Genomic DNA, 51,408 nt, shown 5'->3' on the forward strand with positions numbered 1-51,408 from the left:
GAAATTCAGATTTGGATGTGGTAGGGGCGGTCCATTCTTGTACCCAGGGAAGGTGCCCGGTAAACTACGGTGCCAAGGTGCTGCGGCTTGACGAGCTAATCCCCCTTTCCAGGGGCGTGTTGTTTTTCGGGAGCACTTGTGGAGGCGGGCATGAGGGAAGCGGTGATCCTCGAGGCGGTGCGCACCCCCATCGGCAAAAGGAACGGGGCCCTTAGGGCGTGGCGGCCCGACGCCCTTTACGCCGAGGTCTTGAACGCCCTCTTGGCGCGAAGCGGCCTGGACCCCACCTGGGTGGGGGACGTGATCACCGGGTGCGTGACCCAGGCGGGGGAGCAGGGGGCCAACGTGGGGCGGCTTGGCGTCCTCCTTTCCCGCCTGCCCCAGGAGGTGCCGGCGGTGACGCTGAACCGCATGTGCGGCTCGAGCCAGCAGGCGGTGCACTTCGCCGCCCAGGCCATCGCCGCCGGGGACCTGGACTTCGCCATCGCCGGGGGGGTGGAGAGCATGACCCGGGTTCCCATGTTCTCGGACATCGGGGGCGGGTTCCACACGCTGAACCCCGAGCGCTTCGCCAAGTACGAGCTGGTGCACCAGGGGGAAAGCGCCGAGCGCATCGCCCGGCTTTACGGGTTTTCCCGGCGGGACCTGGATGAGTGGAGCCTCCTTTCCCACCGCCGGGCGCAAAGGGCCACGGAGGAGGGCCGTTTCCTTAGCCAGATGCTTCCCCTCACCGGCCTGGACGCCGAGGGAAAGTCTTTTCTCCTAAAGCGGGACGAGGGTATCCGCCCAGACACGAGCCTGGAAAAGCTCTTAGCCCTCAAGCCCGCCTTCCGGGAGGACGGCCTCATCACCGCGGGAAACAGCAGCCAGATCTCGGACGGGGCAGCGGCCTTGCTCCTGGGCGAACGGGAAAAGGCCTTGGCCCTGGGCCTTAGGCCCCGGGCCCGCTTCCTGGCCCGGGTGGTGGTGGCGGGGGACCCGACCCTGCAGCTTCTGGAGATCCTCCCCGCCACGCGGAAGGCCTTGGAGCGGGCCGGGCTTGCTCTAAGCGACCTGGACGTGATAGAGGTGAACGAGGCCTTCGCCAGCGTGGTCCTGGCCTTCCTCAAGGAGTTTCAGCCGGACCCCGAAAGGGTGAACCCAAACGGGGGGGCCATCGCCCTGGGCCACCCCTTGGGGGCCACGGGGGCCATCCTCATGACCAAGCTCCTCCACGAGCTGGAAAGGCGGGACGGGGAGTTCGGCCTGCAGGTGATGTGCATCGGCCACGGCCAGGCCACGGCCACGGTGATCCAAAGGCTATAGGAGGGGTATGGAAAGGAGCGCGTTGGTGACGGGTGGGGCCTCGGGACTTGGGCGGGCCACCGCCTTGGCCCTGAAGGCCAGGGGCTACCGGGTGGTGGTCCTGGACCTAAAGCGAGGGGAAGAGGACCTCCTTTACGTGGAGGGGGACGTGCGGGAGGAGGCGGACGTGGCCCGGGCTTTAGCCCTGGCACGGGAGGGTGGGCCCCTCTTCGCCGTGGTGAACGCCGCGGGCATCGGCCTGGCCCAGAGAATTGTGGGCCGGGATGGGCCCCATGACCTGGGAAGCTTCCGCAAGGTATTGGAGGTGAACCTGGTGGGCACCTTCAACGTCCTCCGCCTGGCGGCCTCCGCCATGCGGGAAAACCTGCCCGATGCCGAAGGGCAGCGGGGCGTCATCGTGAATACCGCCAGCGTGGCGGCCTACGAGGGGCAGGTCGGCCAGGCGGCCTACGCCGCAAGCAAGGGGGGCGTGGTGGCCCTCACCCTCCCCGCCGCCAGGGAGCTCGCCGAGTGGGGCATCCGGGTGGTGGCCATCGCCCCAGGCCTCTTTGACACCCCCCTCCTCCAGGGCCTTCCCGAGAAGGCGCGGGCCTCCCTGGCGGAGCAGGTGCCCTTCCCCAAGCGACTGGGCCGCCCGGAGGAGTACGCCCTTCTGGTCCTCCACGTCCTGGAAAACCCCATGCTGAACGGGGAGGTGATCCGCTTGGATGGCGCCTTGCGCATGGCCCCCCGGTAAGGTCTTGGACCTCACCCGCCTCCTGCCCGGGCCCTTGGCGGGGAAGCTCCTTTTGGAGTTGGGCTTTTCCGTCCTCAAGGTGGAGCCCCCCGCCGGGGACCCCTTGCAGGCGTTGGCCCCGGAAGCTTACCGCTTTCTAAACGCCGGGAAGGAGGTGCGGGTCCTGGACCTGAAGGCGGAGGAGGGGCGGGAGGCCCTTTTGGCGCTGGTGGGGGAGGCGGCCATCCTCCTCGAGGCCAACCGCCCCGGGGTGATGGAACGCCTCGGCCTGGGGCCAGAGGTCCTCCTGGCGCATAACCCCCGCCTGGTCTACGCCCGGCTTCGGGGCTACCCCGAGGGGGACGACCCCGGGCACGACCTCACCTACCTGGCGGAGGCGGGGCTTTTGGGCCGCTTTCCCTGGCGGGCCTTCCAGTTCGCTGACCTGGCCGGGGCCTCCGCTTTGGCCCTCGCTGCCCTGAAGGGCCTGCTCCTTGGGGGCGGGGTCTATGAGGTGGCCCTCTCCGAGGCGGTAAAGGCGGTGGCCTACCCGCCCATCCCCTTTTTGGACGGCTCCGTCCTCTGCTACGGGGTCTACCCCACCCAGGAAGGGGAGGTGGCCCTGGCCGCCCTGGAGCCCCACCTTTGGGCCCGGTTCTGCCAGCGGGCGGGGCTTCCTGAACTATTGGGGGCCGCCTTCAGCCCAGCTTCCCCGGAGAACCCCGCCTACGCCAAGCTCCTCGCCTTCTTCGCCGAGCGGCCCGCCCACGCCCTCGAGGCCTGGGCCAAGGAGGAGGGGCTTCCCCTGAGGCGGGTGCGGGGCTAGACCCACCAGGCGAGGGGCCTATGGGGGAAGGCCTTGGGGGCCACCTTCTCCCCCTTGGGGTGGCGCTCCCCGTGGTAGTGGGGGAAGGCGTAGACCTCCAGGACCTCCTCCACCAGGTTCACGAGCCAGACCTCCGGCACCCCCGCCCTCTGGTAGAGGGGAAGCTTCAGGCTGCGGTCCTGGACCAGGGTGGTGTCGGCGATCTCCACCACGAGGAGGGCGTCCTGCGCCGTGGGCGGCCGTTCGTCGTACCGGCTTTCCGGGGGTGCCAGGAGGACGAGATCGGGCTCCGGCTCCGAGGTTTCGGAAAGCCGGAGAGGTATCTGGGAGGCCACCAACGCCTCCCCGCCGAAGGCCTCGCTAAAGACCTTGGTTAGGTGGATGAGGTAGCGGATGTGGTTCTTCCCCATGGGCGACACGGCGTAAACCTCCCCCTCCAAGAGCTCCACCCGCTCGGGGAGCGCCCCCGCCTCGTAGGCCTTGTGGTAGGCCTCCACGGTGAAGCGGTGCTTGACCATCTCCCCTGAGTATACTCGGGGCCGTGCTGGGGCTTTACCACGCCGCCCGGGCCCTGGGCCTAAGGCCCGCCCTTTTGGAGTCCTTGGGGCCCCGCACCCCCTTTTCCCGCCTTTCCCTCCTGGGGGGTGAGGCCAAGGCACCGCCTCGAGGTCCTGGAGGGCCGGCTTTACCTGGACGGGAGGCGGGTGGGGGAGGCCCTGGACCTTTTCCGCTACCTGAATAAGGGCTTGGGGAAGGGCTTTTTCCCCGCCTGGATCGGCTTTTTCGCCTACGAGTTCGCCCGCCACCTGGGCCTTCCCACCCACGCTCCCCTCCCCGGCCTCCCCGAGGCGGCCTTCCTCTACTACCCCGAGGGCTACGCCCTCCTGGAGGGAAGGCTCGTGGCGCGCTCCTCTTTTGCCCTGCGGCCCCTCCCCTACACCCCGCCCCCCTTGCCCCCGTACCCCTTGGTCTCCGACTTTCCCCGGGAGGCCTTCCTGCGGGGGGTGGCGGAGGTCCAGGAAAGGATCCGGGCCGGGGTGGTTTACCAGGTGAACCTCTCCCACCGCTTCCGCCTCCTGGGCGCCGTGGACCCCCTTCTCCTCTACGCCCGCCTCCGGGCGCTAAACCCTTCCCCCTTCATGGGCCTCTTGGAGGGGGAAGGGTGGGCCGTGGTCTCGGGAAGCCCAGAGCGGCTCTTCCAGAAGGTGGGCGGCCACCTCCTCGCCCGGCCCATCGCCGGCACCCGGCCCCGGGGGAGGACGGAGGCGGAGGACCTGGCCTTGGAGGCGGAGCTCCTTTCCTCGCCCAAGGAGCGGGCGGAGCACGCCATGCTGGTGGACCTCCTGCGCAACGACCTGGCCCGGGTGGCCCTCCCGGGCACGGTGCGGGTGCGGGAGCTTTTCACCGTGGAGCGCTACGCCCACGTGATGCACCTGGTCTCCGAGGTGGAGGGGTACACCCGTGCCCCCTTGGGGGCGGTCTTCCGCAGCCTCTTCCCCGGGGGCACCATCACCGGGGCTCCCAAGGGCACGGTGATGGAGGCCATCCGGGACTTGGAGCCCGTGCCCCGGGGGGCCTACACGGGAAGCCTGGGCTACGTCTCGGGCCGGGGGGCGGACTTTAATATCCTCATCCGCTCCTTCCAGAAGGTGGGGGAGGAGGTGCTCTTCTCCGCCGGGGCGGGGATCGTCATCGCCTCTTTGCCCGAGCGGGAGTACGAGGAAACCTTGCACAAGGCGCAAAGCCTCCTCCTGGCCCTGGAGCGGGGCAGGCCGGGGGCCAGGCCCCATCCCCCTAAGGCCACCGCCTCCTGGGGCCCCCCGCCTCCCCCGAGGCGGCTTCGCGCCCGGGTGCTCTTCCTGGAGAACCGGGACTCCTTCAGCTACAACCTGGTGGACTACCTCCGGGCCCTGGGGGCGGAGGTCCACGTGGTGGACCAGGAGGAGGCCCCGGACCTTTCCGGTTTTACCCACCTGGTGGTGGGCCCGGGGCCCAAGGACCCCTACACGGCGGGCCAGGTCCTGGCGTGGACGGAAAGGGCGTTGAGGGAGGGCATCCCCCTCTTGGGCGTCTGCCTGGGCCACCAGGCCCTGGGGGTGGCCTTGGGGGGGGAGCTCTACCGCGAGGCCCCAGTTCACGGGGAGGCCCACCTGGTCTTCCACAGGGGCGAGGCCCTCTTTAGGGGCTTTCCCAACCCCTTGCCCTTCGCCCGCTACCACTCCCTGGCCCTAAGGCGCCTTCCCCCTTCCCTCCGCCTCCTGGCCTGGACGGAAGACGGCGTGCCCATGGCCCTTTGGGACGGGAAAAAGGCCTTTGGCGTTCAGTTCCATCCCGAAAGCATCCTCTCCCCTTGGGGCATGGAGCTTTTGGCCCGCTTCTTGGAGGTGGCATGAGGCTTCTAAACGGCGAACCCCTTGCCGGCCCCTGGCCCGAGGCCTTCTGCTACCACGGGGCAAGCGTCTTCACCACCTTGCGGGTGGAAAGGGGTGAGCCCCTCTGGCTCGAGGCCCACCTCTTCCGCCTGCGCCGCCACGCCCAGGCCCTGGGCCTCCCCTACCCGGGGGACGGGGCTTTCCTAAAGGACCTTCAAGCCCTCCTCGCCCACTTCCCAGGCGCTTCCTGCCTGCGGGTGCGGCTTACTGTGGGGGAAGGGGTGCGGCTTGCGGAGGCCAGGCCCTACACCCCGCCTCCCCAAAGCGCCTACCGGGAGGGGGTGAAGGCGGTCCTCACCCCCTACCGCGTCCACCCGGACCTCGCCCCCTACAAGACGGGCAACTACCTGCCCTACCGCCTGGCCCAAAGGTGGGCCGAGGCGCGGGGGGCCTTTGAGGGCCTCCTCCTGGACGCCTGGGGGCACGTGGTGGACGGAAGCCGCACGAGCCCCCTGCTTTTCCGGGAAGGCACCCTATACGTGCTGGAGGGGGGCCTCGAGGGCATCACCCGGGAGGAGGTGGCCAAGAAGGCCAAGGAGCTTGGCCTTTCCGTGGCGCGGGCCTTCTTGCGCCCTCAGGAGCTTTCCGGCACCCTCTTCCTTGCGGGAAGCGGGGTGGGGCTTTTGCCCGTGGGGAAGCCGGAGGAGGCCCTTCTTCCCCTTGTGGAGGCTTTCCTTCCCGCCTGCTATACTGAATAGCGGTACCGCCAGCCCAAGGCCTTGGGCTGGTGCCCCTTTTTACCCGGAGGGATGCGCATGAAGAAGCCGGTTTACCTCACTCCCGAAGGTTATAGGCGCCTTCAGGAGGAACTGCACCACCTGAAGACCACCAAGCGGCAGGAGATCTCCGCCGACTTTGAGCAGGCCCTGGAGGAGGGCGACCTCAGGGAAAACGCCGGATACGACGAGGCGCGGCGGGCCATGTGGCAGAACGAGGCCCGCATCGCCCAGCTGGAAGACCTCCTCTCCCGGGCGGTGGTGGTGGAGGGGAACGGCACCTACGAGGAGGTGGCCCTGGGCTGCCAGGTGGAGCTGGAAACGGAGGCGGGTGAAAGACTTTCCTTGGCCATCGTGGGGAGCCACGAGGCGGACATCTTTAGCGGCAAAATCTCCGACGAGTCCCCCCTAGGCCAGGCCCTTTTGGGCAAGAAGGTGGGGGACGTGGTGGAGATCCGGGGCAAGAAGGGCGCCCAGGTCTACACCATCTTGGAGATCAAGCCCCTATAGGAGGCTTGCGCTCCGCAAGGGGCCTAGGGCCTCCTCCACGTGGCGCTTGAGGGCAAGGAATAACCGGTCCAAGGGGGCTTCTTCCAGGTAGGGCAGAGCCTCCCCCCCTGGGAGGTGGAGGACGGCGCGAAGGGCCTCCACCCCCTTTTCCCCCAGGTACACCCCCTCCTCGGCGAGCCGCCCCTCCTTGAGGTGAAGCCCCGGGCCCAGGAGATTGGGGGCGAGCCCCCCCGCCTTCACCACCCGCCACCCGGCCCAAACCAGGGGGAGGAGGGGGTTTGCGTGCTTGGCGATGCCCCGGAGGCCCGAAACGAAGAGGGGGTAAACCTTGGGCGCCGCCTCGGGGGAGGCCAGGCGGTAGGCGAGCTCCGCCAAGAAGGAGGCGTAAAGGTAGCGGCGGGGTTCTTCCAGGCCAAAAAGCCTACCCAAAAGCTCCGCCTGGGTCAGGGTGGGGAGGCCTTCCTTTCTGGCATAGACCTGGAAGCGCACGTGGTGGAAGAGGGAAAGCCGCCCCGAGCGGCCCGTGGGCCGCAGGCCCTTCTTGGCCACGGCCTCGAGGCTCCCCTGGGGCGTGACGAAGCGGAGGAGAAGATCCCCCTGGGGCAGGGCCTTCCGCCCCACCACCACGCCCTCTTCCAACCGGTAGCGCTCCACGTTCCCAGTGTATGCTGAAGGCATGGAACGGAGCCTAAGGGACATCCTGGAGTGGGTGGTTTTGGGCCTTTTGGTGGTGGTGGGGGTCCTCCTCGCCCTCTGGGTGGGGGGATGGGTGTTCAGCTTTTTGGGCAAGGTCCTCCTCGCCCTTTCCGGTCTTATCTGGACCCTGTTGGTGTACGCCATCCCCCTCCTCATCCTGGCGGGCATCGGGTACGGCGTGGTTTACTTCCTGCAGAAGCGAAGCGCCTGAGCTCTTGACAGCACTCCACCCATGGTTTAGCCTCCCCCTGAACGCCAGGGGGAGGTGATGTTTCGTGGATAGAAGGATTTTGCTTCGCCTGGGGGCTTGGTTGGGGGCGGGAGCCTTGTTGCGGGCTCAGGCCAACGAGCGGGTTGAGTATAAAGACTTCAAGAAGGAAGCGCCCATCTCCGTGATCTACCACGCGGACTTTGGCGATCCCAACCGCTTCGGCCAGATGCTTACCAACATCAGCAACCACCTGTCCGTGTACGACAACGACCCCTTCAAGGTGAAAATCGTGGTGGTCGCCCACGGGGCGGGGGTGCAGTTCTTTCTCAAGGACTTGGAGGGCACGCCCTGGGCCAACGCCCAGTATGACCGCGAGGCCATCTTTAGCCGCGTGAAGCAGCTGGCCCAACTGGGGGTGGAGTACTACCTTTGCGAAATCACCTTCGCCCGCAACAACATTCCTAAAGACAAGCTTCGGCCCGACGAGTTCTTAAAGTGGGTGCCCTCCGGGGTTGGGGCCTTGGGAGAGCTGCAAGCGAAGGGGTACGCCTACATCAAGGTGGGTTAGACCTCGAGGGCCTCGTGGGGGCCATATAATGCCCCCATGCGGCTTTTATTCATCGGGGACGTGATGGCCGAGCCCGGTCTTCGGGCGGTGAGCCTGCACCTGCCGGACATCCGGGACCGGTACGACCTGGTCATCGCCAACGGGGAAAACGCCGCCAAGGGCAAAGGCCTAGACAAGCGCTCCTACCGCCTTTTGCGGGAGGCGGGGGTGGACCTCGTCACCTTGGGCAACCACGCTTGGGACCACAGGGAGGTGTACGAGCTTTTGGAGAAGGAACCCGTGGTGCGGGCCCTCAACTACCCCCCAGGCACCCCGGGTCGGGGTTGGTGGCGGCTTAGCGCCAACGGGGAAACCCTCCTCTTCGTCCAGGTGATGGGCCGGGTCTTCATGGACCCCCTGGACGACCCCTTCCGCGCCCTGGACGCCCTTTTGGCCCAAGAGAAGGCGGACTATGTATTGGTGGAGGTCCACGCCGAGGCCACCAGCGAGAAGATGGCCCTGGCCCACTACCTGGATGGGCGCGTGGCCGCCGTTTTGGGCACCCACACCCACGTGCCCACCCTGGACGCCATGCGGCTTCCCAAGGGAACGCTTTACCAGACCGACGTGGGCATGACCGGCACCTACCAGTCCATCATCGGCGGCGAGGTAGAGACCTTCCTGGCCCGCTTCCTCACCGGCCGGCCCCAGCCCTTCCGCGCCGCCCAGGGCAAGGCGCGGCTGCACGCCACGGAGCTCGTTTTGGAAGGGGGTAAGCCGGTTTCCATAAGCCCGTACGTGTGGGAGGAGCCGTGAGCGACCCCTTTGAGCTCCTCAAAGCCGAGGTGGACCTCTTAGGCCGCCTGCTGGGGGAGGCCATCAGAAAGGTTTCCGGGGAGCGCTTCTTCGCCTTGGTGGAGGAGGTGCGCCTCTTGGCCAAGGGGCGGCGCCAAGGGGAGGCGGGGGCGGGGGAGGCCCTGTTGCGGCGGGTGGAGGGCCTTTCCGTGGAGGAGGCAGAGGCTTTGGTGCGGGCCTTTACCCACTACTTCCACCTGGTGAACCTGGCGGAGGAGCGGCACCGGGTGCGGGTGAACCGCCTAAGGGCCCAGGCGGAAACCCCGGAAAACCCCAGGCCCGAGGGCTTCTTGGCCCTGGCCCAGGCCCTGAAGGCCCGGGGGCTTTCCCTGGAGGAGGCGGAGGCGCACCTGAACCGCCTGGAGCTTGTCCTCACCTTCACCGCCCACCCCACGGAAACCCGCCGCCGCACCTTGCGGCACCACTTGGAAAGGTTGCAGGAGGAGCTGGAAGGCGAGGACCGGGCGCGCCTTGCGGCCCGGGTCGCCCTCCTCTACGCCACGGAGGAGGTGCGCAAGGCGAGGCCCAGCGTGGAGGACGAGATCAAGGGGGGGCTCTACTACCTGCCCACCACCTTGTGGGAGGCCATCCCCAAGGTGGTGGCGGGCCTCGAGGCCGCCTTGGAGCGGGTTTACGGCCGGCGCCCCCGCCTCCAAAGCCCGGTGCGCTTCCGCAGTTGGATCGGCGGCGACCGGGACGGGAACCCCTACGTCACCCCAGAGGTCACCGCCTTCGCCAGCCGCTACGCCAGGACAGCGGCGCGGGAAAAGTTCCTGGAGGCGCTTGGGGGCCTGGTGCGGGACCTTTCCCTTTCCGAGGCCCGCCTGCCCGTGCCCAAGGAGGTGCGGGCAGGCGGGGAGGGCGTGGAGCGCTTCCCCGGGGAGCCCTACCGCCGCTACTTCGCCGCCCTTTACCGGGCCCTGGAGGGGGAAGCCCTCTCCACCGAGGACCTTGCCCGGGCCCTAAGGGTGGCGGAAAAGGGGCTAGAGGGGGTGGGGCTCGCCCAGGTGGCGGAGGTCTTCCTGAAACCCTTGGAGGCGAGACTTTCCGCCTTCGGCTTGGAACTCGCCCCCTTGGACCTTAGGGAGGAGTCGGGGAAGCTATTGGAGGCGGCGGCGGAGCTTTTGCGCCTGGGGGGTGTCCACGGCGCCTTCCTTTCCCTGGCCCCGGAGGAGCAAGAAGCCCTCCTCACCGAGGAGCTCAAGACCCCCCGCCCCCTTCTGCCCGTGGGGGAGTCGCCCCAAGGGGAGGCCTTGCGGGTGGCCTTGGGGGCGCTTAGGGCCTGGGGGGACAAGGGGGCCCACGTGGTTTCCATGACTCACCACCCCGCCGACCTCCTCGCCGTCTTCCTCCTGGCCCGGGAGGTGGGGCTTTACCGCCCGGGAAAGCCCCTTCCCTTTGACGTGGTCCCCCTCTTTGAAACCCTGGAGGACCTGAACCGGGCCCCTGGGGTCCTAAAGCGCCTCCTGCAAAACCCCGTCTTCCGCGCCCACGCCGAGGGGCGGGGCGGGGTGGAGGTGATGATCGGCTACTCCGACTCCAACAAGGACGCTGGCTTCCTCATGGCCAACCTGGCCCTTTACGAGGCCCAAGAGGCCCTCCACGCCGTGGGGGAGGCGGAGGGTGTTCCCGTTTTCTTTTTCCACGGCCGGGGCACCTCCACCGCCCGGGGTGGGGGGCCGGCGGGCCGGGCCATCGCCAGCCTCCCCGTAAGGAGCGTGGGGCGCCGCCTCCGCCTCACGGAGCAGGGGGAGGCCCTGGCGGACCGCTACGCCCACCCGGACCTGGCGGTGCGCCATCTGGAACAGCTCCTCTTCCACTTCGCCCAGGCGGCCTTGGGGGAGGGGGTGGAGCCCAGGCCCGAGTTCCGTCAGGCCCTTTGGGAGGCGGGGGAAAGGAGCATGGAGCGCTACCGGGCGCTCCTCCAGCAGGAAGGGTTTTTCCCCTTTTTTGAGGCCTTTACCCCCATCCGGGAGATCGGCGAGCTTCCCATCGCCAGCCGCCCCGTCTACCGCCACGGCCGGGTGCGGGACATCCGGGACCTGCGGGCCATCCCTTGGGTCATGGCCTGGACCCAGGTGCGCCTGCTCCTGCCGGGGTGGTACGGGCTTTCCGCCTTGGAAAGCCTTCCCCTTTCCCTCCTCCAGGCCATGTATCGGGAGTGGCCCTTCTTCGCCACCACCTTGGAAAGCGCTGCCATGGCCTTGGCCAAGGCGGACCTGGGGATCGCCGCCTTGTACCTGCGCCTGGTGCCCGAGGGGCTTCGGGGTTTCTTCCAGCACCTGGCGGAGGAGTACCAGAAGACCGTGGACCTTCTGCAGGCCATTTTTGAGGCCCCCTTGCTTCACAACCAAAAGACCCTGGAGCGGCAAATCGGCCTCAGGAACCCTTACGTGGACCCCATCAACTTCGTTCAGGCGGAGCTCCTCCGCCGCTACCGGGCCCCCGGGGGCCGGGAGGACGAGGGCTTGCGGCGGGCCCTTCTCCTTTCCCTCCTGGGGGTGGCGGCGGGGCTCAGGAACGCCGGCTAGACCGGTATGATGGGGGCGATGGAACCCCTTGGCCACCACCAGGACCAGCGGGTGGGCGTTTTCGTGGACACCCAGAACCTGTACCATTCCGCCCGGGACTACTACGAGCGCAACGTCAACTTTGAAAGCCTCCTCCGCTATGCCGTGGGGGGAAGGCGCCTGGTGCGGGCCACCGCCTACGTGGTGGAGAAGGAGGGGGACACCTCCGCCTGGCCGTTTATTTACAAGCTCTCCACCATCGGCTACCGGGTGCGGCGCATGTACCTCACGGTGAAGGAGGTGGGGGAGGGCGGCAAACCCATCTACGAGGGGAACTGGGACATGGGCATCGCCGCGGACATGGTGCGGCTCATGCCCTATTTGGACGTGGTGGTTTTGGGAAGCGGTGACGGGGACTTCGTGGAGATCCTCGAGGTCCTCATGGAGCGGGGCATCCGGGTGGAGGTGATCGCCTTCCGCGAAACCACCGCCCAGAAGCTCATTGACGCCGTGGACCGCTTCGTCCACCTCCCCGACATCCCCAACCCCTTCATGGAGCCGAAGAATGCCGGATGAGCGAGCTTGACCTCTACGATTACCACCTGCCCCCCGAGCAGATCGCCCAGGCGGGGGTGGAGCCCCGGGACGCCGCCCGGATGATGGTGGTCTACCGGGAAGGCCCCTTCAGGGTGGACCACCGGCGGGTGCGGGACCTCCCCGCCTTTTTACGCCCGGGGGACGTGTTGGTCTTCAACGAGAGCAAGGTGATCCCCGCCCGCCTCCTGGCCCAAAAGCCCACGGGGGGCCGGGTGGAGATCCTTTTGGTGCGGGAGAAGGCCCCGGGGCTTTGGGAGGCCCTTTTGGGCCCGGCCCGGAGGGCGCCCGTGGGCACAAGGCTGGCGCTCCTTTCCCCCAAGGACTTAGGGCCCGTGGAGGGCCTTGAGGCGGAGGTGGTGGGGGTGGAGCCCGATGGGGTGCGGCTTCTCCGCTTCCAAGGGGATTTGGCCGCCCACCTGGAAGCGGTGGGGGAGGTGCCCCTCCCCCCTTACATCAAGGCCCAGATCCCTTTGGAGCGCTACCAGACCGTGTACGCCAAGCGCCCGGGGTCCGTGGCCGCCCCCACCGCCGGCCTCCACTTCACCCCCGAGCTTCTGGACCGCTTGGCGGCCATGGGGGTGGAGCTTTGCTTCCTCACCCTCCACGTGGGCCCCGGCACCTTCCGCCCCATCAAGGGGGAGGTGGAGAAGCACGAGATGCACGCTGAGCCCTTTGAGATCCCCGAGGCCACCGCCGTAGCGGTGAACCGCGCCCGGGCCGAGGGGCGCAGGGTGGTGGCGGTGGGGACCACGGTGGTGCGGGCCCTGGAGAGCGCTTGGCACGAAGGGGAAGGGGTGGTGCCAGGGGCGGGGGAGACCAGGCTCTTCATCCGCCCGCCCTACACCTTCCGGGCCATAGACGCCCTCTTCACCAACTTCCACCTGCCCCGCTCCACCCTCCTCATGCTGGTGGCTGCCTTCTTGGGGCGGGAGCGGACCCTCGAGGCCTACCGCCTGGCGGTGGCGGAGGGGTACCGCTTTTACTCCCTGGGGGATGCCATGCTCATCCTTCCCCGCCCTGAAGGTGCATGAGCCAAGCCCAGGCGGCCTCGGCCTCGAGGAGGGTGGGCTTGCGCTCGGGGGCAAACCAGGCGAGGAGGGGGGCTAAGGCTTCCGGGTCCAGGGGGCTTGGCTCGGGCGAGAGGACCAGCTTGTGGTCCCCGTCGGAAAGGGCCACCATGCCTATGAGGAACCCTACCGCCTCGGTGCCTGGAGGGAGGGGAGGCCCCAGGTAGCAGGCGTCCACCTCCTCCCCGTCCGCGGGGTTGAGGAGGCCGGGGACGAAGCCGTAGTTCACCGGGGCCGGGGCGTCCTCGCCCACAAGGACGAGCCTTCCTCCCTTGAAGGCGTAGCGCAAGGGGCTCCCCTTGCTCCACTCCACCAGCGTGCGGAGCCGCTTCATGCCAGGTTCAAAAGGAGCCGGGCCACGGTGAGGTAGATGAGGAGCCCGGAGATATCGGAGAGGGTGGCCACCAAGGGGTTGGAGACCAAGGCGGGGTCCACCCCAAACCGCCTCAGGACCACGGGGAGCATGGCCCCCACCAGGTTGGCGAAGAGGACCAAAAGGAAGAGGGCGAGCCCCACCACCGGGGCCAAGGCGGCGTGCCCGTCCAGCACCACCTTGCCCAGGAGCAACAGGGCGAGGGTCAGGCCGAGCAGGCTTCCCACCACGCTCTCCTTTAGCAACACCCTCCGCCAGTCCTTCAGGTCCAGGTCCCGGGTGGCCAGGGCGCGGATGATGAGGGTGGCGGACTGGTTGCCCGTGTTCCCCCCGGTGCCCAGGAGCACGGGCACGTAAAAGGCCAAGGCGGTCACCGCCTCCAGGAGGCTTTCAAAGCCCTGGAGGATGGAGCTCGTCACCATCCCCGTGAGGATGAGGATGACGAGCCAACGCACCCGGGCGAGCCACAGGATGATGGGGGAGGCTTGGCTGTAGACCAGGTCGGGCACGTCCACGGCGGCGAGCCGGTGGATGTCTTCGGTGGCTTCCTCCTCCAAAACGTCCAGGACGTCGTCCACCGTGACGATGCCCACGAGGCGGCCTTCCTCGTCCACCACCGGCAAGACGGTGAAGTCGTAGTCCGCCATGAGGCGGGCCACCTCCTCCTGGTCGGTGTCCGTGCGCACGTGGACCACCTTGGGGTTCATGATCTCCCGCACCCGGGTTTTGGGGTCGGCCACGATGAGGTCCCGTAGGGAGAGCACCCCCTTTAGCCGGCCCGCCTCGTCCACCACGTAGAGGTAGTAGATGGTTTCCGCGTCCGGGGCCGCCCGGCGCAGGAAGCGGAGGACCTCCTCCACCGTCATCCCTTCCCGCACCGCCACGTACTCGGGGGTCATGAGGCCGCCCGCCTCGTCCTCCTCGTACTGGGTGAGCTCTTCCACCTCGGCCCGGGTCTTGGGGTCCAGGGCCTCCTTGAGCTTGCGGTAAAGCTCGGGGTCCTCCTCCTCCACCGCCTGGAGGGCGTCCGCCAGGTCGTCCAGGGAAAGCTCCTGCAGAAGCTCCTGGGTGCGCCAGGGGGGCAGGGTTTTGAGGTACTCCGCCTGGGCCTCGGGGGGGAGGTTGGAGAAGACCTCCGCCGCCTTGTCCTTGGGGAGCAGGGTCAGGAGGACGTAGCGATGTTCGCCCTTAAGCTCGTCCCAAAGCTCCAGGAGGTCCTGGGGGTGGACCTCTTCCAGGAGGCTTTTGAGCTTGAGGGTGTCGCCGTCTTCCAGGGCTTGGAGAAGGGGGGAAAGGGTGGTTTCCACAGGCGGCCTCCTTTCTGGCTGAAGGCCGCCTGCGGGCGGCCCTCAGCGCTTAGGACTCGAGGGCAAGGGCCCTAACATAACCTTTCCCAGGGTATTCCCTGGCCTGGGCCCCGTCAACCTTGCCCGCTAGAAATGTAGGAAAAATTGAGGTTGACACGCTCAAGGGCCATGGCCTATCCTGGAGCCCGGCCTGGGGGCCGTGCACACCATGTTTGCCCAGCTAGCGGCGCGCCTACAAGAAGCCATAGACCGGCTCCGGGGCCGGGGGCGGATCACCGAGGAGGACCTGAAGGCCACCCTGCGGGAGATCCGCCGGGCCCTCATGGATGCCGACGTCAACCTGGAGGTGGCCCGGAGCTTCGTGGAGGGGGTGCGGGAAAGGGCTTTGGGCCAAAAGGTCTTGGAAAGCCTCACCCCCGCCGAGGTCATCCTGGCCACGGTGTACGAGGCCCTCAAGGAGGCCCTGGGGGGCGAGGCCAAGCTCCCCGTTCTCAAGGACAAGAACCTCTGGTTCCTGGTGGGGCTTCAGGGCTCGGGCAAGACCACCACCGCCGCCAAGCTCGCCCTTTACTACAAGGGCAAGGGGCGCCGTCCCCTCCTGGTGGCCGCCGACACCCAGCGCCCCGCCGCCCGGGAGCAGCTACGGCTTTTGGGGGAGAAGGTGGGGGTGCCGGTCCTGGAGGTGATGGACGGGGAGTCCCCGGAGTCCATCCGCCGGCGGGTGGAGGAGAAGGCCCGCCTGGAGGCCCGGGACCTGATCTTGGTGGACACCGCCGGCCGCCTGCAGATTGACGAGCCCCTCATGGCCGAGCTTTTCCGCCTCAAGGAGGTCATGCGCCCCGACGAGGTCCTCCTGGTCCTGGACGCCATGACCGGGCAGGAGGCCCTGGGCGTGGCCAAGACCTTTGACGCGCGCATCGGGGTCACGGGCCTCGTCCTCACCAAGCTGGATGGGGATGCCCGGGGTGGAGCGGCGCTTTCCGCGCGGCACGTCACGGGCAAGCCCATCTACTTCGCCGGGGTTTCCGAGCGCCCGGAGGGCCTGGAGCCCTTCTACCCCGAGCGGCTCGCCAGCCGCATCCTGGGCATGGGGGACGTGGCCACCCTGGCGGAGAAGGTGCGGCAGGCGGGCCTCGAGGCGGAAGCCCCTAAGGCCGCCAAGGACCTCACCCTGGAGGACTTCCTCAGGCAACTGCAAAATCTCAAGCGCCTGGGCTCCTTCTCCGAGATCCTGGGCATGCTCCCGGGGATGGGGAAGGTCCTTCAGGGGGTCCAGGTGGACGAAAGGGCCATCAAGCGCTTGGAGGCCATCGTCCTTTCCATGACGCCGGAGGAGCGCAAGGACCCCCGCATCCTGAACGGCTCCCGGCGCAAGCGCATCGCCAAGGGGAGCGGCACCACCGTCCAGGAGGTGAACCGCTTCATCAAGTCTTTTGAGGAAACCAAGGCCCTGATGAAGTCCCTGGAAAAGCGCAAGGGCCGGGGACTCATGGGAATGTTCAGGAGGTAGACGAGGCATGGTTAAGATCAGGCTTTCCCGGTTTGGCTCCAAGCACAACCCCCACTACCGCATCGTGGTCACCGATAGCCGCAGGAAGCGGGACGGGGCGTACATTGAAAAGATCGGCTACTACGACCCCCGCAAGACCACCCCCGACTGGCTCAAGGTGGACGTGGAGCGGGCCAAGTACTGGCTTTCCGTGGGGGCGCAGCCCACGGACACCGCCCGCCGGCTCTTGCGCCAGGCGGGGGTTTTCCGGCAGGAGGTCTAGGCCCTTTCCCTGGCGTTGGGCGGGGCGGGGGCCCCGCCTTCTTCCTTTACCATGGAGGCATGAAGGACCTGGTGGAGTACCTGGCCAAAAGCGTGGTGGACCACCCCGAGGCGGTGAGGGTGCAAGAGCGGCGCACCCGGGAGGGCCTGGTCTACCTGGTGGAGGTGGCGCAGGAGGACAAAGGGCGGCTCATTGGCAAGCAGGGCCGGGTGATAGAGGCCATCCGCACCCTGGTGCGGGCCTACGCCAAGCGCAAGGTGGGGGTGGAGGTGCGCTAAACTAAGGGTATGCGCCTGGTGGAGATCGGTCGCTTTGGCGCCCCCTACGCCCTCCAAGGCGGCCTGAAGTTCCGGGGGGAGCCGGTGGTGGCCCACCTGGAACGAGTGTACGTGGAAGGGCACGGCTGGCGGGCGGTGGAGGACCTCTACCAGGTGGCGGGGGACGTGGTGGTCCACCTGGCGGGGGTTACCACACGGGAGCTGGCGGAGGCCTTGGTGGGCCTTCGCGTCTACGCCGAGGTGGAGGACCTTCCCCCCTTGGAGGAAGGGCAGTACTACTACTTCGCCCTCATGGGCCTTCCCGTTTTCGTGGGAGGCGTTCAGGTGGGGGAAGTGGTGGACATCCTGGACGCCGGGGCCCAGGACGTCTTGGTGGTGCGGGGGGTGGGGGAGCGGCTTCGCGATCGGGCGGAGCGGCTCATTCCCCTGCAAGCCCCCTATGTGCGGGTGGAGGCGGAAGGGATCCACGTGGAGCCCATCCCCGGCCTCTTTGATGAGGAAGCTTAGAGGAGGTTTTCCTCCGGGGGTTGATGGCTGAGGTCCAAAAGGTGTTTGAGCTTCAAGGCAGCTTCCACGCCTTGGGTGCCGTAGTTGTTGTTGAAGATCACGAAGACTTTCTCCGCCCGCTCCGCCAAGGTTCGGGTGGCCTGGGCTAGATCCCGGAGCTCTTCCTCGGAGTACCGCCAGTTAAAGCGCTCGTAGGGCTTGGTGTGGGGGCCTTTCCAGGTTTCGGCGTTTCTGCCGTGGCACCGGAGGACGCTCACGGGGTGGGTGGGCTCCAGGACCCTTGGGGGGGCTTCGGGGTGGGGCGGGGCGTCCACGCTCACGTGGATGAGGCCAAGCCGGAGTAGCTCCTTTCTTACGAACCCCCAGGCGGTGTACCACTTGGGGTTGCGGAACTCCACCGCCACCCAGTAGCCCTTCGTCCTTTCCGCCAAGCGTTCCAGGTACTGGAAGCTTCGGGGCTTGGGTTCGGTCCAAGGGGGAAGGCCGAAGTGGAGGTAGCCCAGCTTGCCCGCCTGCCTCAGGGGCTCCAAGGCGGCGAAGAAGCGGTTCCAAGCCTCCTCCATCACCTCTCCCGGCACCTCCCGCTGCGCCAGGTGGCCTTCCTGCCGCGGAAGAAGGGAGCGGAGGTCCTTGGGGAGGGTTTGGGCCTCGAGGCCGTGCCCGGTGAAGGCGGAATAAGCCTTCACGTGAAAGAGGAAGCCCTCCGGGGTCCTTTCCGCCCACTTTTGCACCACCTCGGGCCGGGGGAGGGCGTAGAAGGTGCTGTCCACTTCCACGGTGTCAAAGTGCTGGGCGTAGTACCGGAGGCGCTTTTCCGGGTGCCCCTTTACCTCGGGCGGGTACCAGCCCGAGGCCAAGAGGGTTTCGTCCGTCCAACTGGCGGTGCCCACCCGGATTTCCGCCACACCTTCATGGTAAGCCCTTTAAGCGGCGGGCAGCCCCCTCGTCTTCCAGGCGGCGGGCGGGCCGAAGGCGGTGCCCAGGAGGGCAAACAAAAGGACCCGGACCATGCCCGGGTCCAGGCTTGCCCGCCTTAGAAGGCGAAGTCTTCCAGGTACCAGCGTTCCGTCTTCTTGTGTTCCTCCTTGGGGTCCATCTTTTCCGAGTGGGCCAGGAGCACCAGGAGCTTCCGCCCAGGGACGATCTCCACGTCGGTGGCCTCCCCGGTCTTCAGCCTGCGGCTAAACTCCACCGTCCACTTGGTGCCCTCGTAGGTGGCGGCGGCGGCCAGGATGGAGTTCTTGCCGCCCTCCTTCTCGTCGGGGGAGGGCGAGCCCGTGCGCTTCACTTGGTACATGTCCAAGGCGACCAGCTTGCCACCGTCCATGTAAAAGAGGTACTGGTCCGCTCCCTTCTTCTTGTCGGTTTTTTCCGGCAGGAAGCCGATGCCGATCCAGCCCTTGCTTTCGCCCTCGAGGGCCAGATACAGCGTATCCCCCACCACGCTCCAGTAGAGCGTACGCCGCTCTTCTCGTGCTTGTAGTTTTTGGCGTACTCCCCGCTGGTGATCTTGCCGTCTATCTTGGGAGCCTGGGCCAAGGCCGCGCCGAACGCCAGAACCAAAAGCCAAAGGATGCTTCGCTTCATCCTGCACCTCCGCTAGTCCTTTATGGTTATCCCCACCACGAAGGCCACAGCGCCCACGTGGGTATGGGCCAAGGCCGCCAAAACCGGCCGACTGCCTTCAAAGGCCTCCAAGAAGCCCCGAAGGGTGAAAAGGTTTACCTCCGCATCCTGGGCATTCCAAAGCAGGTGGAAGTAGGCGCCCAGGATGCCCGTGGCCACGCTGACAAGCATCCAGAGGAGGAAGGGGTAGCGCACCCACTTGCCCCGGTGGAAGAACATGAGGAGGGTGAGGGGAAACCCCACGAGGGAAACGAAGAATGGAATCCGGCTCTGCCAGCTTTCCGTCCAGTGGTCCAGGACCCAGTGCTCCATGCCGTAAAAGGCAAACCCCACTAGGGCGATCAGGAGGAAGGTGGAGCGCAAGAACTCCAAAAGCCTTTCCTCCTCGGTCTTGGCGCGGATCAGGGCTTCAATCACGGCGCACCTCCTAACGGGCCCGGTAGATGGCAAGGAGCCCCGTCACCCCCATGTGGGTGAAGGCCAAGGCCGCCAGCACCGGGCGGCTTCCCGCCATGGCCTTCATGGCCGCCTCAAACTCCCACGCCACCTCACCCTCAAAGTTCCAAAGCAGGTGGAAGTAGGCCCCCAAAATCCCGATGAAGATGGAAGCCCACATGGTGAGGATGAAGGCAAGGCGCACCCACGGGGTCTTGCGGTCAAAAAGCACCCAGAGGGTGAAGACAAAGCCCGGCACGGCCACAAAGAAGGGGATCTTGCTCTGCCAACTCTCTGTCCAGTGCCCCAGGAGGAGGAGCTCTAAGGGGTACATCACCCAGCCCACCAGGCAGAGGAGAAGCATCACCAAGCGGATGAACTCTAGCGCCCACTGAGTTGGATTGCTTGCGCTTCTAAAGGCGGGTATCACCCTTCACCTCCTAACCCCTGTCATGACCTTATCACAGGTATGCGGGAGATTTGTCCCCCGGGGTACCCCGGGGGGTGTCCTTCAGGTAGGGGTCCGGGCGCTCAAGGAACTGGCCCGCTACACCCTGGCCGAGTTGCGGCGTCTGGGCCTGGACCTGAGGCCCTCGGTCTTGGACCGCCCGGGTCTGGCGGCCGCCTTGGTGCGGTACGTGCGGAAGTTCGCCCAACGCACGGGGATTGAGGCGGACCTTTCCTTTCATCTGCGCCGGCCTTTGCCCGAGGAGTCGGAAACCGCGGTGTACCGGGTGGTGCAGGAGGCCCTCACCAACGTGGCCCGCCGCTCGGGTAGCCCCCGGCGGTGGGCCACGAACGCGTGGACGCCGTTTTGGCGGTGGCCCGGGGGGAGCGGTACCTGAACCCGAGCCCCGCCGTGGAGATGGTGCACCGGGAAGGGCGGGAGGAAGCCTTACGTCTCCTCGCCCAAGGTCTTTTCCACAAAGAGGTGGCCAAGCGCTTGGCCATCTCGGAAAAGACCGTGGCCACCTACCGGGAACGGGGCATGGAGAAGCTCGGCCTGAAGACCCGGAGCGACCTCTTGCGCTACGCCGTACGCCGGGGTTGGCTTTCGGGCTAAAGGGGCTTGGCCGCCGCCATCCGGGCGTAAAAGGCGTGGGTGAGGGCGATGGCCAAAGCGTCCGCCAGGTGGCTTGGGCTTGGGGGCTCCTTGAGGCCCAAGATCCCCCGGACCATCAGGGCCACTTCCTCCTTGGCGGCGTGGCCGTGCCCGGCCAGGGCCTGCTTCACCTGCATGGGCCCGTAGGCGTAGACCGGCACCCCCGCTTCAAAGGCCGCCACCAACACCGCTCCCAAGGCCCAGCCCACCTTGTAGGCGAGCTCGTTTTGCCGGTAGAAGAACTGCTCCTCCACCGCCAGGGCCTCGGGTCGGAAGCGGAGGAGGGCTTCCTTGATCCGGGCGTGGATGCGGCCCACCCGCGCCTCCGCCTTTTCCTTGTGGGAGGTCTTCACCACCTCCCCGTGGAGGAGCCGGGCTTTTAGGGCCCCTTTTCCTTCCACCGCCACCACCCCGAGGCCCAAGTGGGTGATCCCGGGGTCCACGCCCGCCACCACCACCTCAGTTGCCCCGTTTGGGCGGGTAGTCCCCGTCCCCGTAGCGGATGAAGGCGGGGATATCAAAGTTGTAGGGGTCGGCGTGGGTGGGGAAGTCCACGGGGCGGATGGGCTTGGGCACCACGGTGCTCTCGCCGAAGCCGGCGGCGATGAGGATGACCCGAAGCTCGTCCTGGGCGCGGTCGTCGTAGGTGACGCCGTAGAGGATGTCCACGTCCTCGTTACCCGTGGCCTCCCGCACCCGCTCCACCACCTCCGCCGCCTCCATGAGGGAGAGGTCCTCCGAGCCCACCACGTTGAGGAGAAGCCTCTTCGCCCCCTCAATGGAGCGCTCCAGGAGAGGGCTCATGGTGGCGGTCTTGGCCGCCTCCTCCACCCGGTTTTCCCCGCGGCCCGCCCCGATGCCCATGAGGACCTGGCCCGCCCCTTCCAAGAGGGCCTTCACGTCGGCGAAGTCCACGTTGATGAGGCCGGGGAGGTTGATGACGTCGGTGATGCCCTTCACGCCGTGGTAGAGGACGCGGTCGGCGATGAGGAAGGCGTCTTTAAGGGTCATCTTCTTGTCCACGGCGGAGAGGAGGCGGTCGTTTTGCACCACCACCATGGCGTCCACCCGCTCCTTGAGGCGCTTGATGCCCTCCTCCGCCGCCTTGAGCCTTTTGGGGCCTTCAAAGCTAAAGGGGCGGGTCACCACGGCCACGGTGAGGGCCCCCAGGCGCTTGGCGATCTCCGCCACGATGGGGGCGCTGCCCGTACCGGTACCGCCCCCCATGCCGGCGGTGATGAAGACCAGGTCCGCCCCTTCCAAGGCCTCGGCGATGAGGTCCTCCGCCTCCTGGGCCGCCTTTTCCCCGATTTCCGGATTGGCCCCCGCCCCCAGGCCCCGGGTGAGCTTCTCCCCCAGCTGGATGCGCACGTCCGCCAGGCTCTTGGCCAGGACCTGGGCGTCGGTGTTGGCGGCGATGAACTCCACCCCTTGAAGCCCCGCCTCAATCATGCGGTTAACGGCGTTGTTCCCCGCCCCCCCGAGCCCGATGACCTTGATGACCGCTCCTTCCATCTCTGCCCCCTCTCCTTGAATCATGCCTAAAATAAGTTGTTCAGAATTTCCTTGATGCGGGCCCAAAGCCCCTCGGCCTTGGCGCCTTCCTCTTTCTTTTCCCGTTTTTGCAGGCGCTTGGGCTCCGTCGCCCGGGCGGGCAAGGTGGCCCCGTGGCGCACCAGGCCCACGGCGGTGGCGTGGGCGGGGGTGGCCACCACGTCGGTGAGCCCGGATACCCCCTGGGGCTTGCCCAGGCGCACGGGAAGCCCGTACTGCTGCCTTGCCAAGAGGTCAAAGCCCCTGAGGAGGGCCGTGCCCCCGGTGAGGACTACCCGGTTCACCCGGATTTCCAAGGGCCCCAGGGTTTCGTCCACGGACTGGCGGGCCAAGTGGAGGATTTCCCGAAGCCTGGGCCGGATGATTCGGGCGAGCTCCGGGGCGGGCACCTCGCCCAGGGAGCCCCCTTCTTGGTTGATCTCCAAGACGAGCTCGGGGTCGGCCAACTCGGGAAGCGCCGCCCCGTACTTGCGCTTCACCCTTTCCGCCTCCTCAAAGGGGATCTTGAGGAGCTGGGCGATGTCCTGGCTCACGTGGTCCCCCCCAAGGGGCAAAACGGCGGAGTGGGCGAGCCTGCCCTCCCGGAAGACGGCCACGTCCGTGGTGCCCCCGCCCACGTCCAGGAGGAGGATGGTCATGTGCTCCTCCTCCGGGGAAAGGACGCCGAGGCCGCTGGCCAGGGGTTGGGCCACCAGGGCCTCCACCTCGAGGCCCGCCGCTTCCACCGCCCGGCGCAGGTTAGCCAAGGGACCCCGCCCGGCGGCGACGAGGTGAACGTCCACCTCAAGGCGCACCCCCGCCATGCCCACGGGGTCCCGGATCCCCTCCTGGCCGTCCACCTTGAATTCCAGGGGGAGGGCGTGAAGGAGTTCCTGCTCTGCGTCAAAGGGGTAGGCCTTGGCCTGCTCCACGGCCCGCTCCACGTCGGCCTCGGTGATGCTCTGCCCCCGGCGGATGGCGGCCAGGCCGTGGCTGGTGACGCTCTTCAGGTGCGGCCCGCCCACGGAGAGGATCACCCGCTCCACCTTGACCCCCGCCACCCGTTCCGCCTGGTGGACGCTCTGGCGGATGGCCTCCGTGGTGCGCTCCAGGTTCACCACCACGCCCCGCCGCAGGCCCTGGGAGGGGACGGTACCTTCCCCGATGATGTCCAAGACGCCATCGGGGGCCAGCTCCCCGATGACGGTGGTGACCTTGCTGGTGCCGACGTCCAATCCCGCGATAATCATGGGCGTAAACTCACCCCCCAAGAATACAGGTACACGTGGCCCTTAGGCCAGGTCGCTTGGGCATACTCTAGCAGAAGTTCGGCGCTTGGGGCAAAAAGGACGGTGCCGGGAAGCTCCACGTAGAAACCCGCCGGGGTGTAACGGAGCCGTTTGGCGCCCTTGTAGGCCTTGGCCAGGGCCAAAAGCGCCTCCTTGGGAAGGGGCCCCTTCCCCTCCACCCTAGGCCCCCGGGCGTGGGGGGCCCCGCCGGGAAGGAGGGTGCCGTCTTTTGCCAAAGCGGCGCCGTCCGCCAGGGGTAAGAAGGGCTCCCGCTCCCGCACCAAGAGGCGCACCACCCCGGGCTTGGGCTTTTCCAAGCGCGCCTCCGCCACCCAGGGGTCCTGGAGGAGGGGGGAAAGCCGCCTGGGAAGGATCCAAAGCCAGGGGGCGCCGGGGTAAAGGCCGGCCTTGGCCAGGACCGCCTCCTCCTTCAGGTGGCGCAGACCCACCACCTCCACCTTTTCCACGGGGAAAAGGACCAGGCTTCCCACATAGAGGGTGGCTGCGAGGAGCACGAGGAGGAGCGCGCGCACTAGGTTCATCTTACCCCCTTGGCTTTACCCCGGGCCTAACCTTCAAGGCCACACCTCCCATTCCAGCTCCAAGGGAAGTTCTTCCCGGATACGCTCAAGAAGCGCCAGCACGTCCTTGGCGGTGGCCCGCCCCAGGTTGACGATGAAGTTTCCGTGCTCTAGGGAGACCATGGCGTCCCCCACCCTGAGGCCCTTCAGGCCCCGCTCGTCAATGAGCCGGCCCGCCGACTGGCCCGGGGGGTTTTTGAAGGCGCAGCCGGCGCTTTTCCGCTTGGGTTGCCCCTTGCGGGCGGCGTCCACCTCGGCCATGCGCTTTAGGATCTCCTCCAGGGGGCGCTCCTTGAGCCTGAGGCGCACCCGGGTCACGATCCCGCCCGGCGGCAGGCGGCTTTGCCGGTAGCCGAAGCCCAGCTCCTCGGGCCGGTAGAGGTGGAAGGCCCCGTCGTGGAAGATTTCCACCGCCTCGAGGGCATCCGCCATCTCGCCGAAGCGGGTGCCGGCGTTCATCTTCACCGCCCCCCCACTTGGGCGGGGATGCCGAGGAGCCCTTCCAGGCCGGAAAGCCCGGCCCGGGCCGCCTCTTGCACCAAAAGGGGAAGGAGCGCCCCCGCCCCCACCCAGCCCCTTAGGTCGTAGGTCTGGAACTCCCCCGCCAGGCGGATGACCCGCTCCGGCACCCCCTCGTCCAGCACCAGGAGGTTGGAGCCGTTCCCCAGGACCCGGTAGGGGGCCTCGGTGGCCCGCTTGAGCTCTTCCCGGGTTTCCACCGTCCAAAGCTCCGCCGGGCCGCCCACCCCCAAGGTGGTGTAGTCCTTGAGAAGCACCCGCTCAACCTTCACGGACGAGCCTCCGGGCTAGTTCCGTCACGTCCCCCGCGCCCAAGGCGAGCCAGAGGTCCCCTGGGCCCGCCGTGGCCTTGGCGTAGGCCAGGGCCTCCTCCGGAGGGAGGAAGCGGGCCTCTTGGCCGAGGGCGGCGAGCCTCTCGGCGATCCTTCGCGCGAGGGCCTCCGGGGAAACCTCCCCCTTCTCCCCGGCGGTGTAGACGGGAAGGACCACCACCTCTTCCGCCTCCTGGAGCGCCTCGGCGAAGGCTTCCCAAAGCTCCAGGGTGCGGAGGAGGCGGTGGGGTTGGAAGAGGACCCGGACCCGGCGGCCGAGGAGCCTGGCCGCCTGCAAGGTGGCCCGCACCTCCGTGGGGTGGTGGGCGTAATCGTCCACCACCAGCGCCCCCCGCACCTCCCCCAGGCGCTCAAAGCGCCGCCCCACCCCGGGGAAGCGGGCAAGCCCCCGGAGGATGGCCCCTTCCTCCACCCCAAAGGCCAAGGCGGCCAAGGCGGCGGCGAGGGCGTTCCGTACGTTGTGGGCCCCGGGGACCTGGAGCCTTGCCTCCCCCAGGTCCTTGCCCCCGTAAACCAGGCGGAAGCGGCTTCCCGTGGGGTTTAGGGCGAGCCCTTCCGCCCAAAGCTCCCCTCCCTCCCCGAAGCGCAGGGGCTTGAGCCCCTGGGCCGCCTGGGCCAAGAGGGGGTCGTGAGCGGGGAGGACGGCCACCTCCGCCCCCTTTAGGAAGCCCGCCATGGCGGCCAGGAGGGCCTCGAGGCTTTCGTGGTAGTTGGGGGCCTTCCTGCCCTCGGGGGCCACGTGCTCCCTCTCCAGGTTGGTGGCCACCGCCACCCGTACCCGCACCCCTTGGAAGAGGGGGTCCGACTCGTCCACCTCCGCCAGCCGGGGACCCAGGCCGAAGCGGGCGTTCCCGGGCAGGAGGGAAAGCTCCCCCCCGAGGAGGACCCAGGGATCCAACCCCGCCTCCAGGAGGATGCTCGCCAGCATGCCCGTGGTGGTGGTCTTCCCGTGGGTGCCCGTGACGCCCAGGGAGGGCTTTTGCGCAAGGAGGTGGGCCAAAAGCTCCATGCGCCGCACCACCCGCATGCCCCGCCTCCTGGCTTCCAGGACCTCAGGGTGGTCCAAGGGGATGGGGGTGGGGACGATCAGGGTGTCCTCCCCGCCCAGGTGGGCAGGGTCATGGCCTGGGTAGACGGGAACCCCCAGGGCCTGGGCGCGCTTTCCCGGGGCCAGGTCGCACCCCGTCACCGCCACCCCCTCCCCCAGGAGGAGGCGGGCCAAGGCGCTCATGCCCACCCCTTCTATGCCCATGACGTGCGCCCGTTTCATAGGAACTCCTCCAGCCAGTCCGCTAGGCGAGCAGCCGCCCCTTCCGGGGAGAGGCGGGCCATGCCTTCTTGGTATGCCTCCCGCCGGGTGAGGATGGCCTGGACTTGTTGGGGTAGCCGGGCGTAATCCCCGAGCTCCGCCCCCCCCGCCTTGTGGTAGGCCTTTGCGTTGGCGGCTTGCGCTCCCCCGTCAAGCTTGGGGGAGAGGGGAAAGAGGAGGGCGGGCAGGCGGTGGAAGGCGGCCTCCGCCAAGGTGCCCGCCCCGGCCCGGGAAAGGAGCAAATCGGCGGCGCTCATGGCCAAGGGGGCGTCCACGAAGCCGGCGATGCGGTAGTCCTCGGCCTCGAGGAAGCGGTAGCGCTCCACCCACCTTTCCCCCACCTGGTGGAGCACGGGGAGGCCCAGGGGTTTGAGGAGGGGGGGAAGCTTCTCGTTGAGCTCCAGGCTCCCTTGGCTTCCCCCCCAGGACCAGGAGGAGGGGTTTGGCGGGGTCAAAGCCCAGGCGGGCCTTGGCCTCCGCCTGGGGATAGCGCACCTCCCGCACGGGGTAGCCCAGGACCCGGGCCCTGCGCCCAAGCCAAGGGGGAAGGCTCACGGGCACGCTTAGGGCGAGGCCCTTGGCCCAAGGGGAGAGGGCCTTGATGGCCAGGCCCAGCTTGGCGTTTTGCTCGTGGAGAAGGAGGGGGATGCCCTTAAGCCCTGCCAGAAAAGCCCCGGGGAAGCCCGCATAGCCCCCGGTGGAGAGCACCGCTTGGGGCGGGTGCTCCCTAAGGACCCGCCAGGCGGCCCGAAGCCCCTTGGCGAGCTTTAGGGCTTCCCCCGGCCGGAGGGCGCTCCGGTCCAGTTTGCCGGCGGGGATGAGGGTGTGGGGGATGGAGCTTTGCGGGAGGAGGCGGGCCTCGAGGCCCCCATCGCTCCCCAGGTAGAAAACGGGGTGGCCCCGCCGCCTGAGCTCCTCCGCCACCGCCAAGGCGGGGAAGAGGTGCCCCCCCGTGCCGCCCCCTGTTAGGAGGACCACGCTTTCACCCCCTTCCCCTTGGGCTCCCTGGCCAGGCGCAGGAGCACCCCAAGGGCGAAGCCGGAAACCAAGAGGGAGCTTCCCCCATAGGACACGAAGGGCAAGGGGACTCCCGTCACGGGCAGGAAGCCCACGGTAACCCCGATGTTGAGGGCGGCCTGCAGGGTTAGGTACAGGGTGAGGCCCAAGGCGAGAAGGCTCAGGGGCCCCTGGAGGCGGAGGGCCAAGGCCAGGCCCCGCAGGAAGAGGAGAAGGTAGAGGAAAAGGACCACCAGCCCCCCGAACCAGCCCGTGGCGAAAACCACGCTGGCGAAGACCATATCGTTATGGGCCTCCGGGAGGTGGGGGAGGTTGCCCCCGGGGCCTTGTCCCAAAAGACCCCCCAGGAGAATGGCCTTTTGCGCCTGCAGGACCTGGTAGGCGGTGTGGGCGGGGCTGGCTTCCCCTTGGAGGTAATCCAGGAAGCCTGTGAAGCGCTCGGAAACGTAACGGAAGCGGGCCAGGTAGTAGCCGGAGAAGGGGAAGACCGCCAATAACCCCGCCAGGCCCACCATGAAGAGCCTGCGCCAAGGTACCCCGGCCAGGATGAAGAGGAGGGTGGCCAAGGTCACCAGGAAGAGGGCGGTGGCGAAGTCGGGTTCGATCAGGACTAGACCAGCGGTGACCCCAGAGAGGAAAGCGGCCCCCAGGATGGGGGTATCGTTCCCCTTTCGCCCCACGAAGGAGGCGAGGTAAAAGACCAAGGCCACCTTGGCCAGCTCCGAGGGCTGGAAGGCCACAGGGCCCAGGTAAAACCACCGCCTTACCCCCCCGGGCCCATCCCCCAGGAACAGGACCAAGAGCAGGAGGCCCAGGGTGAGGAAGAGAAGCCAGAGGGCGTGGCGGAGGAGGCGGGCCGGGGGCAGCAGGAAGCCAAGGAGCATGGCGGCGAACGCGAGCCCCACCCGCAAGAGATGGCCCTGGAGGAGGCCTGGTTCCGCCACCCCCACCCCCAAAAGGCCGAAGGCCATGAGGAGGAGGCCCGCTAGGAGGAGGACGGGGTCCACGGCTCACCTCCTAGGGCAAAGACCGCCTCCCGGAAGGCTTGGGCCCGGTCTTTGTAATCCTTGAACTGGTCAAAGCTGGCGGCCAGGGGGGCGAGGAGGACGGAGCCCTCCGCAAGCCGGGCCAGGGCTTCGGCCACCGCCTGCCGCATGGCCTGGTGCCCGTCTTTTTCCCGGATCACCACCACCTCCACGCCCCCGCCCAAGGCCTCCGCCATGCGGGGCCCGTCCTGGCCCACAGCCAGGACCACCCGTACCCGGGAGAGGAGGGGCCTTAAAGGGGCGAGGTCGGCCCCCTTGTCCTCCCCGCCCAGGATCCAGGCGATGGGGGCGGGGGCGGCCCTTAGGGCGGCGGCCACCGCAGGGGTGCGGGTGGCGATGGAGTCGTCAATGAAGACCACTTTCCCCTTCCTGGCGAAGGTTTGGAAGCGGTGCGGGGGACGGGGTAAGGTCCTCAGGCTTTCCTCCAAGGCCCCTTCGTCCAAAGGGCGGCCCAAGAGGTCCAGGTAGGCCCGGGTGGCGGCCAAGGCGGCCCGCAGGTTGCTTTCCCGGGGGTCTTCCGCCGGCTGGAAGGGGTAGAGGCGGGCCGGGCTCCCTTCCGCCGCTTGGCGCACCTTGGCGTCTTGGGCGTTGTAGACCAGGGCGTCTTCGGCGGTGAGGTTCTTGAGAAGGTTGAGCTTGGCGGCGTGGTAGGCCTCGAGGCTTCCGTGCCGGTCCAGGTGGTCCACCCCCAGGTTAAGCAGCACGGCCACCCGGGGCCGGAAGGTGGAAACCCGCTCCAACTGAAAGCTAGAAAGCTCCGCCACCGCCACCTCCGCCTCGTCCACCACGCTCACCAGGGGGGGGTCCACATTGCCCCCTTCCAGGGCCTTTAGCCCTTGGCCCCTTAAGAGGTGGGCGGTGAAGAGGGTGGTGGAGGTCTTCCCCGCGGTGCCGGTGATGCCGAGGATGGGAGTTGGGGAGAGGCGGTAGGCGAGCTCGGCTTCCCCCACCACCTCCGCCCCCCCTTCCCTCAGGCGCTGGAGGTTAGGGTGGTCCAGGGGCACCCCGGGAGCGGCCACCACTTGGGCGTAGCGGCCCTCCAGGGCGAAGTCGGGGGTGAAGCCCAAGGCCAAGGCTTCCCGCACCTCCTCTTCCCGGGGCCTGTCGTCGTGGAAGCGGGCGGCGATCCCCCGGCGCTTCAGGAAGCGCAAGACCCCAAGGCCGCTTCGTCCGAGGCCGTAGACCAGGATCACGCTCCACCTCCCAGGCCAAAGGCGAGGGCGGTGGCCAGGGCGGTGAGGACGGCGAAGCGGAAGACCACCTTGGCCTCCTCCCAACCCAAAAGTTCAAAGTGGTGGTGCAAGGGGCTCATGCGGAAAAGCCTTTTTCCCGTGCGGCGGAAGTAGAGGACCTGGGCCACCACGGAAAGCACCTCCAACACGGGGACGATGGCGGCCAAGGGCAAGAGCCATAGCTTCCCCGTGAGGACGAAAAGCCCCGCCACCATGGCCCCCAGGGCCTGGCTCCCCGTGTCCCCCATGAAGACCTTGGCCTTGGGGGCGTTGTGCCAGAGGAAGCCGAGGAGGCTTCCCAGAAGGGTTTGGGCGAAGGGGTAGGGGTAGAAGGGAAGGAGAAGGATGGCGGCGACGCTCGCCAGGAGTCCGTCCAAGCCATCGGTGAAGTTGAAGGCGTTGGCCGCACCCACCACAGCCAGGAAGACGAGAAGGACGTCCAGGATGGGCCAAGGGGTGTAGGCCACCTGCCGTGCGGCGTAAAGGGCGAAGACCAAGGCCATGAGGCCCTGGAGGGCGAGCTTTTCCCGCGCCTTAAGGGGCCGGGAGAAGCTTCCCCCCAGGTCGTCCAAAAGCCCCAGGAGGGCGAAGCCGAGGCCGAGGAGCCAAAGGGGAAGGAACGGGTCCTTGCCCCCCAGGTAGTAGGCCAAGAAGGCGGCGAGGAGGAAAGCTACCCCGCCCATGCTGGGGGTCCCTTCCTTGGCTAGGTGGGCCCGAGGGCCATCCTGGCGCACGCGTTTGCCCAGACCCATCGCCTTCATGAAGGTGATCCAGACGCCGGTGAAAAGCCAAGAGAGCAGGAGGGCTAGGGCCATACCACCTCCCGGCAGGAAAGAACGCGTTCCCCAGGCACCAGATAGACCCATTCCCCAAAAGCCGCGGCGTCCTCGGCCTCGGCCAAGGGCTTCACCCCTTCCTTGCGCACCAGGTAGACCCTTTCCCCCATAAGGGCCACCACCCCGCAGTCCCCCGCCTGGGCTTTAAGGACGGGGGCGGGGAGGGGAAGGGTGCGGCCCTCGGGGTAAAAGAAGGCCTCCTCCCCCAGGGCCACCGCGCCCTCCCAGGCCACCACCTGGGTGTACCTTCCCCTTTGGAGGAGGGTTGTTTCCCGGTAGACCCCTTCTTGGCCCACCCAGTAAAGCCCCTCGTCGCTCAGGAAGGCGTCCTTGGCGGGGTAGGGAAGAAGCCCCCCCGGGGTCCACACCGCCTCCCCCAGCCCCACGGCGAGCCTGGGGCTTGCCCGCAGGAAGCGGGGAACGCCGGGGAGGGGAAGGCTTTCCAGGCTTCCTTCCCGCAGGACCAAGAGCTGGTAGGGATAGGCGGCGTAAAGGGCCTCCCGGTCGGCGTCCAGGAAGAGGGGGGGGCTAGGGAGGATGGCCTGGAAGCGGCCTTCCACCAAGCCCCCACGGGCGAAGCCCCCGGGATAGGGAAGGGCGGGGGGGGTGGCCCTTAGGGGGGCGCAGGCCACCAGGAGGATAAGGAGAGGGCCTAAGCGTCCCATAGGTCCAGGATCCTTTCCAGACCCACGGCCCTCGAGGCCTTGAGGTAGACCAGGTCCCCCGGCAACACCCGGGCCTTGAGCCAAGCCAGCGCCTCTTCCAGGCCCTCCACCGCTTCGCCCCCCAAAGCGGCCTGGGCCTGAGCAAAGGCGCCCAGGTAAAGGGGCTTCAGGCCAAGCCTGGCCGCCTCCTCCGCCACCTCTAGGTGGAGGCGCTCCGCCAGGCTCCCAAGCTCCCGCATCTCCCCCAGGACCACCCACTTCCGCCCGGGCTGGGCCGCGAGCCAGGCGAGGCCCGCCTTCACGGAAAGGGGGTTGGCGTTGTAGGCGTCGTTGAGGAAGACCACCCCTCCCAGGACCCGCCGCTCCATACGCCCCGGGGGCAGGCGGAGGCCGGCAAGCCTTTCCGCCACCTCCCCCAGGTCCTTCCCCAAAAGCTCCGCCGCCGCCAAGGCGGCCAGGGCGCCCAGGGCGGGCCCAAGCCCGGGGTAGGGCACCTGGACCCTCCTTCCCCGGTATCGGAAACGGCTTTCCGTGGGGAAGAGCTCCAGGTCCTCGCCGGCGAAAGTGGCCTCCCCAAAGCCGTAGGTGGGCTCCCCTCGGTAGCGGCCGAAGGCCTGGAGCACCTCCTTGGCTTGGAGGCTCACCAGGGCCTGGGGGGCCCGAAGGAGCCCCGCCTCCTCCCGCACCACCCCTTCCAGGCCGCCGAAGGCCAGCAGGTGCTCCTCCCCCAAGGCGGTGAGGACGGAAAGGGCGGGCTTGGAAAGCCCCATGAGCTCCGCCATCTCCCCCACCCGGTCTATCCCGAGCTCCACCACCGCCCCTCCCTCCCCTGGGCTTAGGTGGAGGAAAAAACGCGCCAGGGGTGGGGCGGTGTTTTGGTTGCCCGAGGGTGCGGGAAACCCCAGGCCTTGGGCCAGGGCCTCCTTGGTGGTGGTCTTGCCCGAGCTACCCCCCACCGCCACCACCACCCCGGGGAAGAGCTCCCTGAGGGCGCTTCCCAGGCGGAGAAGCGCCCCGTAGGGGTCCTTCACCTCCACCGTGGCCTCGCCAGGGACGTCCGCCAGGACGAGGCTTGCCCCCTGGGCCCGGGCCTCGGGGATGAAGGAACGCCCGTGGGCCCTGGCCCCAGGGAGAGCGACGAAAAGGCTTCCCGGCGCCACCTCCCGGCTGTTCCAGTGGAGGTCCCGCACCGGCCCTCCCCCGGGGTGGAGCCGCCCCCCGGTGGCCTCCGCCACCCACTCAGGCGTTAGTTCCCTAACATGCGCAAGATACACAAGTACCTCACCGCTCCTCAGCATAGGGGGGAAGGCCCCGGTAGGCCAAGAGACGGGCGGCGATCTCCCGGAAGATGGGGGCGGCCACCTGGCTGCCGTGCACCTCCCCCTTGGGGTGGTGGACCGCCACCACCACGGTGTAAAGGGGCTTATCCCCAGGAACGAAGCCGGCGAACCAGGCGGTGAAGACCTCCTGGGAGTAGCGCCCGTTCACCACCACCTGGGCGGTGCCCGTCTTGCCGGCCAGGCGGTAGCCCGGAAGGTGGGCCCGGGGGGCGAGGCCCTCCACCAGGGCTTGCCGCACCGCCTCCGCCGTGGCTTCGGAAAACACCCGCTCCCCCTGGCGAAGGCTTCCCGCAAAGAGGATGGGGGGCCGGTAGACGCCATCCACCAGGGCGTTGAAGGCCGCCGCCAGGTGCAAGGGGGTAATGAGGAAGCCTTGGCCGAAGGTGTGGTTGGCGTAGGCGGCCCGGCTCCAGGCCTCGGGTGGCTTCACCACGGGGGACGCCACCCGGACGCCGGGTAGTAGCTCGGCATCGGTGAGGTGGAGCTTTTTCAGGTATTGGTGGAAGACCTCCTTGGGCAGGGCCTCCGCCAGCCGGCTAATGCCCACGTTGGAGGAGTACTTGAGCACCTCCGCCAGGGTGAGGACGGGGGGTGGGGGACCACGTCGCGGATGGTCCAGCCGTCCACCACCCGGTACATGGGGGCCTCCACCCGGGTGTTGAGGCGGGCTTGGCCCTCTTCCAGCAGGATGGCGGCGGTGAGGGCCTTCATGGTGGAGCCGGGTTCCAGGGCCACCAAGAAGGCGTGGTTGCGCCAGGAAAGGTCCTTTTCCGGGTCCTTTCGCGGGGCTAAGGGGTCAAAGGCGGGCCCGTTGGCCACGGCGAGGATCCGCCCATCCCGGTCCAGGACGAGGGCGGTGGCGAAGCTTCCCTGGCTTTTCGCTAGGCCTTGCCAGAGGGCCTTCTCCGCCATGGCCTGGATCCAGGGGTCCAGGGTGAGGGTGAAGGAGCGCCCCTGGGCCAGGGCGGCGTTCAGGTCGCGTTCCAGACCCTCGAGGCCCCTGCCCGTGCTCCTTTCCCCGAAGCCCAGGAGTTGGCTTGCGCTTTCCCCCAAGGGATAGTGGCGGCCCGCCTGCAGGGTGAGGGTCAAGGGGGTGCCGTCTTGGGCGTAGAGGGCGCCTCGGGGTGGGGATGGAGGGGGCGGGGGCGGGTTGAGGCGGGGCGGGCGGGTGACGAGGGCATAGACGCCCAGGGCGAAGAGGAGGAACCAGAGGACAAGCCCGGCGAAGACCAAGGGTACCCGGCTCACCGCGGTCATGGCGCCCACCTCCCCTTACTCATGGGAATGAAGCCCTCCTTCTCCGCCCACTCCAAAACCCGCAAGGGGCGGCTTGCCCGCCACGTTTCCCGAAGGAGGGCTTCTTCTTCCGCCTTCAGTTCAGCGAGCCGCGCCTCCATCCGGGCGAGGGCCGCCTTTTCCACTTGGTTTCGGTGGCCCAAAGCGAAGAGGAGGAGCAGGCTCAAAAGGTAAAGGAGGCCAAACCGCACCGCCGCCCTCACGCCGCCTCCTTTTCCGCTGCCCGTAGCTTGGCGCTCCTCGCCCGGGGGTTTTGGGCCACCTCCTCGGGGCTTGGGGTGAGGGGTTTTTTGGTGAGCACCTTGAGGCCGCTTTCCTTGAGGAAGCGCTTGACCAGGCGGTCCTCCAGGGAGTGGAAGGTGATGACCACCAGCCTGCCCCCAGGCTTTAGCGCCTCCTCGGCCTGGCGGAGGAAGTCTTCCAGAGCCCCGAGCTCGTCGTTCACGTACATCCGCAGGGCTTGGAAGGTCTTGCGGGCGGGGTGCCCCGCCTTGCGGAAGCCCACCGCCGCTTGCACCACCTGGGCGAGTTGGGTGGTGGTGCGGATCCTGGCCTTCTTCCTGGCCTCCACGATGGCCTTGGCGATGCGGTACGCCTGCCTTTCCTCCCCCAGGTCGCGCAGGATGCGGTAAAGCTCCTCCAGGGGAAGGGTATTCACCACCTCCTCGGCGGTGGGGCCGGTGAGGCCCATGCGCATGTCCAAGGGGCCTTCCTTGTGGTAGCTGAAGCCCCGTCTGGGGTCTTCCAGGTGAAAGCTAGAAACCCCCAGGTCCGCCAGGATCCCCGCCACCTCCTTCACCCCGGCTTCGGCCAGAACCTCTTGGAGGTGGCGGAAGTTCTTCCGGAACACCCTTAATCCAGGTAGGCCCAAGGCTTCCGCCCGGGCGACGGCCTCGGGGTCCTGGTCCAGGCCGAGAACGAGCCCCCCCCGCGCCAAAATGCCCCGGGTGTGACCGGCCCCGCCCAAGGTGGCGTCCACATAGACCTCGCCCGGCTTCACCGCCAGGAGGTCCAAGGCCTCTTGGTACATCACGGGAATGTGCTCGGTAATGCCTTCCATAAATCCCTATCCGATAAGTCCCCGCAGGGCCTCGGGGGCCGGCGGGTTGTGCAAAATCTCCTCAATGGCCTTCCACCAGCGCTCCAGGCTCCAGATCTCCAACCTCCCCGGGGCCCCGGCGATGACCACCTCGCCCCCTTCCGCAAGCCCAGCGAATTGGCGCAAGGGCGGGGGGATGAGGACGCGGGAGGCATTGTCCATGCGGGTTTTGTGGGCCCCCGAGTAGAAGAAGCGCACGAAGGCCCGGGCCTCCTTGTCGGTGAGGGGCAGGTTGACCAGCTGCTCTTCAATCTTGCGCCAGCGGTCGGAGGGGAAGACGTAGAGGCAACCCTCCATGCCCCGGGTGAGCACCAGGCCGTCCTCGAGGAAATCGCGAAAGGGGCCGGGGATCACCACCCGCCCCTTGTCGTCCAGGCTGTACTGGTACTCGCCGAAGGGCATCTTCCCACCTGCTCCCACCTTCCGGTGGCCAGACCCGGTGCGCCTGGATCACGAATGGCCGTGGCCGGGGAAGGTTTTCGCCGGGAAGTATACCACGGCTTCCCCACACTTTTCCACTCTCTCCCACCTACCACCCACCTTTGTCCCACCTCAGGGGTAAAAAAACCCCCGAGCCGAAGCTCGGGGTCCGGGATAGGGCGTAAGCCGGGTTCTGTTTTTTGCGGTCATCTCTCTGGTGTAATGGAGCGCGCTTGTTGTTAGTTGGGCCGGGCCCGACTAAAGGCGAAGCAAGGCGAAAGAAGCCGATAAAGAAGGCGAAAAGAAGCGGCGGGCTCCCGAAAAAAGGCGGCGGTTTGGCGGAGGGCAATCGCTCACGCTTTTAGGACAGTAATGCGGGTCAGTGCGATGCCCATCGGAAAAGGACGCTGTCTCAAGGTGGTTTAGTGCGTTCTGAAGCCGCTGACCGGGGCAATCTTTGACTTAGGTGAGTCATGCTTTTGGGGCAAATCGCTCACGCTTTTAGGACAGTAAAAGAGGGCGATGAGGAAGGCAAAAGCGCCCGTTGATGTAAGCCCACTTTATAGCAAACCGCGCAAAGTTGATGAGAGGAAGAAAGCGGCTACAGAAGGCGGAAAACGCCGTTATGCGGTCGGGTTGCATAGCTGAGACAGCGTGAGACAGCGTCGGAGGGGGGCTTGAGACAGCGTGAGACAGCGTAGCCCGATGCCCAAAAGGGATGGGAATGCCCATCGTTATCGCATTATGCGTTGCATGCATAGTTGAGACAGCGTGACGCTGTCTCAGCCCATAAACTAAAGGTTGTTTTAGCGTATGCTAATGAAAAACTCATGAAAAGCGCTAAAATACCTAGCCCTGAGCCTTAGCCTTCCCAGGGAAGGGGCCTCCACCCTGGACCAAAGCATGACCCCCAGGCCTTCACCTGGGGGTCTGCCGGAGGTAGCGCCTTTCCAGCCAGAGGGCCTGGCGGGCCAGCTCTAGGAAGTCTTCCGGGTCGTCTGGAGGCTCGCGGTGGAGCCAGTGGCGGATGAGGGCGGAAAGCTGGGCGAGGGGTGGAGGGTCACGCTCCAGCTCCGCTAACCGGCCTGGAAACCCAGGGCCTCCAGGATGCCGTTGGCGGCGGTGAGGGCGAGGCCGGGCTTCTCCGCGGTGGCGCGGGCCCAGGCCTCCTGGTCCAGGGCGAGCTCGCGGGTGAAGTCCAGGGCGGCGCTCAAGGGCGCCCGGGCCATGCGGCTGGTGAAGCGGTCCACCTGGGCGATGTCGGGCCTGCGGAAGGCGAAGGTGCTCTCGCCGTGGGTGAAGGTGTAGAAGGGCTTTTCCCGTTCCATCTAGCCTCCTAGCCGTGCTGGATCTCCCCGAGCACCACGAACTCCAGCTCCACGGTGATCCGCTCCGTGTCCTGCTCCACCCCGCCGAAGGAGCGCTTGGTGAAGAGGCAGTCCTTCAGGGTGTCGGTGACGGCGGTGCCGTTGCCCTTGTCGTAGGAGATGACGATGTCAAAGGGGTCAAGCTTGTAGACGTTTCCCTCGGGGGCGGCGGCGCGGAGGCGATCGTACTCCTCCCGCAGGAGGGTGAGCTTCCCCGAGGCCTCCCAGTTGCCCTTGGTGTAGCCCCTGGGGGTGCGGCCCTTGCCGTAGATGGCGTTGACCTTTTCGGAGTCCTCGTAGTCAATGGAGAGGACGTCCGCCAGGGGCACGCCCTTCACCTGGATGCTGATGTGCTCCCAGTCATAGTAGCGGCCGTTGATGGGCATGTTTTACCTCCTCACGCCTTGGCCTGGGCCAGGAAGGGGTTCTCAAAGCCGATGTCCAAGGTTATCTCCCTGAGATAGCCCAGAGGAACGACCCGCACCTGCAGGAGGAGGGTCCTGGAGGCCAGGATGTCCTGGCCCGGGGGCACCACCACCCGGCCACGGGCGATCTCTCCCAGGGACTGCATGACCCGGAGAGGGGTGTTGGCCCGGGCGATGAGGCTGGCCAGGGAGGCGTTCAGGTCCGTGGGGTCCACGTGCCACTGCACGAAGTCCAGGAGGGCCTGGCGGACCTGGGTGACCGCCTTGTCCATCACCCTCCGGTTCTGGACGATGAGGTAGTCGCTGGTGGGGGGCGCCGCCATGCGGCCGTCCACCAGGTAGACCCCGTCCCGCCCGATGAGCCGGTAGACGGTGGTGAAGCCGGCCGTGTCCAGGGCCAGGGCGTGGGCGTTGTTGAAGAGGCTCTTCTTGCCGTAGTCCGTCAGCACGAAGGGGGCCACGGCCACCACGCCGGGGAGGGGTCCCAGCTGGACCCAGGCGGGGGAGACGTGGACCCGGTTCTTGGAGATCCGGGCCCCCACCCGGGCGGCCAGGCTCTGGACCTCCAGCCTCCCGCTGAGGGTGTCCACCACTTCCCCCCAGGCGGCCACGATCATGACCCGCTTGGAGGTGAAGTTGGCCTTCTCCGCGAGCCTGGCGTTCACCCAGGCGTCCACGTCGTTGCCCGGCGCGGCGGTCTCGGTGAGGAACCAGATGTAGCGGAACCGGCCCTCCGCCTCCGTGGCCAGGGCGTCCAGGGCGGCCCACATGGCGGCGTCTGTGGGCTGGGCCACCTGGATGTACTCGTAGAGGATGGGGGCGTTGAGGGCCTCCCGCACGGCGGCCTGGACGCTGGAGACGCTGGCCCTGGGGGCGGTGGCCTGGAAGCGGTAGACCGCCCCCGCGGTGTAGGTGCCGGTGCCGAAGTTCAAGGTGAGCCCGGTGCCGGGGAGGTCGTAGCTCGCGGCGGTGACGATCTCGGCGCTCACGGTGTCCCCGCCGTCCAGGCTGTAGGTGAAGGTGGCGGTGCCCACGGCCCCGCCCCGGACGATCCGCACCACGATCTCGTAGGCGTCCAGGGGGCTTCCGCTCACGCTCACGGCGGGGGAGGCGGGGTTTTGGGTGTCGGCGGTGACGCTGCCCGCGATGTCCCCCGCGGCCCGCACCGCGTAGACCTGGCCGCCTCCGTAGGCCAGCTGGTCGGCCACGGCCCGGGCCAGGGGGCCGGTGCCGAGGAGGGTGGGCACCTGGGAGAGGTCGGAGAGGCCCACCACCTGGTTCACGGGCCCCTTGGAGGAGACCCCCACCACCACCCGCTGGCCGTCCCCGCTGGGGGCCACGATGCCCAGGCCCCCGTCCTGAATCTCGGGGTATACTCCTGGCAGTCTAGCCACGCTTCACCTCCTACTCCTTGACGGTGGGCCCCTGGAGGAACTCCCTCAGGGCCCGCTCAAACTGGGCCCGGGAGACCCGGGTCCCCACGGCCCAGCCCATCCGCACCCGGAGGCCCGCCAGGGCCCAGGGCTCCACCTTGAGGAGTTCGGCGAGCTCCTCCACGGTGGGGTCGGGCTGGGTGATCTCCTTGTCCTCCACTTCCTTGGTCTCCTTGGGCATGTCACACCTCCTCTACGAGCCCTTCCACCTCCACCGCCACGGGCACCCAGTCCACCCCCTCCAGGAGGTAGACCTCCACGGGGATCTCCAGGGCGAGCCCGTTCTCGGGGAGGAGGAAGCCCTCTTCGTCCTGATACGAAAGGGCGATCTCGTCCAGCTTGGCCTGATAGGACCCCCCGGCTTCCAAGGGGGTGTGCCAGAGATAGAGGAGTACCCCCACCAGGAGGCGGTCCAGCTCCTCCTGGCTTCGGGCATAGAGTTCCAGGCGGGCCCGCACGAGCCCGCGATACAGGGTCCGGGTGGTGCGCTCGGGCCCCACCTGTACCCGGCTCCCGTCCCGCCGCAGGCTCCCCGAGGTTAGGGCGAGGAGGGCGGCGGGCACCGTCCGGTAGGCCTCCTCGCGGCTCCGGCGCACGAGGACCCGGGTCCGGGGTAGCCCGGCGTGGACGCAGGCCTCGGTGAGGTAGGCGAGCACAGGGGCGGTCATCTCCGGGAAAGCCACTCCAGGAGGAGGGCCTCGGCCTCTTGGCGGTCCTCCTCGGTGAGGCCCAGGAAGGGGCGGGCGGGGATGTAGACCTTCCGCCCCCTCCCGGCGTAGCCCCCGAACTGGTGGATGCGGGCGTACTCCAGGTTAGTGCCCACGTAGATGCGGCTTCCCGCCACCTTCCAGGAGATGGAGTTCTTCAGGCGGGCCGTGACGACCAGGGGCTTGCGCAGGGCCACGCGCCTCTGGGCGGCGGCGGAGATCCCGCCCCGCTTGAGCCGGTCCCTGGGCCGCACCTCCTTCGCCAGGGTGGCGGGGGAGAGGGGCGGCCAGGGGGAGCCGTCCGGGGCCCGGCTCTCCTCAAAGCGGCGGTGGGTGCGGGCGAGGATCCCCTCGGCGATGGCCTCCTTGACCTTCTGGGGGACGCCCCGCCCGAGCTTTCTCAGGGCCTCGTTTAGCTCCCGCCAGTCCCCTTTGAGGCGCACGCCCATCAGAAGTCCTCCAGGCTCTCCCGGGAGAAGACCCGCTTCCCCCGGACGGCGGCCCCGCCCTTGGGCCTCGCGGGCTCCCCCGTGGGGGGAAGGGGCAGGGAGGCCTTGCCCACGGCCACGTCCCGAAGGAAGGCCACGGCATCCCGGTATCGGGTGAGGGCGGCCTCGTCGGCGGTGCCGGGCCGGATGCCCCGGCGGAGCATGAGGCGGTAGACGGCGATGTCCACCGCCTTGGCCTTCAGCACCTCGGGGAGGGAGGGGAGGGGGAGGGCGTAGCGCTGGGCGAGGTAGCTTTCCACCTCGGCCCAGGCCTCCCTCAGGGCGGCTTCGGCCCGGGCCTGGCCCTCGGGCGTGAGGACCCCCGCCCCCTCCTCGTCCACCAGGTAGAGGAGGACGTCTAGGGGGAGGGCTTGGCGGAGGTCCTCGAGGGTGATCATGCGACGGCGCCGGTGCCGGTGGAGCCGTAGGCCAGCTGCCAGAAGAGGTAGCCCGCCGCTTTACGCTCGTAGACCCCGTAGATGAAGACGTTGCGCTTGAAGACCTCGTCGGAGGTCTCGGGGTCGTCCTTCGCCACCCACTCGGGGCGGCTCCGCCGCTGGAGGACGAAGGGGCGGATGGCCTGGCTCCCATCCACCAGGAACCAGTAGGTCTCGTACTCCTCCACCAGCCAGGGGCTGACCAGGATCTCGGCCTTCCCGTAGTCGGGGTTGGCCCCGCCCGAGGGCAGGGTGGGCACCCCCACGATCTCGTAGGCGGTGCTCTCCAGCCCGGGGCCCACCACCAGGTAGATGGGCTTCTGTAAGAAAAACCCCAGGGGGTAGCCTCGGGCGTCGGTGAGCTGCCTCATCTGGCTCAGGGCCTGACGGAAGGCTTCCCGGGTCAGGGGGGCGTTGCCCGCGTTCTGGAAGGTCTTCTTCCCCACCGTGTGGGAGCCGAAGAAGGGGCGGCCGTCGTAGCCCTTCTGCTGGAACCCTTTGCGCAGGAGGTCGGCGATGAGGAGGTCGTCGTGCTCGGCCCACCTCCGGGCGTACTGGAGGGCGGTGATGCGGATGAGGTCCATCTGGTCGTCCTCCGCGTCCGTGCGGGACACGGCGAAGGTGGCCTCCCAGTCGGCGTTGACGATGGAGAAGGTCTCGGCGGTGAGGTTCTGGACCTGCCGCTCCCCCTCCCAGAGGCGCATGGTGGGCATGTTCTCCATCCAGGCGTAGTAGTTCGCCCGGCCGTTGGACTGGACCTCCAGGGCCAGCTTCGGCCAGAGGGGGGTGTACCCCTCCTTGGCCTCAAAGACCAGGGCCTTGAGGGTCCGGCTGAGGGCGCTCAGGTTCTCGCGGTTCAGGATCATCTACCACACCTCCACCCAGACGTAGTCCGGTTCCACCTTCAGGGCCCGGCCCGCCTTGGAGCGGCCCGTGCCCGTTTTGCCCACGGTGTTGGGCCCGGTGGCATAAACGTCCTTTCCCAGCTCCGTGGGGCCCACGGGGTCGGTGGGGTCGTTCTCAAAGCGGAACACTCCCCGGCGCACCACGACCTTCTTCGCGCCGTCCGTCCCCCCGGTGTTGTCCACCGCCTCCTGGGCCACGCCCAGGGCGATCTTCCCGGTGCCGGGGCCCGCCTCCTCGGCGTAGCCCCCGCTCACCATCACCAGGGCTCCCTGCCGGATGACGGCGTTCGCCTTCACCGGGAGGGGGATGAGGTACTCGTCCGCCCAGCGCTCGGTGTCAAACATCACTCACCTCCAAACCGCTTCAGGGCCTCCTCGGAAACCCTGAAGACCTGGGCGAGCCTGCGCAGAGGCTCGTCCTCCTCCAAGGCCTTCCGCTCCGCCTTGGGCAGCTCCACGGGCACCAGCCGGGGCATCCCCTCCAGGGCCTTGCGGGCGGCCTCGAGGTCGGCCCGGGCCTGGGCGAGCCAGAACTCCCGCTGGTGGGGGAGGATGCGCCCTTCCTCCAGGGCCTTACGCACCAGGGCCTGGGCCTTCTCCTCCCGGGTCTGGACCTTGATGGCTTCCAGCTCCTTCCGGGTGCGCTCCAGCTCCTCCAGGGCGTCCTGCGCGGCCAGGAGGCGCAGGAGCTTGGCCTTGAGCTCCGTGAGGTCCTCGGCTCCGAGGCCCACCTCCAGGACCACCCGGCCCACAGCGGCTTCCCGCCGGAGGCCCTCCAGGGCTTGGAAGACCGCCTCCTCGGTGGCCTCCGGTTCCAGTCCTAGGGCCTGCCTGAGCTTTTCCAGCATGTCCGCCTCCGCTTCTATGCGCTTTTGGAACCGGATGCCGGGGTTGTTGGTGAGGGCGAAGGAGTGGTAGCCCAGCACCCGATGCCTGCCCATCTCGTCCGGGGTGGGGTCGTAGTAGAAGACCGGGGAGACGTAGGCGTACTCCCCCCGGCTCACCCGCTCCCGCCCCGTCTCCGACCACTCCACCAGGCCGTAGACGAAGCCGTCCTCCCCCACCACCAGCCCGGTGATGAACCCCGCCGCGGGGGCCTCCTGGGCCTGGCCCTCCTCCACCCGCACCGTCTGGTGGTGGAAGTCCAGGACCCAGGGCACGCCCCGGGTCCTAAGGTCCTCCAGGGCGGCCTGAAGGCTCTCCTCGTCGTAGAGGAAGACCGTCCCGTTCCCCACGAACTCCCCGAAGGGGTGGAGGGGGATGCGGTCAGGCGCCTCGGCCAAGGCGGCGCGCAGCGTGCCGGAAAAGGTCGGGGTGGAGGTATCGGTATTCTTGGGGAAGCCGGTCAAACTCGTCATAGGGCCGCCTCAGCACCACCCCCCAGTAGGCGCGGTTCTCTGCCCTCGCGGTCTCCGGGGAGAGGGGCCAGCTAGGCCCCGGCCCCTTGAGGCTGAGCGCCCGCGCCCTTGCGAAAGGTGCCGTCCCGGTTGAAGAGCGCCACGATCTGGTCAATGGCCCACCCCAGGACGGCGTCCGGGATCCAGGCGGGCCAGAAGCCGAGGATGGCGTTCACCACCTCCTTGACCCGCTTCATGGCCTCCTCCTTCTTCTGGAGGCCCGGGACCCCGTCCATGAGGTCCTCCACCACCAGGACCGCGAGCCCGAGGGCGAAGTAGGCGATACGGATGACCTTGAGCATCTTTCCCTCCAAAAGGTTTTGCCCCCGGGCTTCCCCGGGGGCACGTTTCCCACCTTAGCCCCAGTTTAACCCAGGGGGTGGGGGGGTGTCAAACCTAGAGCCTGCTCCGCACCTCCACCACCCGGCCCACGATCTCCGCCACCTGGTCCAGGGGAATGACGGGAGGCCCGTTCTCCTCGGGGTTGGTGGAGTAGAGGGCCCCGTTCTTGAGGAGCTTCACCACGTACTCCCCGTTCTCCAGCCGGGCCACCACGATGGCCCCTGGGTGGCCCTTGTCCTCGGTGTTGACGATGATGACGTCCCCGTGGCAGATGGGGCGCTTCCCGGCGCACATGGAGTTGCCCCGCACCTTGAAGGCCGCGAGGTGCCGGGCGTCCCCCTTGACCCGCACGGGGACGGTGCGCTCCTCAATCTCCTCCAGCTGGGAAGGGCCGCCGCCCACGTAGCCGAGGATGGGGATATGCCTTTCGCTCCGCCATTCGCTACCGGGGGCTTCCGGTTCTAGTCGGTAGAGGAGTTCGTGCGCGGGTACGTCTAGGGCTTTGGCTAGGGCCACTAAGGTATCTACGCTTGGTTTTACCCATGTTCCCGCTTTGGTTTGGCGCCCCCTCACGAGGTAGTACAGGGTTCCCCGAGAGATGCCGGTGCGCCGGGAGAACTCTTCCAGGCTGTCCACCCCCATCTCCTGCATCTTCTGCAGGATGAGGTCGGTAAAGGGCCCGTTGAGCTTGGCGCTTGACATATGTCGCACCCTCCTGATAGCATACCCTACAGGATGCGACATATGTTGGCAACTAAAATTGACCCGGCCAAGCTCAAGGCTGCCATGAAACGCAAGGGATTGACTCCGAGAACCCTGGCCGAGCGCATGGGCCTAAACCCCTCCACAATCCGCTACTACCTCTCCGGAAAGCGCGGCAAAAGACCTTCTTACGCTACCCTTTTGGCGCTCGCAAATGCGCTGGGTTTGGAAAGCGTAGAGGAGATTTTGGCCTCTTCTTTGACTTCTGATTTCACAAATGTAGGCAACAAGGAGGAAAGCGATGCCCTGGCTTCCCGTGGATGAGGCAGCCGAACTTATGAGCATCGGAGAACGCACGGTATGGCGGATCGTGGCCCGCCATCGCATCCCCACCCGCAAGGAGAAGCACGGCCGTACCTACCGCACCCTGGTGGACGTGAACTTGCTCGCCTTGGTCTTGGGGAAGGGGCCTATCCCGGGGGCCGATGTAGAGGCTTTGCCTCTTCCCGAGAGGGCTCTTCCCACCGCTAGGCCCGCCCTCGAGGCCCACCTCTCCCGGATCGCCGCGGAGGCCCGGGACCTCCCCCGGGGGCTCAAGTGGGACCTCATCAAGGAGGAGGCGCAGCGGCTCGGCGTCACGCCCAACTACCTGGCCCGGCTCCTCCGCCGCTATGAAGCGGGGCAACTCCTGTATGCACGGCGCCCTCGGCGGGACCGGGGAACTCACCGGGTGCCCGCGGAGCTGAGGAAGCTCGTGGTGGGCCTCAAGCTCGCCCATCCCCGGGCGAGCGCCCGGCGGATCCTGCGCATCCTAGAGGCCAACGACCCGGGCCTCCTCCTCTACCGGCCCTACTCCACCGAAACCCTGTTCCGGCTTTCCGAGGCCACGGTACGGCGCATCCTGCGGAAGGCCGAGGAGAACCCCGCCTTCCGCTACGCCCTCCTCTCCGAGGAGGGGAGGCGGGAGTTCGCCCGCACCTGGGCGGGGCACGTCCTGGCCGAGTACCCCATGCAGATGGTCATGGTGGACATGACCAGGTGCGACGTTTTCGTCTACCTCCCCGAGGAGGACCGGATGGTCCGCCTCCGCATCCACGTGGCCCTGGACGTCTACTCGGGGGCGGTGCCCTCCCTCGTCTTCAGCCGGGAGGAGAGCCAGGTCCCCACGGACCAGCTCCTTATCCTCATGACCCAGGACAAGACGGCCATCGTGCCCGACTGGGACGTGCGGGGCGTGCCCGAGCGCATCTACTGGGACAACGGCAAGGTCTACCGCTCGGAGAAATCGGAGCACTGGGCCCGCACCCTGGGGATTGAGCTCGTCTACTCCCGGCCCCACGTCTCCCACACCCGGGGGAAGGTGGAGCGCTTCTTCGGGGCCTTCCACCAGACTTTTGAGGCCCTGCTCCCCGGCTACGCGGGCTCGGACGCCACGGAGCGGGACTCCTCCGAGCTCCGCCGCCTCCTCCAGAACACCCGGCGCTGGGTAGCGGAGGGGATGCCCCCCGAGCGGGACCCCTACCCCGACCGCCTCCTCCTGGAGGAGGAGTACAAGGGCCGCGCCCTCCAGTGGCTCCTCGGCACCTGGCACCGGGAGCCCCTGGAGGACGGTCTCACCCGTCTGGACCTCTTCCGGGCCTTCGTCCCCCGGCACCGGCTCGCGGACTTCCGCCTGGAGGACCTGTACCTGGCCGCGGCCTACCAGGTGGAGCGGGTGGTGCGGGGGAACGGCACCGTGCAGTACCGGGGGCGCACCTGGTACTTGGACCCCCGCCACGGGAGCCTCCTACCCTGGCAGGGGCAGAAGGTGGTGCTCCTGGACGTGCAGGTCCTCCCGGGCCAGCCCCTCCGGGTGGCCCTCAAGAACCCGGACGGCACCCTGCGGGTCCTCGGGGAGCTCCTCCCCGAGCCCCTGCGGGCGGACAGCCTCGAGGCCCGCGCCAAGCGGGCGGCCGACCGGGCGGCCATCCGCGCCCTGCAGGAGGAGGCGCGCCGCCTGGTGGAGGAGCTTTCCCCCGCCATGCGGCTGGAAGACATGCTGGAGCGCCTCTCCGGCCTCGCCCCCCTGCCCCGGCGGGAGCGCATCACCCTCCGGGCCCAGGAGCTCCCTGCCCCTTCCCCGGAGGAGATCGCCCGCGGGGCGGAGGAGCTCGCCGCCGAGCTGGAGGACGACCTGGTTCTGGACCCCATCGCCCTGGGGGAGCAGTGGCTAAAGGAGCGCGGCCTGCTGCCCCGGGGCGAGGAGGAATAGGAGGTAGCGCATGGGAAGGAAGGCGAACGGCGACCAGACCTTGGCCCTCATTGACGAGGCCCTGGGCATCGTCATGGGGGAGGCGGAGCTCTGGAAGGACCCCCGGGACGGGTTCATCCCCACGGAGGGGGCGAAGGCCCTCTTGGGGCACCTCCACCTGGTGGCCCAGGAGGGCTTCCCCCTGGCCCTGGTGGTGGGCCCGGCGGGGGTGGGGAAGACCCTCACCTGCCGCTACTGGGCCCGGGAGCACGAGGCCCCCTGGGTGCGGGCCCAGCCCAGCTACTCTCCGGCGGCCCTCCTGGAGGATCTGGCGGTGGAGCTCCGCATCACCCGCACCAAGACGTTCCGCGTCCTGCTGAGCATGGTGCGGGACGCCCTCCTCATGAGCCCCAGGGTGATCTTCGTGGACGAGGCCCAGCTCCTGGACCGCCCAACCCTGGAGACGGTGAAGTACCTGGCGGACGAGACCGGGAGCTCCTTCGTCCTCATCACCTCGGAGGAGTTTGAGGGACAGATCCGGCGCCACCGGGACATTGAGAGCCGCATCGGCACCGTGGCCCGCATAGGCCCCATTTCCCTCCAGGAGACCCAGGCCATCTACGAAAACTCCGGCTACTCCCAGGAGACCCTGGCCGAGCTCCACACCCTCACTGGGGGGATCCTGCGGGACATCGTGCGGCTCATGCGGCAGATGGACCGGGTGGTCCAGTGGAGCAGCGAGCGGGGCCTCACTAAGGCCGCCTTCACCCCGGCCCACGTGCGCCGGGTGGCGAGCCGCCTGAACCTCGCGGGGGGTGCGCGGTGAAGCGCTACTTCTTTGACTTCGCAGGCCAGAAAATCCCCATCCGCCGGGATGAGGCCACGGAGTTTTACGAGGTGGACGAGGAGGGGAACATAAACCGCAAGCCCCTGGTGATGCTCCTTGGGGACGGCTCTTGGGTGTTGGAGGGGCGGGAGTTTTACCTCAACCGCCTGGGCAAGCGCGTCCGCTACGAGGTCGTCCACGTGGAGTACGAGGTGGAGCTCCACCAGCCCAGGGGCCTGTACGGCCAGCTTAGGCGGCGTGCCTTGGTGAAGGCCGTCCCCGACTGGCAAGAGATTGATGTGGCCGTGAAGGAGGCCCTTCGTGAACAGGGTTGATTACACCCTCGAGGCCGCCCGCCTGGTCATGCGCATTCTGGAGCTCCCCGGGCTCATCGGGGAGGTGAAGCGGCAGATGACCGCGCTCCGGGCGGAGAGGCGGGAGCTGGAGCGGTGGATGGAGGCCCGGGAGGCCCAGGCCTACCTCGAGGCCCCCGGCAAGACGGAGCGGGAGCGCCAGGCCCGCACCAGGGTGCTCCTCGCCCAGGACCTGGAGTGGCAGAAGGCGGAAAAGAGGCTGCAGCAGATTTTAACCCAGCTGGACAAGCTCCAGGCGGAGCTTGAGGTCCTGGAGCACGAGCGAAAGGCGGTCTACGGGGCGCTGGTGGCCCGGCACGCGGAGGCCCTGGAGGCGGCCCTCGCGGCGGGGCTCTTCGGGGCGAAGCCCCCGGCGCCCCGGGGAGGGAACTGATGACGCGGGAAGAGCTCATTCGGCTCCTCAGGGAGGACCCGGAGGTCCGGGCCGCCCTTGTGGAAGCCCTCCGGGGGGCGCGCCCCCGCCCCCTGGAGGAGGCGGGAAGGGGCATCCAAGCCGTCCTTGCCGAGGCCGAGCGGGAGTGGCTGGCCCGGCACGAGGAGGTGCGCCGTGAAGGGTAAGCGGACCAAGCTGGAGGAGTTGGTGGACGAGCTGGCGGAGGAGGGGCTTCCCCGGCACATGCGGGTGGCCTACGCCCTCTACGACCTGGCCCGGGACATGGTGCGGGCCGCCAACGAGGCCCGGGACACGGAGGCGGTGGACCAGGGGGAGCTGGAGCGCCTGGCCCGCAGGGCCCTGGCGGTGGTGGCCGCCGCCCAGGCGGAGAACGACGCCAAGGCGAGGGAGCTCCTCTCCCACCCGCACCGCATGAAGGGGGTGGCCTGTCCATGAGGCCCCGGCCGTTCCGTAGCGTCCTGGACGCCATCCGGGGCCACGGGCTCACCCCGGGGGAGCTTCGGGAGCGGGCCCGCCTGGCCTACGCCCACGGCCAGGCCTTCTTGGCCCAGCTCTACCTGGACGAGGCCGAGGCCCAGGAGGTGGTCCTGAGGCTCCGCCCCTGCGGCCTCTGCGGGGGCACGGGGCGCGTCGCCGACGACATCCCCTGCTGGCGGTGCGACCCCGGGCTCTCCCGGGCCTGGGTGGAGGTGCGCCGTGACGCCTGAGGCCGTGATCCGCCTGGCCCGGGCGAACCCTGGGACCCCCGTCCGCCTCGCCATCGTGGGGCGGACGGGCCGGGGGGAGGTGAGGGTGAAGTGGGAGGACGGGGGCCTCAAGTTCTGGCTGAGGCCCCTGCGCCTCTGGGACGGGCCCAAGGCGGAGCCCGAGGCCCTTCGCGTCATGGAGCCCTGGCGGATCCTGGAGGCCTGGCTGGAGGGGGAGGATGGGGGAGCGGTCTAAGGGACCGGTGCTCGTGCCCTGCCCGGTGGAAGGGTGCGAGAGGGCCCTCACTGTTCCAGCGCTGGCCCCTGACGGGGCGGTGGGGCTTTGCGTCTGCCTGGCCGTGCGGCTCCGGCTCACGTGGATCTACGGGGGGCCGCCCGAGTACGGGCGCACGCCGCACTTGACCGTCGTGGGGCCTGCAAGGGGGAGGACGTATGATCCGGGAGCGGCTTAGAGAGATGGGCCTGGACCGCCCCCTCCTCACCCCCGCCCAGGCGGCGGCGGTGCTGGAAGTGGGGCGGCCCGCCGTGGAGCGCCTCATTAGGGAGGGGCGGGTCCGCACCGTGCGCGTGGGGCGCAAAGTCTACATCACCGCCGCCAGCCTGGAGCGCCTGGTGGAGGGGGGTGTGCCCGCGGCCCAGGCCGCCTGGCTCGCCCTCCGCCTCATGGAGCGGGCGGGCCTGCGGGTGGAGCTTTTCACGGACCCAAAGGGTGGTGGCTTCCGCGCTTCGGCCGGGGGGAAGGAGGCCCTTGGGGTCTCCCCCGAGGAGGCCCTCCTCGCCCTGGCCGAGGCCTTGGCGAAGGAGGAGAAGGCATGAAGGTCCCCAAGATCACGGACGGGGAGCTTAGGGCCGCGGTGGACCTCCTGCTCATGCGGGGGGCGTGGGGGGTGCCGCGGGAGGAGTTTGGGCGCCACTTCGGCGGGGATCGCCGGGGCCGGGCCATCATCGCCGAGCTCCGCAAGCGCGGGGTGCTCCCCGTGGTGGTGGCCGAGTCCCCCGCCGGGGACGAGGTCTACAAGGTGGCGGACTCGGAGGAGGAGCTTCGCGCTTACCGCCAGAGCCTCCTCTCCCGCATAGAGGAGCTGCACGCGGCGGTGCGGGGTCTGGACCTGGCCTGGCGGCACTGGAAGGCCCACCGCTCCCCCCGCTGGGCCCAGCCCGGCCTGTTTGAGGTGGCCGATGGAGGAGGGCGATGAGGTCCTGGCCGTCCTGGAGGGGCTGGTGGCGCGCTACCCGCGCGAGCGCGGGGGGCTTCTGGTGTGGGCCTTCCTGGACGAGGAGGGGCGCTGGACGCTGGCCCTCTTCCGGGGGGAGGACCTTTTGGAGCTGGACTGGGGCTACGACCTCGAGGCGGTAGAGGAGGCCCTGTGGCGGCGCTACTCAAGCTCACGCTGATCTACGTGGCGGCGGCCCAGGTGGGGCTTCTCCTCCTCCTCGCCTACCTGGCCCTTTCCCGGCGGGGCCCCCTCGGGGAGGGGGCCTCCGTGGGCCTCCTCCTCTTCGCCGCACTCGTTGGCGTCCTGGGGGCCTTCCTGGCCGTGGTGTGGAGGTGGGTATGAGGTACGACGACTACTTCCGCCCCTTTTCCTTCTGGATTGCGGACCTGGAGCAGGAGGTGGCCCGGCACACCCGAGCCCTGCCCCGTTTTTGCGGCGTCACCGCCCAGGGCTGGCCCTACTGCCCCGGGGTGGGGCGGCTTGCCGCCTTCCTCCGGGTGCCCGGGGGGCTGGTGTGGTGGGGGGAGCGGAAGGGGCGGGCCTACTGGATGTGGCAGCCCCTCAAGCCGGGGGAGTGATGGACCCCAAAGAGGCCCTGAACGTATTGGCGCAGGCGGCCCTCGAGGGGGCGGCGGGCGGGGAAATCCTGCGGGTCTACCAGGCCCAGGAGACCCTGGCCGAGGCCCTCAAGCTCCTGGAGGAGCGCCGCCGGGCCCTGGAGGCCCTGGAAGCCCGCCACCGGGCGCTGGAGGCCCGCTTCCGCCAGCTGGACGAGGCCCGGGGCCGGGCCCTCCTCCTGGTCCTGGAGGCCCACAGCCTGCTCAGGAGGCAAGCATGAGGAACCTTTTGCTTTTCCTGCTGATCCTGGCCTATCTCAGCACCCTGGCCATGAGCACCGGCCACCTGGCCCAGTGGTACGCCCTCTCCTTGGGGGGGCTCCCCCCCTGGCTCGCCTGGGGCCTGGCGGCGAGCCTGGAGTTCACCGCCTTCCTCCTCTCCCTCCTCTCCAACTCCCTCCTTCGGGGCTCGGCCTGGGCGGGGGCGGGGCGGTGGCCGCCCTGGCCCTGGTGTGGCTCGGCAACGCCCTCTCCATGCACCGGGCGGCCCCCGGGGTGGCCCTGTGGGAGACCTTGGCCATGAGCCTCTTCGTCCCCGTGGGGACCTACGTGGTGGGGAAGGTGGTGGGGGAGATGGTCCGGGTGTCCCCCAAGGGAGCCACGTTGGACCGGGAGGGGTCCGGGCAGGCGGTACCGGGTGGTACCTCCGCCCGGAAGAGCGGTACCGCGGTGGTACCACGCCCCCCCTTCGCCGGTACCGAGGAGGCCCGCGAGGCGGTACCGGAAGGGGCCGGGGTGGAACCTGAGGTGCCGGTACTGGCGTCCGGTGGTACCGCCCCCGTCCGGGAGCGGACCACCATCCGGTACCAGGAGTCCCGGGCGATGGAGCTTAGCGTGGAAGGGGAGGGCCGGGCCGCCGAGGTCCTGCGGGCCCTCTCCCGGTACCGGGAGCCCGTGACCCTCACCGCCCTGGTCCGGGACCTGGGGTGGCCCAAGACCACGGTCCGCCGCTGGCTGGACCGCTTGGAGGACCAGGGGCTGGTCCACCGGACTGGGGAAGGATGGACCCTGAAGGAGGAGGGCCGCTATGCATGAACCCCTGGACCTCTGGCGGGCGGCCTGGGTGGCCCTGGCCCTCTGGCGGGTGGAACACGGGGAGGCCCGCTGGGTCCCGGTCCACCCCCAGGACCCCAGGCCCGGGGCCTTCGGGGGCCGCGCCGACCTCCACGCCCGCCCCCCCGAGGCCCCGGCCTTCCTGCCCATTTACGTCCCCCCGGTCCCGCCCCTGGGCATAGAGGCCCACAACCTGCGCCTGTGGCGGCACGACGCCCGGGCCTTCGTCCGGGGGCTGGGATACGGGGAACGGCAGCTCATGGAAGCCTACCTGGGCAAGGGGAAGCCCAGTACCCTGGTGAGCTACAACCCCTCGGCCGGTCGGCTTCAGACCCACGCCCCCCTGGACCTCCTGGACCTCTTCGTGCGCCTCGCCCGCCGGGCCGAGGTAGACACCCCCCCACCCCCCGGGGTAGAATAGGCCTAAGGTGGGAAACCTGCCCCCGGAGGAAGCTCCGGGGGCCAAGCTTTGGGGTGCCGTGGATGAGCGCGATCTGGAGCTGGAGCTCTGGCAGGAGGCCCTCGCCCTCCTCGCCCGCCTGGGGGCCTCAGAGGCGGACCTTCGCCCTCTCAGGGAGCGCCTTTGGGCCCTCCGCCTCTACCGCATGATGCCCAAGCCCCAGGCCCCTTCCCTCTGGAGCCGCCCCCTCTTCTGGACGGTCCTGGCCCTCCTCCTCGGCATCGTGGCCAGCCTCCTGGGCCTTCCCGTCCACAAGCTCTTCCCGTGAAAGGAGCGCCATGTTCAGGGATCCAAACCGCCAGCGCTTGATCCGAGGCACGATCCTCCAGGCCCTGTACCTGAACGCCTTCGGGGTGGACGCCCCCGTCAACATCCACGACCCCTACGCCATGCCGAGAGGCGTCCTGGCCCGGGTCATGGAACTCT

70 protein-coding genes and 4 pseudogenes (1 of these 74 only partly in view) are annotated in these 51,408 nt (G+C 68.3%); 38 read left to right on the top strand and 36 right to left on the bottom strand.

What is annotated here, in order from left to right; all coding sequences use genetic code 11:
• Positions 1 to 150: 150 nt before the first annotated feature.
• The 3 genes from QT17_RS04145 to QT17_RS04155 are packed head-to-tail and all read left to right on the top strand — an operon-like array spanning position 151 to position 2,846.
• Positions 151 to 1,305, top strand: a complete 1,155-nt coding sequence (locus QT17_RS04145) for a thiolase family protein (RefSeq protein ID WP_039456744.1) — start codon at positions 151 to 153, stop codon at positions 1,303 to 1,305.
• A 7-nt stretch (positions 1,306 to 1,312) separates the two neighbouring features.
• The gene (locus QT17_RS04150; RefSeq protein ID WP_039456747.1) at positions 1,313 to 2,041 is read left to right on the top strand and encodes a 3-hydroxyacyl-CoA dehydrogenase; all 729 of its coding nucleotides are present in this window, start codon (positions 1,313 to 1,315) and stop codon (positions 2,039 to 2,041) included.
• The gene (locus tag QT17_RS04155; protein WP_039456749.1) at positions 2,013 to 2,846 is read left to right on the top strand and encodes a CoA transferase; all 834 of its coding nucleotides are present in this window, start codon (positions 2,013 to 2,015) and stop codon (positions 2,844 to 2,846) included. The genes QT17_RS04150 and QT17_RS04155 overlap by 29 nt, the downstream gene beginning before the upstream one ends.
• On the opposite strand, the gene QT17_RS04160 is transcribed toward QT17_RS04155, so the two are convergent.
• A complete protein-coding gene (locus QT17_RS04160) occupies positions 2,843 to 3,364 on the bottom strand; it encodes a Uma2 family endonuclease (RefSeq protein ID WP_039456752.1) in 522 nt (173 codons plus the stop codon). The two genes, QT17_RS04155 and QT17_RS04160, sit on opposite strands and share 4 nt — an antisense overlap.
• A gap of 11 nt (positions 3,365 to 3,375) precedes the next feature.
• Between QT17_RS04160 and QT17_RS04165 the strand changes: the two are divergent.
• The 3 genes and pseudogenes from QT17_RS04165 to greA all read left to right on the top strand — a co-directional run bounded on the left by QT17_RS04165 (position 3,376) and on the right by greA (position 6,504).
• Positions 3,376 to 5,239, top strand: a pseudogene (locus tag QT17_RS04165) (chorismate-binding protein).
• Positions 5,236 to 5,976 carry an aminotransferase class IV gene (locus tag QT17_RS04170; protein ID WP_039456755.1) on the top strand — a complete coding sequence of 247 codons (741 nt, stop codon included), beginning with the start codon at positions 5,236 to 5,238 and terminating at the stop codon, positions 5,974 to 5,976. The pseudogene QT17_RS04165 and the gene QT17_RS04170 overlap by 4 nt, the downstream one beginning before the upstream one ends.
• Before the next feature lie 57 nt (positions 5,977 to 6,033).
• Positions 6,034 to 6,504: a transcription elongation factor GreA gene (gene greA, locus QT17_RS04175; RefSeq protein WP_039457049.1), complete on the top strand. Its 471-nt coding sequence runs from the start codon at positions 6,034 to 6,036 to the stop codon at positions 6,502 to 6,504.
• Here the strand turns inward: greA and QT17_RS04180 are convergent.
• Positions 6,499 to 7,158, bottom strand: coding sequence for a DNA repair protein RecO (locus QT17_RS04180; protein WP_039456757.1), 660 nt, complete (start codon positions 7,156 to 7,158; stop codon positions 6,499 to 6,501). The genes greA and QT17_RS04180 overlap by 6 nt on opposite strands.
• A gap of 22 nt (positions 7,159 to 7,180) precedes the next feature.
• Between QT17_RS04180 and QT17_RS04185 the strand changes: the two genes are divergently transcribed.
• From QT17_RS04185 to queA, 6 genes are all read left to right on the top strand, one after another.
• Complete coding sequence (locus QT17_RS04185) at positions 7,181 to 7,411, top strand: hypothetical protein (RefSeq protein WP_039456760.1); 231 nt, start codon at positions 7,181 to 7,183, stop codon at positions 7,409 to 7,411.
• 64 nt (positions 7,412 to 7,475) lie between these two features.
• A complete protein-coding gene (locus QT17_RS04190) occupies positions 7,476 to 7,979 on the top strand; it encodes a DsrE family protein (RefSeq protein WP_039456764.1) in 504 nt (167 codons plus the stop codon).
• 36 nt (positions 7,980 to 8,015) lie between these two features.
• Positions 8,016 to 8,774 (top strand): TIGR00282 family metallophosphoesterase, encoded by a 759-nt coding sequence (locus QT17_RS04195; protein WP_039456767.1) that lies wholly within the window; start codon positions 8,016 to 8,018, stop codon positions 8,772 to 8,774.
• Complete coding sequence (locus tag QT17_RS04200) at positions 8,771 to 11,344, top strand: phosphoenolpyruvate carboxylase (RefSeq protein WP_039456771.1); 2,574 nt, start codon at positions 8,771 to 8,773, stop codon at positions 11,342 to 11,344. The genes QT17_RS04195 and QT17_RS04200 overlap by 4 nt, the downstream gene beginning before the upstream one ends.
• 18 nt (positions 11,345 to 11,362) lie before the next feature.
• Positions 11,363 to 11,899 carry an NYN domain-containing protein gene (locus tag QT17_RS04205; RefSeq protein WP_039456773.1) on the top strand — a complete coding sequence of 179 codons (537 nt, stop codon included), beginning with the start codon at positions 11,363 to 11,365 and terminating at the stop codon, positions 11,897 to 11,899.
• Positions 11,896 to 12,951: a tRNA preQ1(34) S-adenosylmethionine ribosyltransferase-isomerase QueA gene (gene queA / locus QT17_RS04210; RefSeq protein ID WP_039456775.1), complete on the top strand. Its 1,056-nt coding sequence runs from the start codon at positions 11,896 to 11,898 to the stop codon at positions 12,949 to 12,951. Before QT17_RS04205 ends, queA begins: the two co-directional genes overlap by 4 nt.
• On the opposite strand, the gene QT17_RS04215 is transcribed toward queA, so the two are convergent.
• Together QT17_RS04215 and mgtE are read right to left on the bottom strand one after the other, a co-directional pair.
• Entirely contained in the window at positions 12,923 to 13,321 is a 399-nt protein-coding gene (locus QT17_RS04215) for an ADP-ribosylglycohydrolase (RefSeq protein WP_039456777.1), read from the bottom strand. The genes queA and QT17_RS04215 overlap by 29 nt on opposite strands.
• Positions 13,318 to 14,667, bottom strand: a complete 1,350-nt coding sequence (mgtE, locus tag QT17_RS04220) for a magnesium transporter (protein ID WP_039456780.1) — start codon at positions 14,665 to 14,667, stop codon at positions 13,318 to 13,320. Before mgtE ends, QT17_RS04215 begins: the two co-directional genes overlap by 4 nt.
• Positions 14,668 to 14,875: 208 nt before the next feature.
• On the opposite strand from mgtE, the gene ffh reads away from it, so the two are divergent.
• Genes ffh through rimM form a run of 4 tightly spaced genes read left to right on the top strand, consistent with a single transcriptional unit; the run spans position 14,876 to position 17,224 of the window.
• Entirely contained in the window at positions 14,876 to 16,177 is a 1,302-nt protein-coding gene (gene ffh / locus QT17_RS04225; RefSeq protein ID WP_039456782.1) for a signal recognition particle protein, read from the top strand.
• A 7-nt stretch (positions 16,178 to 16,184) separates the two neighbouring features.
• Positions 16,185 to 16,439, top strand: a complete 255-nt coding sequence (gene rpsP, locus QT17_RS04230; RefSeq protein ID WP_039456787.1) for a 30S ribosomal protein S16 — start codon at positions 16,185 to 16,187, stop codon at positions 16,437 to 16,439.
• A 59-nt stretch (positions 16,440 to 16,498) separates the two neighbouring features.
• A complete protein-coding gene (locus QT17_RS04235; RefSeq protein WP_039456790.1) occupies positions 16,499 to 16,717 on the top strand; it encodes a KH domain-containing protein in 219 nt (72 codons plus the stop codon).
• A 9-nt stretch (positions 16,718 to 16,726) separates the two neighbouring features.
• On the top strand, positions 16,727 to 17,224 hold the full coding sequence (gene rimM, locus QT17_RS04240) for a ribosome maturation factor RimM (RefSeq protein WP_039456792.1): 498 nt from the start codon (positions 16,727 to 16,729) through the stop codon (positions 17,222 to 17,224).
• Here the strand turns inward: rimM and QT17_RS04245 are convergent.
• From QT17_RS04245 to QT17_RS04260, 4 genes are all read right to left on the bottom strand, one after another.
• On the bottom strand, positions 17,221 to 18,129 hold the full coding sequence (locus tag QT17_RS04245; RefSeq protein WP_039456796.1) for a DUF72 domain-containing protein: 909 nt from the start codon (positions 18,127 to 18,129) through the stop codon (positions 17,221 to 17,223). The genes rimM and QT17_RS04245 overlap by 4 nt on opposite strands.
• A gap of 128 nt (positions 18,130 to 18,257) precedes the next feature.
• Positions 18,258 to 18,665, bottom strand: coding sequence for a DOMON domain-containing protein (locus tag QT17_RS04250; protein WP_235283728.1), 408 nt, complete (start codon positions 18,663 to 18,665; stop codon positions 18,258 to 18,260).
• A gap of 158 nt (positions 18,666 to 18,823) precedes the next feature.
• Positions 18,824 to 19,267 carry a hypothetical protein gene (locus tag QT17_RS04255; protein ID WP_039456798.1) on the bottom strand — a complete coding sequence of 148 codons (444 nt, stop codon included), beginning with the start codon at positions 19,265 to 19,267 and terminating at the stop codon, positions 18,824 to 18,826.
• 10 nt (positions 19,268 to 19,277) lie between these two features.
• Positions 19,278 to 19,631, bottom strand: coding sequence for a hypothetical protein (locus QT17_RS04260; protein ID WP_235283730.1), 354 nt, complete (start codon positions 19,629 to 19,631; stop codon positions 19,278 to 19,280).
• Positions 19,632 to 19,737: 106 nt separating this feature from the next.
• On the opposite strand from QT17_RS04260, the gene QT17_RS04265 reads away from it, so the two are divergent.
• Positions 19,738 to 20,130: a sensor histidine kinase gene (locus tag QT17_RS04265; RefSeq protein WP_039456804.1), complete on the top strand. Its 393-nt coding sequence runs from the start codon at positions 19,738 to 19,740 to the stop codon at positions 20,128 to 20,130.
• Positions 20,073 to 20,348: a response regulator transcription factor gene (locus QT17_RS04270; RefSeq protein ID WP_235283733.1), complete on the top strand. Its 276-nt coding sequence runs from the start codon at positions 20,073 to 20,075 to the stop codon at positions 20,346 to 20,348. Before QT17_RS04265 ends, QT17_RS04270 begins: the two co-directional genes overlap by 58 nt.
• Here QT17_RS04270 and QT17_RS04275 read toward each other — a convergent pair.
• The 28 genes and pseudogenes from QT17_RS04275 to QT17_RS04410 form a co-directional block, all read right to left on the bottom strand.
• On the bottom strand, positions 20,345 to 20,845 hold the full coding sequence (locus tag QT17_RS04275) for a crossover junction endodeoxyribonuclease RuvC (RefSeq protein ID WP_039456807.1): 501 nt from the start codon (positions 20,843 to 20,845) through the stop codon (positions 20,345 to 20,347). The genes QT17_RS04270 and QT17_RS04275 overlap by 4 nt on opposite strands.
• 1 nt (position 20,846) lies before the next feature.
• On the bottom strand, positions 20,847 to 21,902 hold the full coding sequence (gene ftsZ, locus QT17_RS04280) for a cell division protein FtsZ (RefSeq protein WP_039456809.1): 1,056 nt from the start codon (positions 21,900 to 21,902) through the stop codon (positions 20,847 to 20,849).
• 26 nt (positions 21,903 to 21,928) lie between these two features.
• Positions 21,929 to 23,170 (bottom strand): cell division protein FtsA, encoded by a 1,242-nt coding sequence (gene ftsA, locus QT17_RS04285; protein ID WP_039456812.1) that lies wholly within the window; start codon positions 23,168 to 23,170, stop codon positions 21,929 to 21,931.
• Positions 23,167 to 23,751, bottom strand: a complete 585-nt coding sequence (locus QT17_RS04290) for an FtsQ-type POTRA domain-containing protein (RefSeq protein WP_039456816.1) — start codon at positions 23,749 to 23,751, stop codon at positions 23,167 to 23,169. Before QT17_RS04290 ends, ftsA begins: the two co-directional genes overlap by 4 nt.
• A 33-nt stretch (positions 23,752 to 23,784) precedes the next feature.
• Positions 23,785 to 24,581, bottom strand: a pseudogene (locus tag QT17_RS04295) (UDP-N-acetylmuramate dehydrogenase).
• Complete coding sequence (gene murC, locus QT17_RS04300) at positions 24,571 to 25,911, bottom strand: UDP-N-acetylmuramate--L-alanine ligase (RefSeq protein ID WP_039456818.1); 1,341 nt, start codon at positions 25,909 to 25,911, stop codon at positions 24,571 to 24,573. Before murC ends, QT17_RS04295 begins: the two are co-directional and overlap by 11 nt.
• A pseudogene (locus QT17_RS04305) lies at positions 25,908 to 26,928 on the bottom strand (glycosyltransferase). Before QT17_RS04305 ends, murC begins: the two are co-directional and overlap by 4 nt.
• Entirely contained in the window at positions 26,916 to 27,974 is a 1,059-nt protein-coding gene (locus QT17_RS04310) for an FtsW/RodA/SpoVE family cell cycle protein (protein WP_039456819.1), read from the bottom strand. The pseudogene QT17_RS04305 and the gene QT17_RS04310 overlap by 13 nt, the downstream one beginning before the upstream one ends.
• Positions 27,953 to 29,206, bottom strand: coding sequence for a UDP-N-acetylmuramoyl-L-alanine--D-glutamate ligase (murD, locus tag QT17_RS04315; RefSeq protein WP_039456823.1), 1,254 nt, complete (start codon positions 29,204 to 29,206; stop codon positions 27,953 to 27,955). The genes QT17_RS04310 and murD overlap by 22 nt, the downstream gene beginning before the upstream one ends.
• Positions 29,203 to 30,060, bottom strand: a complete 858-nt coding sequence (locus tag QT17_RS04320; protein WP_039456826.1) for a phospho-N-acetylmuramoyl-pentapeptide-transferase — start codon at positions 30,058 to 30,060, stop codon at positions 29,203 to 29,205. Before QT17_RS04320 ends, murD begins: the two co-directional genes overlap by 4 nt.
• Entirely contained in the window at positions 30,051 to 30,746 is a 696-nt protein-coding gene (locus QT17_RS13960; RefSeq protein WP_039456829.1) for a hypothetical protein, read from the bottom strand. The genes QT17_RS04320 and QT17_RS13960 overlap by 10 nt, the downstream gene beginning before the upstream one ends.
• Positions 30,734 to 32,044, bottom strand: a complete 1,311-nt coding sequence (murF, locus tag QT17_RS04330) for a UDP-N-acetylmuramoyl-tripeptide--D-alanyl-D-alanine ligase (protein WP_039456831.1) — start codon at positions 32,042 to 32,044, stop codon at positions 30,734 to 30,736. Before murF ends, QT17_RS13960 begins: the two co-directional genes overlap by 13 nt.
• Positions 32,028 to 33,343 (bottom strand): annotated as a pseudogene (locus QT17_RS04335) (peptidoglycan D,D-transpeptidase FtsI family protein). The gene murF and the pseudogene QT17_RS04335 overlap by 17 nt, the downstream one beginning before the upstream one ends.
• Positions 33,340 to 33,585, bottom strand: coding sequence for a hypothetical protein (locus QT17_RS04340; RefSeq protein WP_039456834.1), 246 nt, complete (start codon positions 33,583 to 33,585; stop codon positions 33,340 to 33,342). The pseudogene QT17_RS04335 and the gene QT17_RS04340 overlap by 4 nt, the downstream one beginning before the upstream one ends.
• Positions 33,582 to 34,442 (bottom strand): 16S rRNA (cytosine(1402)-N(4))-methyltransferase RsmH, encoded by an 861-nt coding sequence (gene rsmH, locus QT17_RS04345; RefSeq protein WP_039456836.1) that lies wholly within the window; start codon positions 34,440 to 34,442, stop codon positions 33,582 to 33,584. Before rsmH ends, QT17_RS04340 begins: the two co-directional genes overlap by 4 nt.
• A gap of 6 nt (positions 34,443 to 34,448) precedes the next feature.
• A complete protein-coding gene (gene mraZ, locus QT17_RS04350; protein WP_039456837.1) occupies positions 34,449 to 34,883 on the bottom strand; it encodes a division/cell wall cluster transcriptional repressor MraZ in 435 nt (144 codons plus the stop codon).
• Positions 34,884 to 35,977: 1,094 nt separating this feature from the next.
• Positions 35,978 to 36,229: a hypothetical protein gene (locus QT17_RS04355; RefSeq protein WP_039456838.1), complete on the bottom strand. Its 252-nt coding sequence runs from the start codon at positions 36,227 to 36,229 to the stop codon at positions 35,978 to 35,980.
• Positions 36,230 to 36,237: 8 nt separating this feature from the next.
• Positions 36,238 to 36,654 carry a hypothetical protein gene (locus QT17_RS04360; protein WP_039456840.1) on the bottom strand — a complete coding sequence of 139 codons (417 nt, stop codon included), beginning with the start codon at positions 36,652 to 36,654 and terminating at the stop codon, positions 36,238 to 36,240.
• Between the two features lie 11 nt (positions 36,655 to 36,665).
• Positions 36,666 to 38,087, bottom strand: coding sequence for a DUF2586 family protein (locus QT17_RS04365; RefSeq protein WP_052155153.1), 1,422 nt, complete (start codon positions 38,085 to 38,087; stop codon positions 36,666 to 36,668).
• A gap of 10 nt (positions 38,088 to 38,097) precedes the next feature.
• Positions 38,098 to 38,307: a hypothetical protein gene (locus QT17_RS04370; RefSeq protein WP_039456845.1), complete on the bottom strand. Its 210-nt coding sequence runs from the start codon at positions 38,305 to 38,307 to the stop codon at positions 38,098 to 38,100.
• Between the two features lies 1 nt (position 38,308).
• Positions 38,309 to 38,794 (bottom strand): hypothetical protein, encoded by a 486-nt coding sequence (locus QT17_RS04375; RefSeq protein ID WP_039456848.1) that lies wholly within the window; start codon positions 38,792 to 38,794, stop codon positions 38,309 to 38,311.
• Positions 38,791 to 39,282 carry a phage virion morphogenesis protein gene (locus tag QT17_RS13020; protein WP_052155154.1) on the bottom strand — a complete coding sequence of 164 codons (492 nt, stop codon included), beginning with the start codon at positions 39,280 to 39,282 and terminating at the stop codon, positions 38,791 to 38,793. Before QT17_RS13020 ends, QT17_RS04375 begins: the two co-directional genes overlap by 4 nt.
• Positions 39,282 to 39,719 carry a gp436 family protein gene (locus QT17_RS04385; RefSeq protein WP_039456851.1) on the bottom strand — a complete coding sequence of 146 codons (438 nt, stop codon included), beginning with the start codon at positions 39,717 to 39,719 and terminating at the stop codon, positions 39,282 to 39,284. The genes QT17_RS13020 and QT17_RS04385 overlap by 1 nt, the downstream gene beginning before the upstream one ends.
• Entirely contained in the window at positions 39,716 to 40,624 is a 909-nt protein-coding gene (locus QT17_RS13025; protein WP_052155155.1) for a Mu-like prophage major head subunit gpT family protein, read from the bottom strand. Before QT17_RS13025 ends, QT17_RS04385 begins: the two co-directional genes overlap by 4 nt.
• A complete protein-coding gene (locus QT17_RS04395) occupies positions 40,625 to 41,008 on the bottom strand; it encodes a capsid cement protein (protein WP_039456854.1) in 384 nt (127 codons plus the stop codon).
• Complete coding sequence (locus QT17_RS04400) at positions 41,008 to 42,021, bottom strand: phage protease (protein WP_081995768.1); 1,014 nt, start codon at positions 42,019 to 42,021, stop codon at positions 41,008 to 41,010. Before QT17_RS04400 ends, QT17_RS04395 begins: the two co-directional genes overlap by 1 nt.
• A gap of 71 nt (positions 42,022 to 42,092) precedes the next feature.
• The gene (locus QT17_RS04405; protein WP_039456860.1) at positions 42,093 to 42,362 is read right to left on the bottom strand and encodes a hypothetical protein; all 270 of its coding nucleotides are present in this window, start codon (positions 42,360 to 42,362) and stop codon (positions 42,093 to 42,095) included.
• A 94-nt stretch (positions 42,363 to 42,456) separates the two neighbouring features.
• On the bottom strand, positions 42,457 to 43,104 hold the full coding sequence (locus QT17_RS04410; protein ID WP_052155156.1) for a LexA family transcriptional regulator: 648 nt from the start codon (positions 43,102 to 43,104) through the stop codon (positions 42,457 to 42,459).
• Positions 43,105 to 43,146: 42 nt separating this feature from the next.
• On the opposite strand from QT17_RS04410, the gene QT17_RS13235 reads away from it, so the two are divergent.
• The 20 genes from QT17_RS13235 to QT17_RS04510 all read left to right on the top strand — a co-directional run.
• A complete protein-coding gene (locus QT17_RS13235; RefSeq protein ID WP_054391868.1) occupies positions 43,147 to 43,428 on the top strand; it encodes a helix-turn-helix transcriptional regulator in 282 nt (93 codons plus the stop codon).
• A complete protein-coding gene (locus tag QT17_RS14835; protein WP_052155157.1) occupies positions 43,406 to 45,355 on the top strand; it encodes a DDE-type integrase/transposase/recombinase in 1,950 nt (649 codons plus the stop codon). Before QT17_RS13235 ends, QT17_RS14835 begins: the two co-directional genes overlap by 23 nt.
• Before the next feature lie 10 nt (positions 45,356 to 45,365).
• Positions 45,366 to 46,160 (top strand): AAA family ATPase, encoded by a 795-nt coding sequence (locus QT17_RS04425; RefSeq protein ID WP_039456863.1) that lies wholly within the window; start codon positions 45,366 to 45,368, stop codon positions 46,158 to 46,160.
• The gene (locus QT17_RS04430) at positions 46,157 to 46,495 is read left to right on the top strand and encodes a hypothetical protein (RefSeq protein WP_039456865.1); all 339 of its coding nucleotides are present in this window, start codon (positions 46,157 to 46,159) and stop codon (positions 46,493 to 46,495) included. Before QT17_RS04425 ends, QT17_RS04430 begins: the two co-directional genes overlap by 4 nt.
• A complete protein-coding gene (locus QT17_RS04435; RefSeq protein WP_039456868.1) occupies positions 46,482 to 46,907 on the top strand; it encodes a hypothetical protein in 426 nt (141 codons plus the stop codon). Before QT17_RS04430 ends, QT17_RS04435 begins: the two co-directional genes overlap by 14 nt.
• The gene (locus QT17_RS04440) at positions 46,907 to 47,092 is read left to right on the top strand and encodes a hypothetical protein (RefSeq protein ID WP_039456870.1); all 186 of its coding nucleotides are present in this window, start codon (positions 46,907 to 46,909) and stop codon (positions 47,090 to 47,092) included. The genes QT17_RS04435 and QT17_RS04440 overlap by 1 nt, the downstream gene beginning before the upstream one ends.
• Positions 47,082 to 47,363, top strand: a complete 282-nt coding sequence (locus QT17_RS14840; protein ID WP_039456873.1) for a hypothetical protein — start codon at positions 47,082 to 47,084, stop codon at positions 47,361 to 47,363. Before QT17_RS04440 ends, QT17_RS14840 begins: the two co-directional genes overlap by 11 nt.
• Complete coding sequence (locus tag QT17_RS04450; RefSeq protein ID WP_039456876.1) at positions 47,360 to 47,635, top strand: hypothetical protein; 276 nt, start codon at positions 47,360 to 47,362, stop codon at positions 47,633 to 47,635. The genes QT17_RS14840 and QT17_RS04450 overlap by 4 nt, the downstream gene beginning before the upstream one ends.
• Entirely contained in the window at positions 47,625 to 47,870 is a 246-nt protein-coding gene (locus tag QT17_RS04455; RefSeq protein WP_039456879.1) for a hypothetical protein, read from the top strand. The genes QT17_RS04450 and QT17_RS04455 overlap by 11 nt, the downstream gene beginning before the upstream one ends.
• Before the next feature lie 197 nt (positions 47,871 to 48,067).
• Positions 48,068 to 48,451 (top strand): helix-turn-helix domain-containing protein, encoded by a 384-nt coding sequence (locus tag QT17_RS04460; RefSeq protein ID WP_039456883.1) that lies wholly within the window; start codon positions 48,068 to 48,070, stop codon positions 48,449 to 48,451.
• Complete coding sequence (locus tag QT17_RS04465; protein WP_039456885.1) at positions 48,448 to 48,831, top strand: hypothetical protein; 384 nt, start codon at positions 48,448 to 48,450, stop codon at positions 48,829 to 48,831. The genes QT17_RS04460 and QT17_RS04465 overlap by 4 nt, the downstream gene beginning before the upstream one ends.
• Positions 48,815 to 49,030, top strand: coding sequence for a hypothetical protein (locus tag QT17_RS04470; protein ID WP_039456887.1), 216 nt, complete (start codon positions 48,815 to 48,817; stop codon positions 49,028 to 49,030). Before QT17_RS04465 ends, QT17_RS04470 begins: the two co-directional genes overlap by 17 nt.
• Positions 49,003 to 49,194 carry a hypothetical protein gene (locus QT17_RS04475; protein ID WP_039456890.1) on the top strand — a complete coding sequence of 64 codons (192 nt, stop codon included), beginning with the start codon at positions 49,003 to 49,005 and terminating at the stop codon, positions 49,192 to 49,194. The genes QT17_RS04470 and QT17_RS04475 overlap by 28 nt, the downstream gene beginning before the upstream one ends.
• Positions 49,191 to 49,430, top strand: a complete 240-nt coding sequence (locus QT17_RS04480) for a hypothetical protein (RefSeq protein ID WP_039456893.1) — start codon at positions 49,191 to 49,193, stop codon at positions 49,428 to 49,430. The genes QT17_RS04475 and QT17_RS04480 overlap by 4 nt, the downstream gene beginning before the upstream one ends.
• The gene (locus QT17_RS13800) at positions 49,430 to 49,690 is read left to right on the top strand and encodes a hypothetical protein (protein WP_039456896.1); all 261 of its coding nucleotides are present in this window, start codon (positions 49,430 to 49,432) and stop codon (positions 49,688 to 49,690) included. The genes QT17_RS04480 and QT17_RS13800 overlap by 1 nt, the downstream gene beginning before the upstream one ends.
• Positions 49,687 to 49,992, top strand: a complete 306-nt coding sequence (locus QT17_RS14285) for a hypothetical protein (protein WP_039456899.1) — start codon at positions 49,687 to 49,689, stop codon at positions 49,990 to 49,992. The genes QT17_RS13800 and QT17_RS14285 overlap by 4 nt, the downstream gene beginning before the upstream one ends.
• A complete protein-coding gene (locus QT17_RS04495; protein WP_235283738.1) occupies positions 49,902 to 50,504 on the top strand; it encodes a helix-turn-helix domain-containing protein in 603 nt (200 codons plus the stop codon). The genes QT17_RS14285 and QT17_RS04495 overlap by 91 nt, the downstream gene beginning before the upstream one ends.
• On the top strand, positions 50,497 to 50,943 hold the full coding sequence (locus QT17_RS04500; protein WP_039456905.1) for a hypothetical protein: 447 nt from the start codon (positions 50,497 to 50,499) through the stop codon (positions 50,941 to 50,943). The genes QT17_RS04495 and QT17_RS04500 overlap by 8 nt, the downstream gene beginning before the upstream one ends.
• Positions 50,944 to 51,001: 58 nt before the next feature.
• Positions 51,002 to 51,250, top strand: a complete 249-nt coding sequence (locus QT17_RS04505) for a hypothetical protein (RefSeq protein ID WP_071677779.1) — start codon at positions 51,002 to 51,004, stop codon at positions 51,248 to 51,250.
• 10 nt (positions 51,251 to 51,260) lie between these two features.
• Positions 51,261 to 51,408: the beginning of a hypothetical protein gene (locus QT17_RS04510; RefSeq protein WP_039456910.1), read on the top strand. 182 nt of this gene lie beyond the right edge of the window; only the first 148 of its 330 coding nucleotides appear in the window; it begins with the start codon at positions 51,261 to 51,263; its stop codon lies beyond the right edge, outside the window.

The organism is Thermus sp. 2.9 (assembly GCF_000794385.1).
Taxonomy (GTDB): Bacteria; Deinococcota; Deinococci; order Deinococcales; family Thermaceae; genus Thermus; species Thermus thalpophilus.

Coding starts and splice junctions, on each gene's coding strand:
- QT17_RS04145 (WP_039456744.1), top strand. CDS start 151: ATGAGGGAAGCGGTGATCCTCGAGGCGGTGCGCACCCCCATCGGCAAA.
- QT17_RS04150 (WP_039456747.1), top strand. CDS start 1,313: ATGGAAAGGAGCGCGTTGGTGACGGGTGGGGCCTCGGGACTTGGGCGG.
- QT17_RS04155 (WP_039456749.1), top strand. CDS start 2,013: ATGGCGCCTTGCGCATGGCCCCCCGGTAAGGTCTTGGACCTCACCCGC.
- QT17_RS04160 (WP_039456752.1), bottom strand. CDS start 3,364: ATGGTCAAGCACCGCTTCACCGTGGAGGCCTACCACAAGGCCTACGAG.
- QT17_RS04170 (WP_039456755.1), top strand. CDS start 5,236: ATGAGGCTTCTAAACGGCGAACCCCTTGCCGGCCCCTGGCCCGAGGCC.
- greA (WP_039457049.1), top strand. CDS start 6,034: ATGAAGAAGCCGGTTTACCTCACTCCCGAAGGTTATAGGCGCCTTCAG.
- QT17_RS04185 (WP_039456760.1), top strand. CDS start 7,181: ATGGAACGGAGCCTAAGGGACATCCTGGAGTGGGTGGTTTTGGGCCTT.
- QT17_RS04195 (WP_039456767.1), top strand. CDS start 8,016: ATGCGGCTTTTATTCATCGGGGACGTGATGGCCGAGCCCGGTCTTCGG.
- QT17_RS04205 (WP_039456773.1), top strand. CDS start 11,363: ATGGAACCCCTTGGCCACCACCAGGACCAGCGGGTGGGCGTTTTCGTG.
- queA (WP_039456775.1), top strand. CDS start 11,896: ATGAGCGAGCTTGACCTCTACGATTACCACCTGCCCCCCGAGCAGATC.
- QT17_RS04215 (WP_039456777.1), bottom strand. CDS start 13,321: ATGAAGCGGCTCCGCACGCTGGTGGAGTGGAGCAAGGGGAGCCCCTTG.
- ffh (WP_039456782.1), top strand. CDS start 14,876: ATGTTTGCCCAGCTAGCGGCGCGCCTACAAGAAGCCATAGACCGGCTC.
- rpsP (WP_039456787.1), top strand. CDS start 16,185: ATGGTTAAGATCAGGCTTTCCCGGTTTGGCTCCAAGCACAACCCCCAC.
- QT17_RS04235 (WP_039456790.1), top strand. CDS start 16,499: ATGAAGGACCTGGTGGAGTACCTGGCCAAAAGCGTGGTGGACCACCCC.
- rimM (WP_039456792.1), top strand. CDS start 16,727: ATGCGCCTGGTGGAGATCGGTCGCTTTGGCGCCCCCTACGCCCTCCAA.
- QT17_RS04265 (WP_039456804.1), top strand. CDS start 19,738: ATGACCTTATCACAGGTATGCGGGAGATTTGTCCCCCGGGGTACCCCG.
- ftsZ (WP_039456809.1), bottom strand. CDS start 21,902: ATGGAAGGAGCGGTCATCAAGGTCATCGGGCTCGGGGGGGCGGGGAAC.
- ftsA (WP_039456812.1), bottom strand. CDS start 23,170: ATGATTATCGCGGGATTGGACGTCGGCACCAGCAAGGTCACCACCGTC.
- QT17_RS04290 (WP_039456816.1), bottom strand. CDS start 23,751: ATGAACCTAGTGCGCGCGCTCCTCCTCGTGCTCCTCGCAGCCACCCTC.
- murC (WP_039456818.1), bottom strand. CDS start 25,911: ATGAAACGGGCGCACGTCATGGGCATAGAAGGGGTGGGCATGAGCGCC.
- QT17_RS04320 (WP_039456826.1), bottom strand. CDS start 30,060: ATGGCCCTAGCCCTCCTGCTCTCTTGGCTTTTCACCGGCGTCTGGATC.
- QT17_RS13960 (WP_039456829.1), bottom strand. CDS start 30,746: ATGGGACGCTTAGGCCCTCTCCTTATCCTCCTGGTGGCCTGCGCCCCC.
- murF (WP_039456831.1), bottom strand. CDS start 32,044: ATGCTGAGGAGCGGTGAGGTACTTGTGTATCTTGCGCATGTTAGGGAA.
- rsmH (WP_039456836.1), bottom strand. CDS start 34,442: ATGGAAGGCATTACCGAGCACATTCCCGTGATGTACCAAGAGGCCTTG.
- mraZ (WP_039456837.1), bottom strand. CDS start 34,883: ATGCCCTTCGGCGAGTACCAGTACAGCCTGGACGACAAGGGGCGGGTG.
- QT17_RS04355 (WP_039456838.1), bottom strand. CDS start 36,229: ATGGAACGGGAAAAGCCCTTCTACACCTTCACCCACGGCGAGAGCACC.
- QT17_RS04360 (WP_039456840.1), bottom strand. CDS start 36,654: ATGCCCATCAACGGCCGCTACTATGACTGGGAGCACATCAGCATCCAG.
- QT17_RS04370 (WP_039456845.1), bottom strand. CDS start 38,307: ATGCCCAAGGAGACCAAGGAAGTGGAGGACAAGGAGATCACCCAGCCC.
- QT17_RS04375 (WP_039456848.1), bottom strand. CDS start 38,794: ATGACCGCCCCTGTGCTCGCCTACCTCACCGAGGCCTGCGTCCACGCC.
- QT17_RS13020 (WP_052155154.1), bottom strand. CDS start 39,282: ATGGGCGTGCGCCTCAAAGGGGACTGGCGGGAGCTAAACGAGGCCCTG.
- QT17_RS04385 (WP_039456851.1), bottom strand. CDS start 39,719: ATGATCACCCTCGAGGACCTCCGCCAAGCCCTCCCCCTAGACGTCCTC.
- QT17_RS13025 (WP_052155155.1), bottom strand. CDS start 40,624: ATGATCCTGAACCGCGAGAACCTGAGCGCCCTCAGCCGGACCCTCAAG.
- QT17_RS04395 (WP_039456854.1), bottom strand. CDS start 41,008: ATGTTTGACACCGAGCGCTGGGCGGACGAGTACCTCATCCCCCTCCCG.
- QT17_RS04400 (WP_081995768.1), bottom strand. CDS start 42,021: ATGACGAGTTTGACCGGCTTCCCCAAGAATACCGATACCTCCACCCCG.
- QT17_RS04405 (WP_039456860.1), bottom strand. CDS start 42,362: ATGCTCAAGGTCATCCGTATCGCCTACTTCGCCCTCGGGCTCGCGGTC.
- QT17_RS04410 (WP_052155156.1), bottom strand. CDS start 43,104: ATGTCAAGCGCCAAGCTCAACGGGCCCTTTACCGACCTCATCCTGCAG.
- QT17_RS13235 (WP_054391868.1), top strand. CDS start 43,147: ATGTTGGCAACTAAAATTGACCCGGCCAAGCTCAAGGCTGCCATGAAA.
- QT17_RS14835 (WP_052155157.1), top strand. CDS start 43,406: ATGCCCTGGCTTCCCGTGGATGAGGCAGCCGAACTTATGAGCATCGGA.
- QT17_RS04425 (WP_039456863.1), top strand. CDS start 45,366: ATGGGAAGGAAGGCGAACGGCGACCAGACCTTGGCCCTCATTGACGAG.
- QT17_RS04440 (WP_039456870.1), top strand. CDS start 46,907: ATGACGCGGGAAGAGCTCATTCGGCTCCTCAGGGAGGACCCGGAGGTC.
- QT17_RS04450 (WP_039456876.1), top strand. CDS start 47,360: ATGAGGCCCCGGCCGTTCCGTAGCGTCCTGGACGCCATCCGGGGCCAC.
- QT17_RS04460 (WP_039456883.1), top strand. CDS start 48,068: ATGATCCGGGAGCGGCTTAGAGAGATGGGCCTGGACCGCCCCCTCCTC.
- QT17_RS04465 (WP_039456885.1), top strand. CDS start 48,448: ATGAAGGTCCCCAAGATCACGGACGGGGAGCTTAGGGCCGCGGTGGAC.
- QT17_RS04470 (WP_039456887.1), top strand. CDS start 48,815: ATGGAGGAGGGCGATGAGGTCCTGGCCGTCCTGGAGGGGCTGGTGGCG.
- QT17_RS04480 (WP_039456893.1), top strand. CDS start 49,191: ATGAGGTACGACGACTACTTCCGCCCCTTTTCCTTCTGGATTGCGGAC.
- QT17_RS13800 (WP_039456896.1), top strand. CDS start 49,430: ATGGACCCCAAAGAGGCCCTGAACGTATTGGCGCAGGCGGCCCTCGAG.
- QT17_RS14285 (WP_039456899.1), top strand. CDS start 49,687: ATGAGGAACCTTTTGCTTTTCCTGCTGATCCTGGCCTATCTCAGCACC.
- QT17_RS04500 (WP_039456905.1), top strand. CDS start 50,497: ATGCATGAACCCCTGGACCTCTGGCGGGCGGCCTGGGTGGCCCTGGCC.